The organism is Stenotrophomonas sp. HITSZ_GD (genome assembly GCF_029543105.1).
Lineage (GTDB): Bacteria > Pseudomonadota > Gammaproteobacteria > Xanthomonadales > Xanthomonadaceae > Stenotrophomonas_A.
The window spans coordinates 1-55,802 of sequence record NZ_JARQXB010000011.1 but is presented as its reverse complement, the minus strand read 5'-3'; the positions used below and the strand labels follow the sequence as shown (position 1 = coordinate 55,802).

The 55,802-nt window shown below is 69.0% G+C and carries 53 protein-coding genes and 1 tRNA gene (1 of these 54 running past the window's edge); 36 read left to right on the top strand and 18 right to left on the bottom strand.

The features are described from left to right. Nucleotides 1-831, top strand: partial view of an FAD/NAD(P)-binding protein gene (locus P6166_RS11985; protein ID WP_277764691.1) — the 3' portion only. It extends 564 nt beyond the left edge of the window; 831 of the gene's 1,395 nt are visible here — the last part of the coding sequence; its start codon lies beyond the left edge, outside the window; the stop codon is at nt 829-831. Nucleotides 832-897: 66 nt separating this feature from the next. On the opposite strand, the gene P6166_RS11980 is transcribed toward P6166_RS11985, so the two are convergent. The 4 genes from P6166_RS11980 to pdhA are packed head-to-tail and all read right to left on the bottom strand — an operon-like array spanning nt 898 to nt 4,807. Then, nucleotides 898-2,307 (bottom strand): dihydrolipoamide acetyltransferase family protein, encoded by a 1,410-nt coding sequence (locus P6166_RS11980; RefSeq protein WP_277764690.1) that lies wholly within the window; start codon nt 2,305-2,307, stop codon nt 898-900. Then, nucleotides 2,304-2,657, bottom strand: a complete 354-nt coding sequence (locus P6166_RS11975; RefSeq protein ID WP_277764689.1) for an SH3 domain-containing protein — start codon at nt 2,655-2,657, stop codon at nt 2,304-2,306. Before P6166_RS11975 ends, P6166_RS11980 begins: the two co-directional genes overlap by 4 nt. A gap of 1 nt (nt 2,658) precedes the next feature. After that, on the bottom strand, nt 2,659-3,732 hold the full coding sequence (locus P6166_RS11970; protein ID WP_345781873.1) for an alpha-ketoacid dehydrogenase subunit beta: 1,074 nt from the start codon (nt 3,730-3,732) through the stop codon (nt 2,659-2,661). Further along, nucleotides 3,725-4,807, bottom strand: a complete 1,083-nt coding sequence (gene pdhA, locus P6166_RS11965; RefSeq protein ID WP_277764688.1) for a pyruvate dehydrogenase (acetyl-transferring) E1 component subunit alpha — start codon at nt 4,805-4,807, stop codon at nt 3,725-3,727. The genes P6166_RS11970 and pdhA overlap by 8 nt, the downstream gene beginning before the upstream one ends. A gap of 323 nt (nt 4,808-5,130) precedes the next feature. Here pdhA and P6166_RS11960 point away from each other — a divergent pair, with 323 nt between their 5' ends. The 3 genes from P6166_RS11960 (at nt 5,131) to P6166_RS11950 (ending at nt 8,316) form a co-directional block, all read left to right on the top strand. Next, on the top strand, nt 5,131-6,000 hold the full coding sequence (locus P6166_RS11960; protein ID WP_277764687.1) for a tryptophan 2,3-dioxygenase family protein: 870 nt from the start codon (nt 5,131-5,133) through the stop codon (nt 5,998-6,000). Between the two features lie 197 nt (nt 6,001-6,197). Next, entirely contained in the window at nt 6,198-7,721 is a 1,524-nt protein-coding gene (locus tag P6166_RS11955; RefSeq protein WP_277764686.1) for an oligopeptide:H+ symporter, read from the top strand. 10 nt (nt 7,722-7,731) lie between these two features. Then, nucleotides 7,732-8,316, top strand: coding sequence for a thioredoxin family protein (locus P6166_RS11950; RefSeq protein ID WP_277764685.1), 585 nt, complete (start codon nt 7,732-7,734; stop codon nt 8,314-8,316). Nucleotides 8,317-8,546: 230 nt separating this feature from the next. Here the strand turns inward: P6166_RS11950 and P6166_RS11945 are convergent, their stop codons facing one another. Next, the gene (locus P6166_RS11945; RefSeq protein WP_277764684.1) at nt 8,547-9,068 is read right to left on the bottom strand and encodes a MarR family winged helix-turn-helix transcriptional regulator; all 522 of its coding nucleotides are present in this window, start codon (nt 9,066-9,068) and stop codon (nt 8,547-8,549) included. 131 nt (nt 9,069-9,199) lie between these two features. Between P6166_RS11945 and hppD the strand changes: the two genes are divergently transcribed. The 4 genes from hppD (at nt 9,200) to P6166_RS11925 (ending at nt 13,510) form a co-directional block, all read left to right on the top strand. After that, on the top strand, nt 9,200-10,312 hold the full coding sequence (gene hppD, locus P6166_RS11940; RefSeq protein ID WP_277764683.1) for a 4-hydroxyphenylpyruvate dioxygenase: 1,113 nt from the start codon (nt 9,200-9,202) through the stop codon (nt 10,310-10,312). 34 nt (nt 10,313-10,346) lie between these two features. After that, on the top strand, nt 10,347-11,651 hold the full coding sequence (hmgA, locus tag P6166_RS11935) for a homogentisate 1,2-dioxygenase (protein WP_277764682.1): 1,305 nt from the start codon (nt 10,347-10,349) through the stop codon (nt 11,649-11,651). Between the two features lie 153 nt (nt 11,652-11,804). Further along, a complete protein-coding gene (locus P6166_RS11930; protein WP_277764681.1) occupies nt 11,805-12,479 on the top strand; it encodes a lectin in 675 nt (224 codons plus the stop codon). Nucleotides 12,480-12,547: 68 nt separating this feature from the next. Further along, on the top strand, nt 12,548-13,510 hold the full coding sequence (locus P6166_RS11925; RefSeq protein WP_277764680.1) for a calcium/sodium antiporter: 963 nt from the start codon (nt 12,548-12,550) through the stop codon (nt 13,508-13,510). Here the strand turns inward: P6166_RS11925 and P6166_RS11920 are convergent. From P6166_RS11920 to P6166_RS11890, 7 genes are all read right to left on the bottom strand, one after another. Beyond that, nucleotides 13,493-13,849, bottom strand: coding sequence for a Na+/H+ antiporter subunit G (locus P6166_RS11920; protein WP_277764679.1), 357 nt, complete (start codon nt 13,847-13,849; stop codon nt 13,493-13,495). The genes P6166_RS11925 and P6166_RS11920 overlap by 18 nt on opposite strands. Beyond that, nucleotides 13,846-14,130 (bottom strand): K+/H+ antiporter subunit F, encoded by a 285-nt coding sequence (locus P6166_RS11915; RefSeq protein WP_057646986.1) that lies wholly within the window; start codon nt 14,128-14,130, stop codon nt 13,846-13,848. The genes P6166_RS11920 and P6166_RS11915 overlap by 4 nt, the downstream gene beginning before the upstream one ends. Next, entirely contained in the window at nt 14,127-14,639 is a 513-nt protein-coding gene (locus P6166_RS11910) for a Na+/H+ antiporter subunit E (protein WP_277764678.1), read from the bottom strand. Before P6166_RS11910 ends, P6166_RS11915 begins: the two co-directional genes overlap by 4 nt. Then, nucleotides 14,636-16,180 carry a monovalent cation/H+ antiporter subunit D gene (locus P6166_RS11905; RefSeq protein WP_277764677.1) on the bottom strand — a complete coding sequence of 515 codons (1,545 nt, stop codon included), beginning with the start codon at nt 16,178-16,180 and terminating at the stop codon, nt 14,636-14,638. The genes P6166_RS11910 and P6166_RS11905 overlap by 4 nt, the downstream gene beginning before the upstream one ends. Next, nucleotides 16,177-16,557, bottom strand: coding sequence for a Na+/H+ antiporter subunit C (locus P6166_RS11900; protein WP_277764676.1), 381 nt, complete (start codon nt 16,555-16,557; stop codon nt 16,177-16,179). The genes P6166_RS11905 and P6166_RS11900 overlap by 4 nt, the downstream gene beginning before the upstream one ends. Next, the gene (locus tag P6166_RS11895; protein WP_277764780.1) at nt 16,557-19,382 is read right to left on the bottom strand and encodes a monovalent cation/H+ antiporter subunit A; all 2,826 of its coding nucleotides are present in this window, start codon (nt 19,380-19,382) and stop codon (nt 16,557-16,559) included. Before P6166_RS11895 ends, P6166_RS11900 begins: the two co-directional genes overlap by 1 nt. A 114-nt stretch (nt 19,383-19,496) precedes the next feature. Further along, nucleotides 19,497-20,411, bottom strand: a complete 915-nt coding sequence (locus P6166_RS11890; protein ID WP_277764675.1) for a universal stress protein — start codon at nt 20,409-20,411, stop codon at nt 19,497-19,499. A 75-nt stretch (nt 20,412-20,486) separates the two neighbouring features. Between P6166_RS11890 and P6166_RS11885 the strand changes: the two genes are divergently transcribed. After that, a complete protein-coding gene (locus P6166_RS11885) occupies nt 20,487-21,380 on the top strand; it encodes an SDR family oxidoreductase (RefSeq protein WP_277764674.1) in 894 nt (297 codons plus the stop codon). A gap of 3 nt (nt 21,381-21,383) precedes the next feature. Here the strand turns inward: P6166_RS11885 and P6166_RS11880 are convergent, their stop codons facing one another. Both P6166_RS11880 and P6166_RS11875 read right to left on the bottom strand, forming a co-directional pair. Further along, nucleotides 21,384-21,863, bottom strand: a complete 480-nt coding sequence (locus tag P6166_RS11880) for an Mpo1-like protein (protein ID WP_277764673.1) — start codon at nt 21,861-21,863, stop codon at nt 21,384-21,386. Nucleotides 21,864-22,022: 159 nt separating this feature from the next. Then, the gene (locus tag P6166_RS11875; RefSeq protein ID WP_277764672.1) at nt 22,023-22,949 is read right to left on the bottom strand and encodes a phosphoribosylaminoimidazolesuccinocarboxamide synthase; all 927 of its coding nucleotides are present in this window, start codon (nt 22,947-22,949) and stop codon (nt 22,023-22,025) included. Nucleotides 22,950-23,175: 226 nt separating this feature from the next. On the opposite strand from P6166_RS11875, the gene P6166_RS11870 reads away from it, so the two are divergent. From P6166_RS11870 to P6166_RS11820, 11 genes are all read left to right on the top strand, one after another. Continuing rightward, nucleotides 23,176-23,505, top strand: coding sequence for a DnaJ domain-containing protein (locus P6166_RS11870; RefSeq protein WP_130319473.1), 330 nt, complete (start codon nt 23,176-23,178; stop codon nt 23,503-23,505). A gap of 17 nt (nt 23,506-23,522) precedes the next feature. Next, a complete protein-coding gene (rpe, locus tag P6166_RS11865; protein WP_277764671.1) occupies nt 23,523-24,194 on the top strand; it encodes a ribulose-phosphate 3-epimerase in 672 nt (223 codons plus the stop codon). After that, the gene (locus tag P6166_RS11860; RefSeq protein WP_277764670.1) at nt 24,191-24,685 is read left to right on the top strand and encodes a GNAT family N-acetyltransferase; all 495 of its coding nucleotides are present in this window, start codon (nt 24,191-24,193) and stop codon (nt 24,683-24,685) included. Before rpe ends, P6166_RS11860 begins: the two co-directional genes overlap by 4 nt. Nucleotides 24,686-25,014: 329 nt before the next feature. Beyond that, the gene (gene yegS, locus P6166_RS11855) at nt 25,015-25,944 is read left to right on the top strand and encodes a lipid kinase YegS (protein WP_277764669.1); all 930 of its coding nucleotides are present in this window, start codon (nt 25,015-25,017) and stop codon (nt 25,942-25,944) included. Nucleotides 25,945-26,112: 168 nt separating this feature from the next. Continuing rightward, nucleotides 26,113-27,588, top strand: a complete 1,476-nt coding sequence (gene trpE / locus P6166_RS11850; protein WP_277764668.1) for an anthranilate synthase component I — start codon at nt 26,113-26,115, stop codon at nt 27,586-27,588. Beyond that, nucleotides 27,588-28,631 carry an aminotransferase class I/II-fold pyridoxal phosphate-dependent enzyme gene (locus tag P6166_RS11845; RefSeq protein WP_277764667.1) on the top strand — a complete coding sequence of 348 codons (1,044 nt, stop codon included), beginning with the start codon at nt 27,588-27,590 and terminating at the stop codon, nt 28,629-28,631. The genes trpE and P6166_RS11845 overlap by 1 nt, the downstream gene beginning before the upstream one ends. Nucleotides 28,632-28,655: 24 nt before the next feature. Next, on the top strand, nt 28,656-29,423 hold the full coding sequence (locus P6166_RS11840) for an SIMPL domain-containing protein (protein WP_277764666.1): 768 nt from the start codon (nt 28,656-28,658) through the stop codon (nt 29,421-29,423). 10 nt (nt 29,424-29,433) lie between these two features. Then, nucleotides 29,434-30,018: an aminodeoxychorismate/anthranilate synthase component II gene (locus P6166_RS11835; protein WP_277764665.1), complete on the top strand. Its 585-nt coding sequence runs from the start codon at nt 29,434-29,436 to the stop codon at nt 30,016-30,018. A gap of 40 nt (nt 30,019-30,058) precedes the next feature. Beyond that, nucleotides 30,059-31,093 carry an anthranilate phosphoribosyltransferase gene (gene trpD / locus P6166_RS11830; RefSeq protein ID WP_277764664.1) on the top strand — a complete coding sequence of 345 codons (1,035 nt, stop codon included), beginning with the start codon at nt 30,059-30,061 and terminating at the stop codon, nt 31,091-31,093. Between the two features lie 66 nt (nt 31,094-31,159). Next, nucleotides 31,160-31,951, top strand: a complete 792-nt coding sequence (trpC, locus tag P6166_RS11825) for an indole-3-glycerol phosphate synthase TrpC (protein ID WP_277764663.1) — start codon at nt 31,160-31,162, stop codon at nt 31,949-31,951. Further along, nucleotides 31,948-32,664 (top strand): haloacid dehalogenase-like hydrolase, encoded by a 717-nt coding sequence (locus P6166_RS11820; protein ID WP_277764662.1) that lies wholly within the window; start codon nt 31,948-31,950, stop codon nt 32,662-32,664. The genes trpC and P6166_RS11820 overlap by 4 nt, the downstream gene beginning before the upstream one ends. 41 nt (nt 32,665-32,705) lie before the next feature. Here P6166_RS11820 and crp read toward each other — a convergent pair whose 3' ends face one another. Further along, entirely contained in the window at nt 32,706-33,395 is a 690-nt protein-coding gene (gene crp, locus P6166_RS11815) for a cAMP-activated global transcriptional regulator CRP (protein ID WP_057646950.1), read from the bottom strand. A 139-nt stretch (nt 33,396-33,534) separates the two neighbouring features. Here crp and speD point away from each other — a divergent pair, with 139 nt between their 5' ends. Both speD and sugE read left to right on the top strand, forming a co-directional pair. Then, entirely contained in the window at nt 33,535-34,329 is a 795-nt protein-coding gene (gene speD / locus P6166_RS11810) for an adenosylmethionine decarboxylase (protein ID WP_057646947.1), read from the top strand. A gap of 156 nt (nt 34,330-34,485) precedes the next feature. After that, entirely contained in the window at nt 34,486-34,800 is a 315-nt protein-coding gene (sugE, locus tag P6166_RS11805; protein ID WP_277764661.1) for a quaternary ammonium compound efflux SMR transporter SugE, read from the top strand. A 50-nt stretch (nt 34,801-34,850) separates the two neighbouring features. Here the strand turns inward: sugE and coq7 are convergent, their stop codons facing one another. After that, nucleotides 34,851-35,519: a 2-polyprenyl-3-methyl-6-methoxy-1,4-benzoquinone monooxygenase gene (gene coq7, locus P6166_RS11800; protein ID WP_277764660.1), complete on the bottom strand. Its 669-nt coding sequence runs from the start codon at nt 35,517-35,519 to the stop codon at nt 34,851-34,853. Between the two features lie 168 nt (nt 35,520-35,687). On the opposite strand from coq7, the gene rplM reads away from it, so the two are divergent. Together rplM and rpsI are read left to right on the top strand one after the other, a co-directional pair. Further along, nucleotides 35,688-36,116, top strand: coding sequence for a 50S ribosomal protein L13 (gene rplM / locus P6166_RS11795; RefSeq protein WP_057646941.1), 429 nt, complete (start codon nt 35,688-35,690; stop codon nt 36,114-36,116). Nucleotides 36,117-36,118: 2 nt separating this feature from the next. Further along, a complete protein-coding gene (gene rpsI, locus P6166_RS11790; RefSeq protein WP_277764659.1) occupies nt 36,119-36,511 on the top strand; it encodes a 30S ribosomal protein S9 in 393 nt (130 codons plus the stop codon). 135 nt (nt 36,512-36,646) lie between these two features. Here the strand turns inward: rpsI and P6166_RS11785 are convergent. Next, nucleotides 36,647-36,721: transfer RNA gene (locus tag P6166_RS11785), tRNA-Gln, on the bottom strand. Nucleotides 36,722-37,081: 360 nt separating this feature from the next. Here P6166_RS11785 and P6166_RS11780 point away from each other — a divergent pair. From P6166_RS11780 to P6166_RS11755, 6 genes are read left to right on the top strand one after another with little or no spacing between them, the layout of a single operon-like run. Beyond that, entirely contained in the window at nt 37,082-37,942 is an 861-nt protein-coding gene (locus tag P6166_RS11780) for an STAS domain-containing protein (RefSeq protein ID WP_277764658.1), read from the top strand. A 1-nt stretch (nt 37,943) separates the two neighbouring features. Then, complete coding sequence (locus P6166_RS11775; RefSeq protein ID WP_277764657.1) at nt 37,944-38,306, top strand: STAS domain-containing protein; 363 nt, start codon at nt 37,944-37,946, stop codon at nt 38,304-38,306. Continuing rightward, nucleotides 38,303-38,704 (top strand): anti-sigma regulatory factor, encoded by a 402-nt coding sequence (locus P6166_RS11770; protein ID WP_277764656.1) that lies wholly within the window; start codon nt 38,303-38,305, stop codon nt 38,702-38,704. The genes P6166_RS11775 and P6166_RS11770 overlap by 4 nt, the downstream gene beginning before the upstream one ends. Continuing rightward, on the top strand, nt 38,695-39,708 hold the full coding sequence (locus P6166_RS11765) for an ATP-binding protein (RefSeq protein ID WP_277764655.1): 1,014 nt from the start codon (nt 38,695-38,697) through the stop codon (nt 39,706-39,708). Before P6166_RS11770 ends, P6166_RS11765 begins: the two co-directional genes overlap by 10 nt. Next, the gene (locus P6166_RS11760; RefSeq protein ID WP_277764654.1) at nt 39,708-40,568 is read left to right on the top strand and encodes an ATP-binding protein; all 861 of its coding nucleotides are present in this window, start codon (nt 39,708-39,710) and stop codon (nt 40,566-40,568) included. Before P6166_RS11765 ends, P6166_RS11760 begins: the two co-directional genes overlap by 1 nt. Continuing rightward, the gene (locus P6166_RS11755; RefSeq protein ID WP_277764653.1) at nt 40,558-42,492 is read left to right on the top strand and encodes a response regulator; all 1,935 of its coding nucleotides are present in this window, start codon (nt 40,558-40,560) and stop codon (nt 42,490-42,492) included. The genes P6166_RS11760 and P6166_RS11755 overlap by 11 nt, the downstream gene beginning before the upstream one ends. Nucleotides 42,493-42,499: 7 nt before the next feature. Here P6166_RS11755 and P6166_RS11750 read toward each other — a convergent pair whose 3' ends face one another. Beyond that, entirely contained in the window at nt 42,500-43,057 is a 558-nt protein-coding gene (locus P6166_RS11750) for a DUF3228 family protein (RefSeq protein ID WP_277764652.1), read from the bottom strand. Nucleotides 43,058-43,527: 470 nt separating this feature from the next. Here P6166_RS11750 and P6166_RS11745 point away from each other — a divergent pair, with 470 nt between their 5' ends. The 6 genes from P6166_RS11745 (at nt 43,528) to P6166_RS11720 (ending at nt 55,409) form a co-directional block, all read left to right on the top strand. Continuing rightward, nucleotides 43,528-46,731 (top strand): efflux RND transporter permease subunit, encoded by a 3,204-nt coding sequence (locus P6166_RS11745; protein ID WP_277764779.1) that lies wholly within the window; start codon nt 43,528-43,530, stop codon nt 46,729-46,731. Between the two features lie 2 nt (nt 46,732-46,733). After that, a complete protein-coding gene (locus P6166_RS11740; protein WP_277764651.1) occupies nt 46,734-47,915 on the top strand; it encodes an efflux RND transporter periplasmic adaptor subunit in 1,182 nt (393 codons plus the stop codon). A 523-nt stretch (nt 47,916-48,438) separates the two neighbouring features. Beyond that, nucleotides 48,439-50,784, top strand: a complete 2,346-nt coding sequence (locus P6166_RS11735) for a TonB-dependent receptor (RefSeq protein ID WP_277764650.1) — start codon at nt 48,439-48,441, stop codon at nt 50,782-50,784. A 276-nt stretch (nt 50,785-51,060) separates the two neighbouring features. Further along, nucleotides 51,061-52,554: a xylulokinase gene (xylB, locus tag P6166_RS11730; RefSeq protein ID WP_277764649.1), complete on the top strand. Its 1,494-nt coding sequence runs from the start codon at nt 51,061-51,063 to the stop codon at nt 52,552-52,554. A 40-nt stretch (nt 52,555-52,594) separates the two neighbouring features. Further along, nucleotides 52,595-53,935: a xylose isomerase gene (gene xylA, locus P6166_RS11725; protein WP_277764648.1), complete on the top strand. Its 1,341-nt coding sequence runs from the start codon at nt 52,595-52,597 to the stop codon at nt 53,933-53,935. Between the two features lie 46 nt (nt 53,936-53,981). Beyond that, on the top strand, nt 53,982-55,409 hold the full coding sequence (locus P6166_RS11720; RefSeq protein ID WP_277764647.1) for a sugar porter family MFS transporter: 1,428 nt from the start codon (nt 53,982-53,984) through the stop codon (nt 55,407-55,409). The last annotated feature ends 393 nt before the right edge of the window (nt 55,410-55,802 follow it).

The window sequence follows — 55,802 nt, the reverse complement described above, 5'->3', positions numbered from 1 at the left end:
ATCGTGGGGACCGGCCTGACCATGGTCGATGTGGCGTTGAGCCTGCAGGCGCGCGGGCACACCGGTGGGCTGCATGCGATCTCGCGCCGCGGGCTCGTTCCGCAGGCGCACGAGGCCGAAGCCGGGCCGGCGCTGGAACTGCCGCTGGCGGTGCAGCAGGCGCTGCGCGCCGGCGAGCTGACCGGCGTGCTGCGCGGCGTGCATCGCGCCGTGCGTGCGGGTGCGCCGTGGCGCGGCATGGTGGACGCGCTGCGCCCGCACCTGCAGCCGTTGTGGCGGAAACTGGATGGGCGCCGTCGCGCGAGTTTCCTGCGTCACCTGCGGCCTTACTGGGAAGCGGCGCGCCATCGCGTGGCCCCGGCCGCCGCCGGCGTGCTGGCCGACCTGCGCGCGCGCGGACAACTGGAGCTGGAAGCCGCGCGCCTGCTGCGCGCGCGCTGGACACCGGAAGGCCTGGAAGCGGTGCTGCGACGCCGCGGCGAAGAGGACTCGCGCACCGAGCGCTACGACGTGCTGATCCGCGCTACCGGCCTGGATACCGACATCGACCGCACCAGCGATCCGCTGATCGCCGGCATGCGCGAGGCCGGGCTGCTGCAGGCCGATCCGCTGGGCCTGGGCGTGGTGGTGGACGAGGACTTCCGCGTGCACGATGCCGCCGGCCGCGCGCTGCCAGGGCTCTACTGCATCGGCCCCTTGCTGCGCGGCGCGTTGTGGGAGATCACTGCGGTGCCGGAGCTGCGCGTGGCGGCACGCAAGCTGGCGCGGCACCTGCTGGAGCCGGCGCGCGCGGTGGCCGCGCCGCGCACGCTGCTGCGCGTGGTGGGCTGACACGCAAAAGAAAGGCCCGGACGCCACCAGGACGCCCGGGCCTCTCCGACGAGGCAGTGGCCGGCCTTACTGCGCCAGCGCGAGATCGTCGATCATCGCCCGCAGGAAGCGCGCGGCCTCGCCGCCCGTGGCGGCGCGGTGGTCGAACGTCAGCGACAGCGGGATGACCTTGTGCGACTCGATGCCGCCCATTACCGGCGTCACCTGGTAGCGCGCGCGGCCGGCGCCGACGATCGCCACGCACGGCGGCACCACCACCGGGGTGGCGTAGCGCCCGGCGAACATGCCGAAGTTCGACAGCGAGATGGTGTAGCCGCTCAGCTCGGAGGCCGGCAGGCTGCGCGCCTCCACCTGCTGGCGCAGCCGGTTGACGCTCTCGCGCACGCCACGCGCGTCGAGCATGTCGGCGTTGCGCAGGGCCGGCACGAACAGGCCTTCCTCGGTATCCACCGCGATGCCGATGTCCACCTGCGGGTGCAGGGTGCGGGTCAGCGCGTCGCCGTCGAACCAGGCATTGAGCGCGGGCACCGCCTTGCAGGCAGCGATGATCGCGCGCACCAAACGCACGGTGACGTCGTTGCCCGGGGTCCAGGCATGGATGTCGGCGTCGTCGTTGAGCGTGGTCGGCACGACCTTGCTGTGTGCGTCGGCCATCACGCGCGCCATGTTGCGGCGCACGCCCTTGAGCTGTTCCGGCTGGCCGCTGGCGCTCAAGCCCGGCGGCTGCGTGCGCATGGGCTTGCCCGCGGCGGAAAGCGCGGTGCGCGTGGCTGCTATGCCCGTGCCACCCGTGTTCGTCCCGGCAGGAACAGCTTGCGCCGCGACCTGCGGAACACGCGCAGCCGCGGCGGAAGCCGCTTCTGCAGCGCCAGGGCCGGAAGCACTGCCGTTGGCGGCCGCCTGCTTCACGTCGCCCATCGTCACCGTGCCATCGGGGCCGCTGGCGCGCACGCGCGACAGCTCCACGCCCAGCTTCCTCGCCAGCGCGCGCACGGCCGGCATGGCGCGCACGCCGCCCACCGCCACCGCCTGCTCGCTGTGCACGGCGTCCGAGCTCTGCATCGCACCGACCACGGTGCCGGCGTCGGCGCGCTCGGCCTTGTCGGCGATCTCGCCGCCCTCATCGGAGGCGACCACCTTGTCGGCCTTCGCCGGCACCTGTTCGCCGGTCGCCGGCGCATGGCCGTGCGAGTGGCCGGTGTCCTGTGCCTCGGCGCGCTGCGGCAGGTTCGGGTCCGGCGCGAACTGCGCCAGCACGCTGCCGGTGACGACCACATCGCCCGGGCCGCCGGCCAGCTTCAGCACCTTGCCGGAGACCGGCGAGGGCACCTCGACCAAGGCCTTGGCGGTCTCCATGGAGACCAGCGGCTCGTCCAGGCGGATGGTGTCGCCTTCCTTGACGAACCACTCGACGATGGTCGCGTCCGGCAGGCCTTCGCCCAGGTCGGGCAGGTGGAAATTCTTGGTATCGCTCATCGGGAAGTCTCTTCCATCAGTTCGAGATCGGCTTCCGGCAGCCAGCCCTGCGCGCCATCGGCGCGTTCGGACCACCACCAGCCGCCATGTTCATGGTGCAGCGTCACCGCATCGCCCCGGTCGGCCTCCAGCTCCCGCGCATCGTAGTCGCGCAAGGCCTCGGCGCGGCCATCGCCCAAGGGGCGCAGCCATTCGATCGGCGCCCAGCCGGCCAGCCCGTCTTCCAGGCTGACCCAGGCGAACGCCGGCCATTCCTCGTCACGCACGCCCAGCGCGACCACCTGGCCGGCGCGGAAGCGGATGGGTTTGGCGTAGGGCGTGCGGTAATCGCACAGCAAGCGCGCCCGCATGTCAGCCCGCGGCCACGGCCTTCTTCGCCGCGGTGACGATCCGCTCCACGCTCGGCAGGTACTTCATCTCCAGGCGGAACAGCGGGATGTGGGTGTCGTAGCCGGTGACGCGCTCGACCGGGGCCACCAGGTCGTACATCGATTCCTCGGCCAGGCGCGCGGCGATCTCCGCGCCGAAACCGGCGGTCTTCGGCGCTTCCTGCACGATCACGCAGCGGCCGGTCTTGGCGACCGATTCGGCGATGGTGGCGAAATCCAGCGGGCGCAGCGTGGCCACGTCGATGACCTCGGCGCTGATGCCTTCGCCGGCCAGCTTGTCGGCCGCTTCCAGCGCTTCCTTCACCTGCGCGCCCCAGGCCACCAGGGTGACGTCGGTGCCGTCGCGCAGCACGAAGCACACGTCCAGCGGCAACGCCTCGCCGTCGTCCACCACCACTTCCTTGTACTGGCGATAGATGCGCTTGGGCTCCATGTAGATCACCGGGTCCGGCTCGCGGATCGCGGCCAGCAGCAGGCCGTAGGCGCGCTGCGGCGAGGATGGCAGCACCACGCGCAGGCCCGGCACGTTGGTGAAGATCGCCTCGTTGGCTTCGCTGTGGTGTTCCGGCGCGCGGATGCCGCCACCCCACGGCACGCGCAGCACCATCGGGCAGTGCAGGCGGCCGCGCGTGCGGGTGCGCAGGCGCGCGGCGTGGCAGATGATGTGGTCCACCATCGGGTAGACGAAGCCGTCGAACTGCGCCTCGGCCACCGGCTTCATGCCCTGCGCGGCCAGGCCGACGGTGAGGCCGGCGATGGTGGTTTCGTCCAGCGGCGTGTCGAGCACGCGCTCGCTGCCGAAGCGCTGCTGCAGGCCGGCGGTGGCGCGGAACACGCCGCCGTTCACGCCCACGTCCTCGCCCAGCACCAGCACCGACGGGTCGTGCGCCAGTTCCCAGGCCAGCGCCTGGGTCACGGCTTCGATCAGGGTGATGGGCGTGGCGGTCATCGCGGAGTCTCCTCGCTCGGCGGCGTGGTGGGCGGCCGCGTCGTGCGAAGCGGTGGCGCTGGCGGTGTTGCGCTTGATCTCATCCATGGCGGGCCTCCAGGGCGAGGGCCGCGGCGCGCTGGGCGAGCAGGTCCGGCGGCGGATCGGCATACAGGTAGTCGAACATCGCCTCGACCGGTTGCACGGGCGTGTTGAGGTAGGCATTGACCTCCTCGTCCACGCGCGCGCCGCATTCTTCCTTCCAGGCGTTCTCGTGCGCCTCGCTCCACAGGCCCAGGCCGGTGAGGTACTTGCGCAGGCGCAGCATCGGCTCCACCTGCCAGGCGTCCTTCACTTCCTGCTCGCCGCGGTAGCGGCGGGCGTCGTCGGCGGTGGTGTGGTCGGACAGGCGGTAGGTCATGAACTCGATCACCGTGCCGCCTTCGCCGGCCAGCGCACGCTCGCGCGCCTGGCGCATGGCTTCCAGCACCGCGATCAGGTCGTTGCCGTCCACCTGCAGGCAGAACAGGCCGCCGGCCAGGCCCTTCTGGGCCAGGGTCTGCGCGCCGGTCTGCGCCGAGCGCGGCACCGAGATCGCCCAGCCGTTGTTCACCACGCACAGGATCAGCGGCAGCTTGTAGGCGCCGGCCGAGTTGAGCGCGGCGTAGAAATCGGTCTTGGAGCTGCCGCCGTCGCCGCAGCTGGAAACCGCCACGTGCTGTTCGCCGCGCAGCTTGAACGCCAGCGCCGCGCCGGCGGCGTGCAGGCACTGGGTGGAGATCGGCACGCAGAACGGGAAGTCGATGGCGGCGTCGGCGTCGCGGGCATAGTCGTTGCCGCGCTCGTCGCCGCCCCAGTAGAGCAGCACGTCGCGCGGCCGCACGCCACGCATGAACATCGCGCCGTACTCGCGGTAACTGGGGGCGAACACGTCGCCGGTCTTCATCGAGGCGCCGATGCCCACGTGCGTGGCCTCGTGGCCCAGGCAGGAGGCATACGTGCCCAGCTTGCCGGTGCGCTGCAGGGCGACGGCCTTGGTGTCGAAGGTGCGCACGTAGAGCATCTGCTTGAACAGGGTCAGCAGGGTCTGCGGATCGCACGCGGCGGGCAGGTCGCGCACGGGCTGGCCGTCCGCGTCCAGGTATTGCAGGTACTCGATCTCGAACTGGGCGGCTACGGTCATGCGAACTGCACCTTCGACAGGAAGTTTCAAATGATACGAAGCGCTATGGTAAGGAATGCGTGACCCGAGCCCTTCCTGCGCCGCAGCAAGAAACATGCTGCAATCGCAGCAATTGTGCCCGCTCATTTTTGTCGCAGGCCTGCCACGGATGGGTTGCAGCGTTGCTGCGATGCAAGACGCCTCGGTGGGCTGAATAGGCTTGGGCCCTGTGCGTTTCCCGTTCGGTTCCGCTTCAGCCGTCCACGCCGCCCAGGGCGCCGGGTTCTTCCTCCCCCGCGCGGGCGGCTGGGTTACGCTTGCCGCCCCTCACGACCCCCACGCCCATGCCCGTCGACAAGAACCAGCGCGACCTGGAAGCCGGCATCCACACCGACCTGCAGGGCCGGCTGACCTATGGCGGCTACCTGCGCCTGGACCAGCTGCTGAGCGCCCAGCAGCCGCTGTCCGACCCGCCGCACCACGACGAGATGCTCTTCATCATCCAGCACCAGACCTCGGAGCTGTGGTTGAAGCTGCTGGCGCACGAGCTGCGCGCGGCGATCGGCTTCCTGCAGCGCGACGAGGTCTGGCAATGCCGCAAGGTGCTGGCGCGCAGCAAGCAGGTACTGCGCCTGCTCACCGAGCAGTGGTCGGTGCTGGAGACGCTCACGCCCTCGGAGTACATGGGCTTTCGCGACGTGCTGGGGCCGGCGTCGGGGTTCCAGTCGCTGCAGTACCGCTACATCGAGTTCCTGCTCGGCAACAAGAACGCGCAGATGCTGCAGGTGTTCGCCTACGACCCGGAGGGGCAGGCGCGCCTGCGCGAGACCCTGGAGGCGCCGAGCCTGTACGAGGAGTTCCTGCGCTACCTCAGCCGCTTCGGCCACGACATCCCGGCCCAGTACCTGGATCGCGACTGGACCACGCCGCACGTGGCCGACCCGGCGCTGCGCCCGGTGTTCGAGCGGATCTACGAGAACACCGACGTCTACTGGCGCGAATACTCGCTGTGCGAGGACCTGGTGGACCTGGAGACCCAGTTCCAGCTGTGGCGCTTCCGCCACATGCGCACGGTGATGCGGGTGATCGGCTTCAAGCGCGGCACCGGTGGGTCCAGCGGGGTGGGCTTCCTGCAGCAGGCCCTCGCGCTGACGTTCTTCCCCGAGTTGTTCGACGTGCGGACGTCCATCGGGCTCGGCGACAGCGCGGGGTAATGGCACGCGGCACGGGCTATTGCGCGGCCCCGGATGGCCACACGCCCATGCGGTCCGCGGCCAGGCAAAAAGGGGCGAGCCGGACCGGTACGCCACCGCGTGACGTTGACGTGAACGCGCGCTGCGGGCGATCCTCGCCCGTCGCCCCGGCACCGCCGGGGGCACCCCGCCTTTCATGAATACGCAAGGGAACCTCTATGAGCGTTGACGCCGTCGCGCCGAATTCCGCTTCCACCCCGCCGCCGTCCGCGCCGATTCCCGAGTTCAAGACCCTGATGGGCCATCCCAAGCCGTTGTGGATGCTCTTCATGACGGAGTTCTGGGAGCGCTTCGCGTTCTACGGCATCCGCTGGGCCCTGGTGCTGTACATCGTGCAGCAGTTCTATGGCGGCAGCGGCACGGGCGAGCAGCCGGCCAACCAGCTCTACGGTGCCTACCTGGCGCTGGTCTATGCCGCGGCGATCTTCGGCGGCTACGTCGCCGACCGCGTGATCGGCTACCAGCGCTCCATCCTGCTGGGCGCGACCATCATGTCCGCCGGCCTGTTCATGATCGCCACCTCCAGCCAGGAGCTCTTCAAGCTTGGCCTGGCGACGATCATCGCCGGCAACGGTCTGTTCAAGCCGATCATCTCCACGATGGTGGGCAAGCTCTACAACGTCGGCGACGACCGCCGCGATTCGGGCTTCACCATCTTCTACATGGGCATCAACCTCGGCGCGATGATCTCGCCGGTGCTTACCGGCTGGCTCGCCAGCAAGTACTTCGGCTCCGAGGCCATGCCGGACTACAAGGTGGTGTTCATCGCCTCGGGCGTGGGCATGCTGCTCAGCCTGGTGTGGTTCTGGTTCGGCCGCCGCCAGCTGGCCGGCATCGGCCGTCCGCCGGTGGGCGGGGAGAGCATGGCGCGCGTGCTGTACACGCTGATCGGCGCGCTGGTGGCGATTCCGGCGATCTACTTCCTGCTGACCATCGACGCGGCCACGCTCAACTGGTGGGTGCTGACGCCGATGTTCCTGCTGCTGTGCGGCCTGATCCTGGCCGAGGGCGTGCGCGAGGGCAGCGTGCAGCGCGACCGCGCGCTGGCCATGCTGGTGATCTTCGTGTTCAACGTGCTGTTCTGGATGTTCTTCGAGCAGGCCGGCAGCTCGTTCAACTTCCTGGCCGAGAAGATCGTCAACCGCCAGTTCGGCGACTGGACGTTCCCGGTGGCCTGGTTCCAGTCGGTGAACTCGCTCGCGATCATCACCATCGCGCCCATCCTGGCGTGGCTGTGGATCAAGATGGGCCGCGCCAACCCGTCGATTCCGCGCAAGTTCGGCCTGGGCCTGATCTTCAACGGCCTGGCGTTCCTGCTGCTGATGTTCGCGCTGTCCTCGCTGGTCAGCGACGCCGGCAAGATTCCGTTCTGGACGCTGTTCATGGTGTACGTCATCCAGTCCGTGGGCGAGCTGTGCCTGTCGCCGATCGGCCTGTCGATGGTGACCAAGCTGGCGCCGGTGCGCCTGGTCGGTTTCGGGATGGGCGGCTGGTTCCTGTCCACCGGCATCGGCAACAATCTGTCGGGCATTTTTGCCGGCCACGTCAGCGGCGAAGGTGGCATGACCGTGCAATCCTCGCTCGACGGCTATACCTTTGGTTTCTGGCTGTTGCTCGGCGCCGGCGCGCTGCTGTTCCTCATCGCGCCGCTGATCAACAAACTCATGCATGGCGTGAAGTAAGGAATCCTTGATGAAGAAACTGCTGACCACTGCCCTGTTCGCCCTCACCCTCGCTGGCTGCGGCCAGCAGGCAGAGGAGGCGCCCGCGCCCAAGCCGCTGGACACCTCCATGCAGAAACCGCCGGTGGCCGACCCGACCCAGCCGGTCGCGTCGGGCAATACGCCGGCGGCGGCGGACATCGCGGCGGTGGCGGCCCTGAGCGCCGGGTTCGACCCGGCGCGCGACCCGGTCGCCGACCTGGAAACCGCCAAGGTCGAGGCCAAGCGCGGCGGCAAGCGCATCCTGCTCGACGTGGGCGGGGAGTGGTGCTCGTGGTGCCACATCCTGGACGACTTCATCGGCGGCGACGGCGAGCTGCGCAGCTTCCGCGACGCGAACTTCGTCTGGGTGAAGGTCAACTACAGCCCGGAGAACGAGAACCAGGCGTTCCTCTCGCAGTACCCGGAGATCAAGGGCTACCCGCACATCTTCGTGCTCGACAACGATGGCAAGCTGCTGCATTCGCAGTTCACCGGCGAGCTGGAGAAGGGCAAGAGCTACGACCGCAAGAAGTTCTTCGACTTCCTCAAGGCGTGGGCCCCGCCGAAGGCGTAAGGCCCGGCGTGCGACGAAAGAAGGCCCGCGTGATGCGGGCCTTCTGCTTTTTCGCGATCGCTCCGCGGGTCGCTGCCTCGCCCATGTAGGAGCGGCTTCAGCCGCTACCGCCGATATCTTGCGGTCGCGGCTGAAGCCGCTCCTACAGGGCTCCATCGAGCCCGTGCGGGACGGCAAGCGCGGCGCCATCCCCCGGCGCAGGAACGGTACGCAACCGCCGCAAGCAACCTTCAGCGCAGGGGCGCCGCGCCGCCCTGCATGCTTTCCAGCCCCACGTCGGCGAGCTTGTCGATCAGCCGGTCCAGTGTGCTGCGCTCTTCCTCGGTCAACGGGGCCAGCAGCCGCCGCTCGCAGTCGATCACCATCGGCGCGATGATCTCATAGGCCTCGAAGCCCGATTCGGACAGCGCCAGCACAGAGCGCCGGCGGTCGTCCCCGTGCATCTCGCGCTTGATGAAGCCGCGCTCCAGCAACCGGGCCACCGCGCGGCTCACTGCCACCTTGTCCATCGCGGTGCGGTCGGAGACTTCGCTGGCCGAAGAGCCCGGGTACATCGCCAGCACCGTCATCACCCGCCATTCGGGGATCACCAGGCCGTAACGGTCGCCGTACACCCTGGCGATATTTCCGCTCACGCGGTTGGACAGCACGCTCAGGCGATAAGGCAGGAACTGCTCCAGGTCCAACAGCGCGCGATTGGTGCGCTGGCTGCCGCCAGCGGGCCGATCCAGGGGTGTTTCCGGTGGGCTCATGTTGCAGTGCACCTTGATGGTTGTTTCAGGTGAAACTATAAGGGAAGCTAGCTCGACCCGCCCATTCTCGCGGGTCTTCAGTCCGCCCGCACCTGTTCCCTGCGGCGGGGTCGTCAAGCCGGAGGTACGCCATGAACGCCCAAGTCCATTCCTCGTCCGCGCCCAACCTGGGCATGCAGGTCACCACGTTCGAGAACCCGATGGGCATCGACGGCTTCGAGTTCGTCGAGTTCGCCGCCCCGGCCGGCAGCGGGGTGGACCTGCACGACTACTTCCGCAAGATGGGCTTCACCGCCGTGATGAAGCACAAGACGCGGGCGATCACGCTGTACCGCCAGGGCGGCGTCAACTTCCTGGTCAACGAGGACCCGGATTCGTTCGCCGCCGACTTCGCCGCCCAGCATGGCCCCTGCGCCTGCGGCTTCGCCATCCGCTTCCGCAAGCCGGCCGGTGAAGTGTACGAGGGCGTGCTGGCCAACGGCGGCGCGGCCATCGACCACAAGCCGGCCAGTCGCGCGGTCGACGCGCCGGTGGTGAAGGGCATCGGCGACTGCATGCTCTACCTGGTGGACCGCTACGGCGACGCCGGCAGCATCTATGCCGCCGACTTCGAGCCGATCCCCGGCGTGGACCAGAACCCGAAGGGCTTCGGGCTGACCTTCATCGACCACCTCACGCACAACCTGTACTTCGGCAACATGCAGCAGTGGTCGGACTACTACGAGCGGCTGTTCAACTTCCGCGAGATCCGCTACTTCGACATCAAGGGTGCCAAGACCGGCCTGGTGTCCAAGGCGATGACCGCGCCGGACGGCATCGTGCGCATCCCGCTCAACGAGTCCTCCGACCCGAAGAGCCAGATCAACGAATACCTCGACGCCTACAAGGGCGAGGGCATCCAGCACATCGCCTGCTTCACCGACAACATCTACGACACCGTCGAGGCCATGCGCGCGCAGGGTGTGCAGTTCCTGGATACGCCGGATACCTATTTCGACGTGGTGGACCTGCGCATCCCCGACAACGGCGAGGACGTGCCGCGCCTGCGCCGCAACAAGATCCTCATCGACGCCGACCCGGAGACCAAGCAGCGCAAGCTGCTTCAGATCTTTACCGAGAACTGCATCGGGCCGATCTTCTTCGAGATCATCCAGCGCAAGGGCAACGAGGGCTTCGGGGAAGGCAACTTCCAGGCGCTGTTCGAGTCCATCGAGCGCGACCAGATGAAGCGCGGCGTGCTGTAATCGCCGCGCACGCCCGCCGCCGAGGAACGCCGCCATGACCACGCTCGACCAGAACCGCGGCTACCAGAGCGGCTTCGGCAACGAATTCGCCACCGAAGCGGTGCCCGGCGCATTGCCGGTCGGGCAGAACTCGCCGCAGCGCGTGGCGCATGGGCTGTATGCCGAACAGCTCTCCGGCACGGCGTTCACCGCGCCGCGCGGGCAGAACCGCCGCAGCTGGCTGTACCGGTTGCGCCCGGCAGTGATGCATGGGCATTTCAGCCCGTACGCACAGCCGCGGCTGCACAACGATTTCGACCAGGGCGTGGTGTCGCCGGACCAGCTGCGCTGGAGCCCACTGCCGCTGCCCGAAGCGCCGACCGATTTCGTCGATGGCCTGTACACGATGTGCGGCAATGGCGGCCCCTCGGCGCATGCCGGTGTCGGCATCCATCTGTACGCGGCCAATGCCGACATGCGCGGCCGCTATTTCTACGACGCCGATGGCGAGCTGCTGATCGTCCCGCAGCTGGGTCGCCTGCGCCTGCTCACCGAGTTGGGCGTGCTGGAGATCGAGCCGCAGCAGATCGCGGTGATCCCGCGCGGCGTGCGCTTCCGCGTCGAGCTGCCGGATGGCGAGGCGCGGGGCTACCTCTGCGAGAACTTCGGCGCCCTGCTGCGCCTGCCGGACCTGGGGCCCATCGGCGCCAACGGACTGGCGAACCCGCGCGATTTCGAAACGCCGCATGCGGCCTACGAGGACGTGGAGGGCGCGTTCGAGCTGATCGCCAAGTTCGAAGGTGCGCTGTGGCGCGCGGACATCGGCCACTCGCCGCTGGATGTCGTCGCCTGGCATGGCAACTACGCGCCGTATCGCTACGACCTGCGCCGGTTCAACGTGATCGGCTCGATCAGCTTCGACCATCCCGACCCGAGCATCTTCACCGTGCTCACCGCGCCCAGCGAAGTGCCCGGCACGGCCAACATGGATTTCGCGATCTTCCCGCCGCGTTGGCTGGTGGCGCAGCACACGTTCCGCCCGCCGTGGTTCCATCGCAATGTCGCCAGCGAGTTCATGGGGCTGGTGCATGGCGTGTACGACGCCAAGGCGGAAGGTTTCGCGCCGGGCGGTGCGTCCTTGCACAACTGCATGAGCGGGCACGGCCCGGATGCGGCCACGTTCGAGAAGGCCTCGGCGGCGGACCTGTCCAAGCCGGATGTGATCGCTGGCACCATGGCCTTCATGTTCGAAACCCGTGGCGTGCTGCGTCCGACCGCGCAGGCGATGGACGCGGCGAATCGGCAGCGCGATTACCAGCAGTGCTGGGCCGGCCTGAAGAAGCAGTTCGTCGCGCCCTGAGGCGGGCACGTACATCTCCCGGTAGGAAGGCTTCAGCCCCGGCCACCCCGGCTGCCACGCACCGTGGGCGCCGTTCGCGGCGCAAGCCGCTCCGACATCGTGTTCACGCCATCGGAGGTTAGCCTGTGCGCGTCAATCGTGCCGGGGAAGCCGATGAAATACCCACTTTCCAGCCTGCTTCTTTGCCTGCCGCTGCTCGCGGCCTGCCAGCGCACGCCCGAGCCGGCCGCGCCCGCGCAAGACGCGAGCGCCGCGCAGGCCGATGCGGCGCCAACCGACGCCGAGGTGGCGGGCGCCGACCAGCCCAGCGGCGATGTGCCGCCGGCCACCGCGCCGCCGGGCACCTTGCCGCCGCGCCTGCAACAAGGCGGCCAGGTGCTTGCGCGCTGGGATGGCTACGGTGACGTGCGCCTGGGCATGACCGCCGAACAGGTGCGCCAGGCCTGGGGCGGCCAGCTCGAAGGCGCACCGGATGCCGCCAATGGCCCGGACGCCTGCTATTACCTGCGGCCGAAGTGGGCAGTGCAGGACCGCAGCTTCGGTTTCATGATGGAAGGCGGCAAGCTGGTGCGCTACGACAGCGAGAACCCGAAGGAACTGGCGCCCGGCGGCGGCCGCGCCGGCATGCCGGAAGCCGACATCACCACCTTGTATGCCGGCCATGTCGATACCCAGCCGCACAAGTACGAGCAGGGCGCGCACGTGCTGCGCGTGACGCAGGACGGGCAGGCGGGCGTGCTGGTGTTCGAGACCGATGCCAGCGGCAAGGTCACGCGCTGGCGGGTGGGGCTGCCGCCGCAGGTGGATTACGTCGAGGGCTGCGGCTGACGCCCGCGCGCGCTGGCATGGCGCCGGCGCGCGGGTGAGAATCGCCGCATCCATACGGGGACCGAACCATGCATAGCGCTACGCTCGTGGCGACCGGAAGTTTCCTGCTCGGCGTGCTGCTGCTCGCGCTGGGCGGCGATTCCATCGTCAAGGCCGCCTCCGGGCTCGCCCAGCGTTTCGGAGCGTCGCCCTTCCTGGCGGGCCTGTTGCTGGTCGCGTTCGGCACCTCGCTGCCCGAGCTGGCGGTCAACGTTCGCGCGGTGGCCGGCGGGCTGGAGGAGCTTGCGCTCGGCAACGCGGTGGGCAGCAATATCGCCAACATCGGCCTTACGCTGGGCGTGGCCGCGATGGTCGCCCCGCTCGCGGTACGCATGCGCTTGCTCGGGCCGCTGCTGATCCTGTTGTTGGCGGCCTCGGTCGCGGTGATCGGCTTCGGGCTGGATGGCACCTTGAACCGCATCGAAGGCGGCCTGTTGCTCGTGGCGTTCGTCGCGCTGCTGGCGCTGTTGCCGGGGCGCGGACGCCGCGAGACCGCGGCGGTACGCGAAACCGTCGAGGCGTTCGCCACGACGCGCACCGAACTCAAGCTCAACCTGCTGCGCCTGGTGATCGCGCTGGTGCTGCTTTACTTCGGTGCCACGCTGGTGGTGAAGCCGGCCCCGCAACTGGGCATCGCACTGGGCCTTTCGCCGCTGCTGGTCGGCCTGCTGCCGGTGGCCATTGCCACGGCCGTGCCGGAGATGGTCGCCGCGGTAGTGGCGGCACGCCGGGGGCAGGGCGACATGGTGGTCGGCCACGTCATCGGCTCGAGCCTGTTCAACCTGCTGGTGATCATCGGCGGCATGGCCGCGTGGCGCCCGCTGGCGCTGCCGGCCTCGTTCGTGCGGCTGGAGCTGCCGGCCGCCATCGCCTTCGCCCTGGTGCTGTACCCGATGCTGCGCGGCGACCTGCGCATCAGCCGCGTCGAAGGCGCGATCCTGTTCGGTGCGTTCTGCGGGTGGATCGTGCTGGAACTACTGCTGGTCGGCTGAGCCGTCTGCATCGTCGTCCCGGCCGCGCGGAACGGGTGGCCGCTGGCCCAGTTTCAGGGCCAGCCCGGTGCGCGCCATCATGTAGGCACTGATCGGCGCGGTGATGAACAGGAATGCGGTAATCAGCAGCTCGCGCGGCTGCGGGTCCTCGCCCAGCAGCAGGTGGTAACCCACCGAGGCCAGCAGCACGCAGCCTACGCCCAGCGTGCTCGCCTTGGTCGGCGCATGCAGGCGCTTGAAGAAATCCGACAGCTTCACCAGGCCGAACGCACCGACCAGGATGAAGAAGGTGCCGACGATCAGCAGCGCGCCGAGCACGTATTCGATGAGCGCGATCATTCGACGATATCCCGTCGCAGCACGTACTTGCTGAGCACCACGGTGCTGCCGAAGCCGAGCATGGCGATCACCAGCGCGGCCTCGAAGTAGATGGGCGAATCCAGGTGCATACCGAACAGCATCAGCTCGGCGATGGCCGTCACCGAGAGCGTGTCCAGCGCCAGGATGCGATCGGGCAGGGTGGGTCCGCGCAGCAGGCGCCACAGCGCCATCATCATCGCCAGGCCGACGACGTGCATGCACACCACGATGGTGGTTTCGATGAATATGTGGCCGGTCACGGGAAAATCTCCATCAGCGGCTTCTCGTAGCGCTGCTTGATCTCGTCGATCAGTGCCTGCGGGTCGTCCAGGTGCAGCACGTGCACCAGCAGGTAGCGACGGTCGTCGGACAGCTCGGCCGACACCGTGCCCGGCGTCAGCGTGATCATGCTGGTGAGCGCGGCGATGCCGTGGATGTTGGCCATGTCCAGCGGCACCCAGATGAAGCCGGGGTGGATGTTCGCCTCGCGGCCCAGTACCTGGCCGGCCACGCGCACGTTCGAACGCACGATGTCCCAGAAGGCGACCAGCAGCATTTTGGGGATCGGCCGCAGCGAGCCGATGCGCGCGAACTCGCGGTCCAGCCGCGCGGCGAACGGCGGCACCACCGTGGCCATCAGCAGGCCCATGACCACCGCGCTGAAACCCAGGCTGTCGGTCAGCATCAGCCAGAACGCGAAGATCGTCGCGCTCAACGGCAGCGAGGGATACAGGCGGCGCCAGAACGGGCGGGGACGTGGGCTCGTCATGGCTGCCTCATCACCGGGTGGGTGTCGCGCAGCAGTTGCAGGTAATCGCCCGGCTGGCGCAGCTGGCGGGCCATCGCGTCGGTGTGGCGCATCAGCGGGCCGGCCGCCACCGTCATCGCCACCAGGTAGCCGAGCAGCAGCACGGTGGCGAGCGCTTCGGGCGGGCGCAGCCGCGCGCGGCGGGGCGTCTGCGGCGGCGGCGCATCGGGAGCGGCCTCGGGCACGCGCCAGAACAGGCGCACGCCGGCGCGGGTCAGGCCGATCACCACCAGCAGGCTGCCGCCGAGGATGGCGCTCCACACCAGCGCGACCTGCGCGTCGGGTACGTGCGCCAGCAGGGCCAGCTTGGCCAGGAAGCCGGACAGCGGCGGCAGCCCGGCCACCGCCACGGCGGCGATGAAGTAGAACGTGCCGGGCAAGGCGCGCCCAGGCAACGGTGCAATGACCGCCTTGCGGTCGCTGGCATCGCCGCGCCGGCGGCGCACCAGGTCGGCGACCATGAACAGCGCGGCGGTGGCGAAGGTGCTGTGCGGCAGGTAATACAGGCCCGCGGCGATCGCGCCCTGGTCATCGAGCGAGAACGCGATGAACAGCGTGGCCGCCGAGAACACCACCAGGTAGGCGACCAGCACGCGCAGCCGGGTGGCGGCCATCACGCCGAACGCGGCCAGGATCAGCGTTGCCACGCCGGCCCACAGCAGCGGGGTGCGGCCAAAGCCCTGCAGCGCGCCGGCCTCCGGGCCGAACCACAGCTGGCTCACCCGCAGCAGCGCGTACAGGCCGACCTTGGTCATCACCGCGAACAGGGCCGCCACCGCCGCCGGCGCGCGCGAGTAGGCCTCCGGCAGCCACAGGTACAGCGGCAGCAGCGCGGCCTTGCTGCAGAACACCAGCAGCAACAGGCCCAGCGCGGCGCGCGCCAGCGGCAATTCCGCGGCGGGCAGCTCGGCGATGCGCTGCGAAAGCTCGGCCATGTTGAGCGAGCCCAGCAGCGCGTACAGCAGGCCGAGCGCGATCAGGAACAAGGTGGAAGCGGTGATGTTGAACACCACGTAATGCAGGCCCACGCGCATGCGCAGCCCGCGCCCGCCGCTCACCAGCAGGCCGTAGGAGGCGATCAGCATCACCTCGAAGAACACGAACAGGTTGAAGATGTCGCCGGTGAGGAAGGCGCCGTTGAGGCCCATCAACTGGAACTGGAACAACGCGTGGAAATGCGGCGCGCGGCGGTCCCAGCCGGCGCAGGCGTGCAGCAGGCAGGCCACCGCCAGGCACAACGTGGTCAGCAGCATCCAGGCCGACAGCCGGTCCGCCACCAGCGCGATGCCCAGCCGCGCGGGCCAATCGCCCAGCAGGTAGACCAGGATGTGGCCATCGCCGGTGGCCTGCGCCAGCGCCACCACCGCCAGCGCCAACAGGCCCACGCTGGTCCAGGCCACGCCGCGCTGCACGCGCGAGCCGAAGCGGCGATGCTCGACGAACAGCGAGACGATGGCGCCCAGCAGCGGGATCAGGATCGGCAGGATCGGCAGGTGGTTCAACGCGCGTCCTCCCGCGGGTCGGTGGGCGCGATGGGGGCGTCGTCCTCGTGGCCGTCCACATGGTCGCTGCCGTTGTCGGCGCGGCTGCGCATCGCCAGCACCAGGCTGATGGCGGTCATCGCGAAGGCGATCACGATGGCGGTCAGCACCAGCGCCTGCGGCAACGGGTCGGTGTGCTGGGCCAGCGTGGGTGCCACGCCTTCGCGCAGCACCGGGGCCTGGCCTTCGCGCAGGCGCCCGCCGGCGAAGATCAGCAGGTTGGTGGCGTAGGAGAGGAAGGTCAGGCCGAGGATCACGTCGAAGCTGCGCGCGCGCAGCAACAGGTAGATGCCGCAGGCGGACAGGATGCCGATCGCACTGGCCAGGGCGAGTTCCATCAGCGGCGGCCTCCGGTCAGGGGCGAGCGACGCGCCGGGTCGATCTCGCCGTGGATCGAGCGGCGGGTGAGCGAGGGCTTCACCGTGCCCATCATCGACAGCATCAGCATCACCGCGCCGAATACCACCAGGTACACGCCGGTATCGAAGCCCATCGCACTGGCCAGCTCCAGCGTGCCGACCAGCGGCAGCTCGGCCTCGAGGTGGCCGCTGGTGAGGAACGGCACGCCGAACAGCATCGACGCCGCGCCGCTCAGCAGCGCTACCGCGAGGCCCGCGCCGATGCAGCGCACGTAGTCGAAGCCGAAGCGCGATTCCACCGAGGCGGTGCCCTGGATCACGTACTGCATCAGCAGCGGCACCGCCAGCACGAGCCCCGCGATGAAGCCGCCGCCGGGCGCGTTGTGCCCGCGCAGGAACAGGAACACCGATACCGTGAGGATCAGCGGGAACATGATCTGCGCCAGGTCGGCCGGCACCGGCAGCTGGATCGGCGGGCCGGGCATGATCTTCTCCGGGGCCATGCGCGCGCGCCGCAGCAGCGCGTGCACGACCAGCCCGGCGATGGCGAACACGCAGATCTCGCCGAAGGTGTCGAAGCCACGGAAATCCACCAGGATCACGTTGACCACGTTGTGGCCATACGCCTCGGGCAGCGCGCGCGCGAGCATCTCGCCGGCCATCGTGCGGCTGGGGCGGGTCATCAGCGCATAGGCCAGCACCGCCAGCCCGCCGCCGCAGGCGATGGCGAGCGCGGCATCGCGCACGTGGCGCCAGCGCGCGCGCTCCGGCGGCGACACGCTGGGCAGGTAGTTCATCGCCAGCAGCATCAGCGTGAGCGTGACCATCTCCACCAGCAGCTGGGTCAGCGCCAGGTCGGGCGCGGACAGGAACACGAACACCAGGCTCACCGACAGCCCGGTACCGCCGATGACCATCACCGCCAGCAGGCGCTGGCGGTGCAGGAACAAGCCGCCCAGCGTGCACGCCACCAGCAGCACCCACAGGGCCCAGCCCAGCAGCGGGATCGGCTGCGGCGCCACCCAGGGCGGCAGGCCGCCCGCGCCGACGAACGGCGCCACGCCCACGGCCAGCGCGACCAGCACCAGCAGGAACAACATCCGTTGCAGGCGGCCATCCACGATCATCGAGGTGAAGCGCAGCGCCACGCCCGACAACGCATCCAGGTGCCACTGGAACAGCCACTTGCCTTGCGAGCGGGTCGCCACCGCGTATAGGTCGAGCAGGCGGCGCAGGCCGAAATACAGCCCCACGCCGCCGATCACGCCGGCCACGCTCATCGCCAGCGGCCAGTTCAGCCCGTGCCACACCGCCAGGCTGTACTGCGGCAGCTGCGCGCCGAGGATCGACCCGGCCGCCACGCGCAGCACCGGCGCTACCGTGAGGCCGGGGATCACGCCCACGGCCACGCACACCGCCACCAGCACCGCGACGGGAATGCGCATCCAGCGCGCCGGCTCGTGCGGCACGCGGTCCAGCTCGCGCGGGCCCTGGCCGAAGAAGGTGTCGTGGACGAAGCGCAGGCTGTAGGCCACGCCGAGCACGCCGGCCAGCAATGCCGCCGCAGAGGTCGCGATGCGCATCGGTGCCGGCGCCTCGGTTTCCAGCGCCACGGCAAAGAACATTTCCTTGGACAGGAAGCCGTTGAGCAGCGGGATGCCGGCCATCGCCAGCGAGGCGACGATCGCCAGCGCGCTGGTATAGGGCAGGAACCTGCGCAGGTTGCCGAGCCGGCGCATGTCGCGCGTGCCGGTCTCGTGGTCGATGATGCCGGCGGCCATGAACAGCGAGGCCTTGAACACCGCATGGTTGAGGATGTGGAACACGCCGGCCACCACGGCCATCGGCGTGGACAGGCCGAACAGCATCGTGATCAGGCCCAGGTGGGAGATCGTCGAGTAGGCCAGCAGGCCCTTGAGATCGTGCTGGAAGATCGCGTTCCAGGCGCCGAACACCAGGGTGAAGGCCCCCACGCCGCTCACCGTGTAGAAGAACAGGTCGCTGCCGGCCAGCGCGGGGTGCAGGCGCGCGAGCAGGAACACGCCGGCCTTCACCATCGTGGCCGAGTGCAGGTACGCCGATACCGGCGTGGGCGCGGCCATCGCGTGCGGCAGCCAGAACTGGAACGGGAACTGCGCGCTCTTGGTGAAAATGCCGGCCAGCACCAGGAACAGCGCGGCCGGGTAGAGCGGGCTGTCGCGCAGCGCCTGGCCGGAGGCCAGCACCACGTCCAGGTCGTAGCTGCCGACAATGCGGCCGATCAGCAGGATGCCGCCGAGCATCGCCAGGCCACCGCCGCCGGTGATCACCAGCGCCATGCGCGCGCCTTCGCGCGCGTCCTTGCGGTGGGTCCAGAAACCGATCAGCAGGAACGAGCTGAGGCTGGTCAGCTCCCAGAACACCAGCAACAGCAGCAGGTTGCCGGCCAGCACCAACCCAAGCATCGCGCCCATGAACAACAGCAGGAACGCATAGAAGCGCGACGCGCTGTCCTCGCGGCCAAGGTAGTAGCGCGCATACATCACCACCAGCACGCCGATCGCCAGCACCAGCATCGCGAACATCCACGCCAGTCCATCCAGCCGCAGCGCGAAACTCAGCCCGACTTGCGGCAACCACGCATGTTCGCCGCGCACCACATGCCCGGCGAACACGGCCGGCGCCAGCCACACGAGCAGCAGCACGCCCAGCAGCGGGGCCGCGCCGGCGAGCCAGGCCAATGCCGGGCGCGGCCAGGCGCGCAGCGCGGCCACCGCCGCGGCGGCCAGGAACGGCAGCGCCAGCAGAATTTCGAGGAACGGGATCATGCAGGGATCGGGCCTTGGAACGGGCGAGTCACGAGCAGTCACCGGAGTCTAACAGCGCCGTCGGCCGCGGCCGGGCCCAGGATGAATGGCGCGTTCGGTTTGGCGCGGCGCTCATGCGGTGGGTGCCGCGCGTTCGCCGCGGTCGCGCACGAACAACGTGTCGGTCTGCACGCTGCCGAGGATGCGGCCGGCGACATCGCCCAGCAGCAGGCCCGAGAGCGCGCTGCGGCCGTGGCCGCCCACCACGACGAGGTCGGTGTCGTGGTCGCGCACGTAGTCGCGCAGCAGGCGCGAGGGTTCGCCCTCGGCCACCACCGGTTCTAGCCGGCCGCGCAGCGCGGTGGGCAAGCCGAGCAGGTCCAGACGCGAACGCAGCGCGTTGTCCGCGCTGTCGCGGGCCTGGGCCTGCGCGGCCTGGGCGTGGGTATCGCGCTGGCCCAGGCGCGGCACCTGGAATGCGTGCAGCGCGGCCAGCGTGACCGGGTTGCCGAACAGCGCCAGCGCCACGTCCAATGCCTGCGATGCGGTGTCGGACAGGTCCGTCGCCCAGGCCAGGCTGCGGTACGGGCCATGCACGCGCCGGTGCACCACCAGCAGCGGCACCGTGGCGTGGCGCGACAGCCACGCCACGGAGGAACCCAGGCTGGGCTGGGTGAACAACGCATTGCGCGCCACGCCGGCGATGATCAGCCCGCAGCGGCACGCCTGGGCCGTGCGCAGCAGCGCCGGACCCACCGCGCCGCTTTCCACGCGCACTTCCAGGTCGATGTCGTCCACCGCGACATCGCGGCGCAGGCGGCGCTCGACCAGCTGGGAGAGCACGGCCGGGCGCTGCCACGGCGGCGAACCGAGGATGGGGTCGTGGAAATCCAGTTCCTGGGTGGACGGCAGCACCGTGGTCACCACCAACCGCGATTGCCACTGCCGCGCCAGTTGTACGGCGCGATCGAACGCGCGGTCGCCGCGGGCGCTGAGGTCGGTGGCCAGCAACAGCGAGGCGGGCGGGGCGACGATGGCGTCGGACATCTCTTCACTCCGGTGCGGGGAAGGTGCGCGCAGGAGTCTACGCCCGGGCATGTGAGGCGCCGGTATCATGCAGGCATGTCGATCACGCTTCCGCCTTCCGCCACGCCGTCCCTTCACCATGCCTGGGTGTTCGGCGGCAGCGGGCAGATCGGCGAGCGCGTGCTGGAACGGTTGCTGACGCGCGGCGTGGCCGTCACCGCGTGGTCGCGCCAGGCGCGTGCCCCGCGCCCCGGGCTGGCCTGGCGAGCGGGCACGCTCGATGACGCCGGCCCGCTGCCCGGCGAAGTCGATGCGGTGTTCAGCTGCGGCCCGCTCGATCATTTCGCGCGCTGGTTTGCCGCGCAGTCCGGCGCGCCGGCGCGCGTGGTGGCCTTCGGTTCCACCAGCGTGGAAGTGAAGGCCGAATCCGCCGACGCCGGCGAGCGCGATGTCGCACGCCGCCTTGCGCAGGCCGAGGCCACCTTGTTCGCCGCCGCGCAGGCGCGCGGCACCGCGGCCACCGTGCTGCGCCCCACCTTGGTCTACGGGGCCGGGCGCGACGCGACCCTCACGGTGATCGCCGCGATGGCGCGCGAGCGTGGCTTCTTCGTGCTGCCGCGCAGCGCCTCGGGGTTGCGCCAGCCGGTGCATGTGGAAGACCTCGCCGAGGCGGCGCTGGCCGCGTGGTCCGCGCCGGCGACCCACCAGCGCGCCTACGCGGTGGGGGGCGGCGAAGTGCTGGCCTATGACCAGATGGTGGCGCGCGTGCTGCAGGCGCTGTCGCCGCCGGCGCGGCTGCATCGCGTGCCGACCCCGCTGTTTGCCGGCGCGCTGCGCGTGGCGCACGCGGCCGGCCGGCTGCGCGGCCTCAATGCCGAGGCGTTGCGGCGCATGCGTGCCGACCTGGTGTTCGACCTGGCGCCGGCGCGGCGCGACTTCGGCTACGCGCCGCGCGGCTTTTCGCCGCGCGCGGCCGAAGTAGGCGCCTAGGCGTCAGTAGCGCCAGCCCATGCGCCGATAGAGTTTGGCCAGCACCCAGGCCGGGCCGATCAGCAAATACACCAGGTCGGTGAGGAAGCTGGGCTTGCGGCCTTCGAACTTGTGGCCGATGAACTGCGCGATCCAGGCCACCACGAACACGCCGATCGCCAGCCACAGCAGGTTCTGCAGGCCGATGCGCATCTCCAGCAGGCGGCACAGGCAACCGCAGAAGAAGAACACCGCCAGCATGCCCAGGCCCAGCCGGCGCGAAAGGCGGTTGTAGAACATCCACGCGGCGAACATGCCCAGCGCGGCCCAGATGCCGCTGCGCAGCAGGGTGCCGCCGACGGGCACGCACCACAGCAATGCCACCACCGACCACAGGATGGCCGGCACCGCGACCACATGGATGCGCTGGTTGAGTTCGTTGCGGTGGTCGCCCGAATAGCTGGCGAAGAAGCGATCGATGGGGCGCGCGGCGGAGATGTCCATGTTCCCTCCCAGGAATGAGCCAAGGATAACGCCGGGCAGCCTGCTGTGTAGGAGCGGCTTCAGCCGCGACCGGGCATCATGCGCTCGCGGCTGAAGCCGGCCCTGCACCAGGACAGGCCTTGCCGGAAAGCAGAAGGGGCGCTCGCGCGCCCCTTCCGTTCAATCGACCGAGATGCCGGCCAGCTTCTGCAGCGCCTCGGCGTACTTGGCGCGCGTGCGCTCGATCACCTCGACCGGCAGCTTCGGGCCCGGCGCGGTCTTGTTCCAGTCCAGCGTCTCCAGGTAGTCGCGCACGAACTGCTTGTCGTAGCTCGGCGGGCTGGTGCCCACCTCGTACTGGTCGGCCGGCCAGTAGCGCGAGGAATCCGGCGTGAGCATCTCGTCCATGATGTACAGGCGGCCGTCGGCATCGGTGCCGAACTCGAACTTGGTGTCGGCCAGCAGGATGCCGCGCTCGGCGGCGAAATCGGCCGCGAAGCGGTAGATGCGCAGCGTCGCGTCGCGCACGCGCTCGGCCAGTTCGGCGCCGACGGTCTTCACCATCGCGTCGAAGTCGATGTTCTCGTCGTGGTCGCCCACGGCGGCCTTGGTGGACGGGGTGAAGATCGGTTCGGGCAGCTTCTGCGCCTGGCGCAGGCCATCGGGCAGCTCGATGCCGCTGACCTTGCCGGTGCGCTGGTAATCCTTCCAGCCGCTGCCGATCAGGTAGCCGCGGGCGATCGCCTCCACCGGCACCGGCTTGAGCTTGCGCGTCACCACCGCGCGCTTGGCGTACAGCGCCTTGTCCACGCCGTCGGGCAGCACGCTGGCCACGTCGATGCCGGTGAGGTGGTTCGGCATCAGGTGCTCGGTCTTCTTGAACCAGAAATTGGAGACCTGGCAGAGCATCTCGCCCTTGCCCGGGATCGGGTCGGGCAGCACCACGTCGAACGCGGAGAGGCGGTCGGTGGCGACCATCAGCAGGTAGTCGCCCGGCGGGGCGTCGGCGGGCAGGCGCTCGCGGGGGATATCGAACACATCGCGAACCTTGCCGCGGTGACGCAAGGGCAGGCCGGGGAGATCGGATTGCAACAGCGTGGTCGACACAGGCACTCCTAAGGACTTCGCATTGGCGCTGTCCCCGGGACCCGTCGGGCCCGCGGCGGCGACAGCGGGCCGCGTAGTGTACGGCGCTTCGGGGCCGGATGGGGGGCCGCCGGCCAGGGGCCGGAAAGCCCGCCTTACCGGACCCCGACGCGGCCGGTCAGGCCCGTCCCGACGGCGCCGCTGGCGTAGAATTGCCGGCCCTGTCCTGCCCCGACGTCGCGTCCGCATGCGCTGGTACGGAAAACTGCTGGGTTTCATCGCCGGCGCCCTGCTTTTCCGGGGCAGCCCGTTGTTCGGCGCGCTGATCGGCCTGCTGCTCGGCCACGCCGTGGACCGCGGCTGGTTCAACCGCGAGCGCGAAGACCCGTACCGCGAACTCGGCCTGACCGCCGACGCCACCGCCGCCGAGATCGACCTGGCCTACCGCCGCCTGATGTCCCAGCACCATCCGGACAAGCTCGCCGGCGCCGCGCCGGAGCTGCGCCAGCAGGCCGAGCGCCGCGCGCGCCAGATCAACGCCGCCTACGACCGCATCCAGCGCCGCCGCCGGCGCTGATCTTCCTGGAGACCGCCATGTCCACCTGCATCATCGCCCCGTCCATCCTCTCGGCCGATTTCGCCCGGCTGGGCGAGGAGGTCGACAACGTGCTGGCCGCCGGCGCCGACTGGGTGCACTTCGACGTGATGGACAACCACTACGTACCGAACCTGACCATCGGCCCGATGGTGTGCCAGGCGCTGCGCAAGCATGGCGTCACCGCGCCGATCGACGTGCACCTGATGGTGGAGCCGGTGGATCGCCTCATCCCGGACTTCGCCGAGGCCGGCGCCACCTACATCAGCTTCCACCCGGAGGCCAGCCGCCACGTCCACCGCACCATCCAGCTGATCAAGTCGCACGGCTGCAAGGCCGGGCTGGTGCTGAACCCGGCCACGCCGGTGGATTTCCTGGACTGGGTGCTCGAAGACCTGGACATGGTGCTGCTGATGTCGGTGAACCCTGGCTTTGGCGGCCAGGCCTTCATTCCCTCGGCGCTGGACAAGCTGCGCGCGGTGCGCAAGAAGATCGACGCGCTCGGCAAGCCGATCCGGCTGGAGATCGACGGCGGGGTGAAGGCCGACAACATCGGCGAGATCGCCGCCGCCGGCGCGGACACCTTCGTGGCCGGCTCGGCGATCTTCAACGCGCCGGACTACGCCGAGGTCATCCGCAAGATGCGCGTGGCCGTGGCCGCCGCGCGATGAGCGCCGCCGCCCCGCGCATCCGTGAGGCCACGCCGGACGATGCGCTGCTGCTGCACGAGCTGGTCACCGCGCTGGCCGTGTACGAGCGCGAGCCGGACGCGGTGAAGGCCAGCGTCGAGGACCTGCGCGCCAGCCTGTTCGGCGAAGGCTCCACCGCGCACGCGCTGGTATGCGAGCAGGACGGCGTGGCGATCGGCTTTGCGGTGTACTTCTTCAACTATTCCACCTGGCTGGGCCGCAACGGTCTCTACCTGGAAGACCTGTTCGTGCGCCCGGAACACCGCGGCCACGGCGCGGGCCTGGCGCTGCTGCGGCACCTGGCCGGGCTGGCGGTCGCGCGGGGCTGCGGTCGTTTCGAATGGTCCGTGCTGGACTGGAACCAGCCGGCCATCGACTTCTACCGCGCCGCCGGCGCACGGCCGATGGACGAGTGGACGGTGTACCGGATGGAAGGCCAGGCGCTGCGCGATTTCGCCGCCGGCGGGCGCTGAACAGCGTTCGCCGCGTCGATCGGGTGCCTGCCGGGGGAGGGACCGCCAGCCCGATCGACGCGAACGCGCGCCGCTTGCCAGTGCGCCGCAGGAGAGAGGGTGCGGCGCCTTGAACGAAGGGATCCGCCCGTGCGGGCGGACCCGGAAGATTGGAGGCTGATCCTGCCTCCGCCCGTCGTCCCTGCTATGGCCTTCCACGTTAGGCCGCCTCGATGACATCGGCATGACACCGCGCCGGCCGGCGCCGGCACGATTCGAAATGCGTTCACGGCCATGGCCGCGCCGGCTTGCTAGCGTGGCGCGCATTCCCCCGACATTCCGGACCCCGCATGCAGGCACCGCGCTGGCGACTCATCCTCAACGGCAAGGCGGCCGGCGACGACGCGGTGCGCACGGCGGTCGGCGACTGGCGTCAGCGCGGCATCCACCTGGACGTGCGCGTCACCTGGGAAGGCGGCGACGCCGAGCGCTACGTGGCCGAGGCCATCGCCGACGGCGTGGACACGGTGATCGCCGGCGGCGGCGACGGCACGCTGAGCGAGGTGGCCACCACGCTGGCCCATCGCGAGGCGCCGGCCGATGCGTTGCCCACGCTCGGGCTGTTGCCGCTGGGTACCGCCAACGACTTCGCCAGCGCGGCCGCCATCCCGGTCGAACCGGAACAGGCGCTGCGGCTGATCGCCGAGCGCGCCGCGCAGCCGCTGGACCTGCTGCGCCTGGAGGCCAACGGCGAGATCCTGTGGTGCGCCAACCTGGCCAGTGGCGGCTTCGGCACGCAGATCACCGTGGAGACCGACGACGGGCTGAAGGACCTGCTCGGCGGGCTGGCCTACCTCGTCACCGGCCTCTCGCGCCTGGGCCGCATCGAGCCGGTGCAGGCGCGGCTGCGCGGACCGGACTTCGCCTGGGAAGGCGGCTTCATCGCGCTGGGCGTGGGCAACGGGCGCCAGGCCGGCGGCGGGCAGGTGCTGTGCCCCGATGCGCTCATCGACGATGGTCTGCTGGAAGTGACGGTCATTCCCGGCCTGGAAGGCGAGGTGGCCGCCACCCTGGGCACGCTCGTGCGCGGCGGCAAGCAGGCGGCGCTGGAGCGGGTGGCCGAGCGCCGCCAGCTGCCGTGGCTGGAGATCGACGCCCCGGCGCCCCTGACGCTCAACCTCGATGGCGAACCCGTGCAGGCGCGGCATTTCCGCATCGAATGCGTGCGCCACCGGCTGCGCATGCACCTGCCCGAAGGCTGTCCGCTGCTGGCCGGTTGACGGTTTCTTCCGTTACCACGCCGACACCGGCCACGGGTTTGGGTTAAAGTGCGGGCGTGTCCACTCTGACGACCCCGCGTTCCTTCTCTTCCGCTCGCCGCTGGTGGCGATGGTGGCCCGTTGCCGTCGTCCGTCTCCACACCGCAGCCTCCCGGAAGGAAAGTCGTCTTGATCACTGCCGAGCAGTTCCAGCAGCAGGCCGCTGAAGGCCATACCCGCATCCCCGTCGTCCGCGAAGTGCTGTCCGACCTGGACACGCCGCTGTCGGTCTACCTCAAGCTCGCCGACGGCCCGCACACCTATCTGTTCGAATCGGTCGAGGGCGGCGAGCGCTTCGGCCGCTATTCCATCATTGGCCTGCCGGCACGGCGGGCGTACAGCTTCCGCGGGCATACGCTGGAAGTGAGCGAGTTGGGCGAGGTGGTGGAGCGCCGCGAGGTCGCCGACCCGCTGGCCGAAGTGGAAGCGCTGCGCGCCGAGCATTCCGTGCCGCAATTCGCCGGGCTGCCCGGTTTCACCGGTGGGCTGGTGGGGTGGTTCGGCTTCGAATGCATCCAGTACATCGAGCCGCGCCTGGCCGCCGGTGACAAGCCCGATGAACTCGGCACCCCGGACATCCTGCTGATGCTCTCCGAAGAGCTGGCGGTGTTCGACAACCTCAAGGGCCGCCTGTACCTGATCGTGCATGCCGACCCGCGCCAGCCGCAGGCCTTCGCGCGCGCCAACCGCCGCCTGGACGAGCTCGCGCACCGGCTGCGCCAGGCCGGCGCGGGCTACCCGCAGGCGCAGGTGTCCGACGCGATCGACGAGCAGGATTTCCGTTCCTCCTTCACCCGCGAGCAGTACCACGAGGTGGTGCGCAAGGCGCAGGAATACGTGCGCGCCGGCGACATCTTCCAGGTGGTGCCCAGCCAGCGCCTGCGCGTGCCGTTCCGTGCGCGGCCCATCGACGTGTACCGCGCGCTGCGCGCGCTGAACCCCTCGCCGTACATGTATTACATCGACGTGGGCGGCACGCAGGTGGTGGGTTCCTCGCCGGAAATCCTCGCCCGCCTGCGCGATGGCGTGGTCACCGTGCGGCCCATCGCCGGCACCCGCCCGCGTGGTGCCACGCCCGAGCAGGACGCCGCACTGGAAGCCGAGTTGCTGGCCGACCCGAAGGAGCGCGCCGAGCACGTGATGCTGATCGACCTGGGCCGCAACGATGTCGGCCGCGTCGCCGAGCCTGGCACGGTGGAAGTGGGCGAGCAGTTCGTGATCGAGCGCTACAGCCACGTGATGCACATCGTCAGCGAGGTCACCGGCAAGCTGAAGGCCGGGCTCAGCTACAGCGACGTGCTGCGCGCCACGTTCCCGGCCGGCACCGTGAGCGGCGCGCCGAAGATCCGCGCGCTGGAGATCATCCGCGAGCTGGAGCCCGTGCGGCGCAACGTGTATTCCGGCGCGGTGGGCTACATCGGCTGGCATGGCGATGCGGATACCGCCATCGCCATCCGCACCGCCGTGATCCAGGACGGGCATCTTTACGTGCAGGCCGGCGGCGGTGTCGTGTACGACTCCGATCCGGACGCCGAATGGCAGGAAACGATGAACAAGGGGCGCGCGCTGTTCCGCGCCGTCGCCCAGGCGGCCAAGGGGCTGTGATGGACGCGGCCGTCGCGCGGATCGGTTTCCGCAACGATTACAGCGAAGGCGCGCACCCGCGCCTGCTGCAGGCGCTTGCCAGCGCCAGCGGCGAGCAGAACGCCGGCTATGGACTGGACCGGCATAGCGCGCGTGCGGCCGAACTGATCCGTGCCGCCTGCGCGCAGCCGCAGGCGCAGGTGCACCTGCTGGCCGGTGGCACCCAGACCAACCTCACTGCGCTGGGCGCGTTCCTGCGCCCGCACCAGGCGGTGATCGCCGCCGAGAGCGGGCATATCGCCGTGCACGAGACCGGTGCGATCGAACTGACCGGCCACAAGGTACTCACCGCGCCGGGCGTGGACGGCAAGCTGACGCCGGAAGCCATCGAAGCGCTGTTGGCCGTGCACGACAACGAACACCTCGTGCAGCCGAAGCTGGTGTATGTCTCCGACACCACCGAGCTGGGCACGATCTACCGCCGCGCCGAACTGGAGGCGATTTCGCGCCTGTGCCGCGCGCGCGGCTTGCTGCTGTTCCTGGATGGCGCGCGCCTGGGCGCGGCGCTGACCGCCGAAGGCAACGACCTCACCCTGGCCGACATCGCCGCGCTGACCGACGCCTTCTATATCGGCGGCACGAAGAACGGTGCATTGCTCGGCGAAGCGCTGGTGATCGTCCACCCCGCGCTGCAGGTCGATTTCCGCTACCTGCTCAAGCAGCGCGGCGCGTTGCTGGCCAAGGGCATGGTGCTGGGCGTGCAGTTCGCCACGCTGTTCGAGGATGGGTTGTTCTTCGCGCTGGCCGAACACGCCAACCGCATGGCGCGGCGCCTGCGCGAAGGGCTGGAAGCAGCCGGCGCGCGTTTCGTGGTGGATTCGCCGACCAACCAGCAGTTCATCGTCGTCACTCCGGCGCAGCTGGACGCGCTGGCACGCCGCTACGACTTCGAGCGTTGGGAAACCCGCGGCGATGGCGAGGTGGTGATCCGCTTCGTCACCTCGTGGGCGACCACTGCCGCGATGGTGGATACGCTCTGCGGCGACTTCGCCGCTCTGGCCTGACTCATGACACAAGGAACTGTTCGCATGCGCCGTCTCGCTACCGCCGTCCTCTCGTCCTGCCTGATGCTGGCCCCGCTTCTGGCGGCGGCGCAGGTCAACAGCTTGCCTTCGCAGCCGCACCTGCTGGTGCGAGGGAAGGCGGAACGCGAGGTGTTGCCGGATCGCTTCAAGCTCACCATCGAGCTGGAACAGAAGGACGCCGCGCCGGAGGCAGCACGCAGCCGCGTGCAGGCCGACGCGGCCACCGTGCTGGGTCTGTTCAAGGCGCAGCACGCGCTGGCCGATTCGGTGGAGGCTTCGTCGCTGTCCATCGAGCCCAGCACGCGCTATGTCGATGGCCGCCAGGTGTTCGAAGGGACCCAGGTCAGCCGCACGCTGTCGGCCAGCTTCGCGAAACTGGAAGACGTCCGCGCCGTGCTGGGTGGGTTGAAGACCAGCGACCATCTGGAGGTCTCGGGTATCGAACCCTCCTTCAGCAATGAGAGCAAGGTGCGGGGTGAGCTCAAGCGCGATGCCGCGGCGCAGACCCGTGTTACCGCGCATAACCTTGCCGATGCCTACGGCGTGAAGTTGGGTGGGCTCTACACCATTTCCGAAGTGGCGCCGGATTTTTCCTATGGCATACAGGCCGGCAGCTGGGCCGAGCCCGCGCGGGCTTACGCCCCGGCGCCCGCGGCGTTGGATCGAGTCGGAAACAACGATTCCAAGAACCTGGAGCAGGCCGAATCCCTCGAAGCCGGCAGCATCACCCTCACCGAATACGTCTACGCGATCTTCCTGATCGCCCCCTGAGATTCCCACCATGTTGCTGATGCTCGACAACTACGACAGCTTCACCTACAACCTCGTGCAGTACCTGCAGGCGCTCGGCGCCGAGGTGACGGTGGTGCGCAACGATGCGATGAGCGTCGAGCAGATCGCCGCGCTCAAGCCCGAGCGCATCGTCGTCTCGCCCGGCCCGTGCACGCCGAACGAAGCCGGCATCTCGCTGGCGCTGATCGAGAAGCTCGGCCCGACCACGCCGATCCTCGGCGTGTGCCTGGGCCACCAGGGCATCGGCCAGGTCTACGGCGGCGACGTGGTGCGCGCCGGCAACATCATGCACGGCAAGACCTCGCCGATCCGCCACGAAGGCAAGGGCGTGTTCGCCGGCCTGCCGGACCGCTACGAGGCCACGCGCTACCACTCGCTGGTGGTGGACAAGCGCACGCTGCCCGATGCGCTGGAAATCACCGCCTGGACCGAGAACCCGGACGGTTCGATGGAGGAGATCATGGGCCTGCGCCACCGCCAGTACCCGGTGGAAGGCGTGCAGTTCCACCCCGAATCCATCCTCACCGAACACGGCCACGCGCTGCTGCGCAATTTCCTCGAGCGCCCGCTGTGAGCCGAACCCCGCGACTCGAACACGCCCCACTGTGACCGCCATGACCTTCACTGCCCAGGAAGCGCTCCAGCGCACCATCGAACACCGCGAGATCTTCTTCGACGAGATGGTCATGCTGATGCGCAGGATCATGCGCGGCGAGGTATCCGAGACGATGACCGCGGCCATCCTCACCGGCCTGCGGGTCAAGAAGGAGACCGTGGGCGAGATCGCCGGCGCAGCGCAGGTGATGCGCGAGTTCTCGCGCACCGTCGAAGTGGCCGACCGCACCCACCTGGTCGACATCGTGGGCACCGGCGGCGACGGCTCGCACACCTTCAACATCTCCACCTGCACGATGTTCGTCGCGGCGGCCGCCGGGGCGCGCGTGGCCAAGCACGGCAACCGCAGCGTCTCCTCGAAGTCCGGCAGCGCCGACGCACTCGAAGCGCTGGGCGCGATCATCGAGCTGCAGCCCGAGCAGGTGGGCCGCGCCATCGCCGCCAGCGGCATCGGCTTCATGTTCGCCCCGGTGCATCACCCCGCGATGAAAGTCGTGGCGCCGGTGCGCCGCGAGATGGGCGTGCGCACCATCTTCAACATCCTCGGCCCGCTGACCAACCCGGCTGGCGCGCCGAGCATCCTGATGGGCGTGTTCCACCCGGACCTGGTCGGCATCCAGGCGCGCGTGCTGCACGAGCTGGGCGCCGAGCGCGCGCTGGTGGTGTGGGGCCGCGATGGCATGGATGAGATTTCGCTGGGCGCCGGCACGCTGGTGGGCGAGCTGCGCGAGGGCAAGGTACACGAGTACGAAATCCACCCCGAGGACTTCGGCATCGCCATGTCGCACAGCCGCAACCTGAAGGTGGCTGACCCGGACGAATCCAAGGCGATGCTGCTCAGCGTGCTCGACAACCAGCCCGGCCCGGCGCTGGACATCGTCGCGCTCAACGCCGGCGCGGCGCTGTACGTGGCCGGCGTGGCGCACGACATTGCCGACGGGATCGCGCGCGCGCGCGTGGCGATCGCCGATGGCAGCGCCCGTGCCAAGCTGCACGAATACGTGGCGCTGACCCGCGCCCTGTCCGCCGAATAAGCCCGGCGCGTTGGCCGGGCGCCAGGCTTTTGGCCGATAATGCGCGGCCTTACGGATATCCCTGCGATGAGCGACATCCTCAACACGATCCTGGCCCGCAAGGCCGAAGAAATCGCCGAGCGCAGCGCGCGCGTGCCGTTGGCCGAGGTCGTGGCGCGCGCGGCGGATGCCTCGCCGGTGCGCGGCTTCGCCGATGCGCTGCAGGCCGCCATCGCCCAGGGCGAGCCGGCGGTGATCGCCGAGGTGAAGAAGGCCAGCCCCTCCAAGGGGGTGATCCGGCCGGACTTCCGCCCCGCCGATATCGCGGTGAGCTACGAATTCGGCGGCGCCAGTTGCCTGTCCGTGCTCACCGACGTGGATTTCTTCCAGGGCGCCGACGATTACCTGCGCCAGGCTCGCGAGGCCTGCACCCTGCCGGTGCTGCGCAAGGATTTCACCATCGATCCGTACCAGGTGTACGAGGCGCGCGCGCTGGGTGCAGACTGCATCCTGCTGATCGTCGCTGCGCTGGAGGATGCGCAACTGGCCGAGCTGTCCGGCCTGGCGCTGCAGCTGGGCATGGACGTGCTGGTGGAAGTGCACGACATCGACGAGCTGGAGCGCGCCATCCAGGTGCCCGTGCCGCTGGTGGGCATCAACAACCGCAACCTGCGCACGTTCGAGGTGTCGCTGGAGACGACGTTGTCGATGCGCGCCGCGGTGCCGCGCGATCGCCTGCTGGTCACCGAGAGCGGCATCCTGGCACCGGCCGACGTGGCGAAGATGCGCGGGGAGGGCGTCAACGCCTTCCTGGTCGGCGAGGCGTTCATGCGCGCCGAGGAGCCCGGCGATGCGCTGCGCGAGCTGTTCTTCCCGTGAGTGCGTATCCCGATCCCGGCGCCGATGCGCGGCTGGTGGTGTTCGATTTCGACCACACGCTCTACGACGGCGATTCCGGCAGCCACCTGTTCGCCTGGCTGATCCGGCGCAACCCGCTGCGCCTGCTCGCCGCGCTGCTGCTCACGCCGCTGCTCGGGCCGCTGGTGGCCTTGCTGCCGACCCGCCGCCACGGCATTTCGGGCTATGTGTGGATCGCCACCTTCGGCCTGAAGGGCGCGCGCGAGTTCAACCGGGTCATCGACGCCTACGTGCTGGCCCACCAGGCCGAGGTGCGCGCGCGGCTGCTGCCGCATGCACTGGAGGTCTTCGCCGGCCATCGCCGGGCCGGGGACCGCGTGGTGGTCGCCACCGGCGCGCCGCCGGAGCTGGCGCGGGCGATCCTGGCCTTCGTCGCGCACCAGGACGTGCCGGTGGTGGGCAGCCTGATCGGCCCGCGCCTGGGCGGCGTGGGCGCGGTGCGCCACTGCCACAACGAAGAGAAGATGCGCATGCTGCGCGAGCTGGGCTATGGCGACATCGCCATCGCCTATTCCGACAGCACCGCCGACCTGCCGCTGCTCAAGGCCGCGCGCGCGCCGGTGGTCGTCAACCCCAAGGCCAGCCGGGTGGCGTACTTCCGCCAGGTGCTGCCGCCGGGCACGCCGATCCTGAATTGGGGTTGCGCCGATCGCGCCGGCGATCGCTTGCCCTGAAACGCTCGACCCCCGGTAGGCCGGGGGTCGAGGGGGAGGCTTCAGCGGGTGCCGTAGAGCACCACGGTCTTGCCGCGGGCATGCAGCAGCCCGTCGGCCTGGAGCTTCTTGAGCACGCGGCCGGCCATCTCGCGCGAGCAGCCGACCAGGCGCGCCAGCTCCTGCCGGGACACGCGCAGCTGGGTGCCCTGCGGGTGGCTCATGGCTTCCGGCTCGCGCGCCAGGTCATGCAAGGTGCGCACGATGCGGTCGGTCACGTCCAGGAAGGCCAGGCGGCTGGCCTTGCGGGTGGTGTCCAGCAGGCGCTTGGAGAGCTGCACGCCGATGGCGTAGAGCAGGCGCGGGGCATCGGCCGACAGGCTCGTCTGCATCAGCTGGTGCAGGCGCTCGTAGCTGATCTCGGCCAGCTCGCACTGGCTGCGGGTGCGCAGGATCACCTCGCGGGTGTCGGACTCGATGAACAGGCCCATTTCGCCCACGAACTCGCCGGCACCGAAGTAGCCCAGCACCAGCTCCCGGTCGTCCTCTTCCTCGGCGATGATGCTGATTGAGCCGCTGATCACATAATAGAGGGTGCCGGCCGGGTCTCCCGGGCGGAACACGTCTGTCCGGGTGGGGTAGCGGCGTCGGTGGCTGTGGGCGAGGAAGCGCTCGATGGTCGCCGTGTCCAGGGACAGGGGCGTCGTCGCCTGACGTACTGATGTCATACCCGTGTTGTTCCCTAGGTTCATGGCAGTTCCGCGGCTCGATTCCCGGAAGCTTAACGGGATGGCTCGCCCTTGGTAAACCGTTGTCGGCGGTAGACGTTCCGCTACCGTGCGCTTTGGCCCATAATTGACCCCTTTCCCGTCTCCCAGAGGATAGACCGCCGTGGTCAAGCCGTTGCCTCGCCTGAGGTTGCAAGGTTTCAACAACCTCACCAAGGCGCTGAGCTTCAACATCTACGACGTCTGCTACGCCCGCACGGAAGAAGAGCGCCAGCGTTACATCGAGTACATCGACGAGCAGTACGACGCCGATCGCCTGACCCAGATCCTGACGGATGTGGCCGAAATCATCGGCGCGAACATCCTGAACATCGCGCGCCAGGATTATGACCCCCAGGGTGCGTCGGTGACGATCCTGATCTCCGAAGAGCCGGTCATCGACAAGAAGCAGGCCGGCAAGGAGCTGATTTCCGATGCCGTGGTCGCGCACATGGACAAGAGCCACATCACCGTCCATACCTACCCGGAGACCCACCCGCAGGAAGGCATCGCCACCTTCCGCGCCGATATCGACGTCGCCACCTGCGGCGTGATCTCGCCGCTGAAGGCGCTGAACTACCTGATCGAGTCGCTGGAATCGGACATCGTGATCATGGACTACCGCGTCCGTGGCTTCACCCGCGACGTGAAGGGCAAGAAGCACTTCATCGACCACAAGATCAACTCGATCCAGAACTTCCTGGCCAAGAACATCAAGTCGCGCTACGAGATGTTCGACGTCAACGTCTACCAGGAAAACATCTTCCACACGAAGATGCACCTGAAGGATTTCGACCTGGACCAGTACCTGTTCGAGGAAAAGGCCAAGAACCTCTCGTTCAAGGAGCGCATGAAGATCGAGGCGCTGCTCAAGCGCGAGATCGAAGAGCTGTTCCACGGCCGCAACCTGGCCGAGTAAGGGTTACATCCGGTTACGGCGCCACCGGGTAAGGTGGCGGCACGAATCGACAGGCGGGACGGCCCGCCGCGCGGATCCCCGCGTTACAGAGCCGACGGCGGCCCGGTGTGCAGACACCGGGCCGCCTTTTTTTCGTCTTGAGTCAGGAGAAACACCATGCCCTGGATCTATCTGCTGCTCGCCGGCCTGTTCGAGATCGGCTTTGCGATAGGGCTGAAGTACAGCCAGGGGTTCACCCGCCTGTGGCCCAGCCTGGGCACCGCGGTGGCGGCAGCCATCAGCCTGTGGCTGCTGACCCAGGCCCTGCGCACGTTGCCGGTGGGCACGGCCTACGCGATCTGGACCGGCATCGGCGCGCTCGGCGTGGCGGTGCTGGGGATGTTCCTGTTCGGCGACAGCGCCTCGTGGCCGCGGCTGGCGTGCATCGGGCTGATCGTGGCCGGCGTGGTGGGGCTGAAGCTGGTCGGTTGATCCGGTCGCGGCCCAGGCCGCGCTCGCCGGGCGGCCCGACGCGGCCGGCGTCAGAGCCGGTAGGCGACCGATTTCATCAGCTTGGAAGCCAGCGCCATGGCGGCGGGGATCGGCTGGGGCAGGATGCGCGCGCCCGCCTGCTCGGCATGGTCGGCGTGGCGGGCCTCGTCGGCCTTCATGACGCGCAGGATCTCGCGGCTGCGCAGGTCGGCCGGCGGCAGGGTCTCCAGGTGCTCGTCCAGGTGCGCCTCGACCTGGCGCTCGGTCTCCACCACGAAGCCCAGGCTCCAGTCGTCGCCGCGCAGGGCGGCGACCGCGCCCAGGGCATAGCTGCCGGCGTACCAGATCGGGTTGAAGACGCTCGGCCGGCTGTCCAGTTCGCGTAGGCGGTCCGCGCACCAGGACAAGTGGTCGGTCTCTTCCTGCGCGGCTTCCAGCAGGTGGGAGCGGGTACGGGCGTCACGGGCGACGGCCGCCTGCCCGAAATACAGGCCCTGGGCGCAGACCTCGCCGACATGGTTGATCCGCATCAGGCCGGCCGAATGGCGCCGCTCGGCATCGTCCAGCGGTACTTCGGGGGTCTTGCCGGCCGGGTTGGGGCGCAACGCGGCGGGGTCGCCGAAGACGGTTTCCAGGGCGCGCTGGGCTTCCAGCAGCAGGTGGTCCAGGCGGCTGGGGCGGCGCAGGTCGGCGGTACGGGAGGCAAGGGAATCGTCCATGCGGGGGATTCTGGCCCCGCGCCGCCCGCCTGCCAACCGCCCGCCGGGGCTGCGGTTGCGCCGCTCCGGGCGGCCCGGTACAATCCCGCCTCTTCGTTTCACCAAAACGCGCGGCAGAGTTCCGGCGATCCCGGAATGAGCCCGACCACTTCAACCAAGAGTTTCTCCATGACTACGTTCACCGCAAAGTCCGAGACCGTCCAGCGCGACTGGTACCTCGTTGACGCCTCCGGCAAGACGCTCGGCCGTCTCGCCTCCGAACTGGCCCGCCGCCTGCGTGGCAAGCACAAGCCCGTCTACACCCCGCACGTCGATACCGGCGACTACCTCGTCGTGATCAACGCCGAGAAGATCGCGGTGACCGGCAAGAAGCTGCAGGACAAGATGTATCACCGTTTCACCGGCTACATCGGCAACCTGAAGTCCGAGAACCTCGCCCAGGCGCTGGAGCGCCACCCGGAGCGCGTGATCGAGATCGCCGTCAAGGGCATGCTGCCGAAGGGCCCGCTGGGCCGCGACATGTATCGCAAGCTCAAGGTCTACGCCGGCCCGAACCATCCGCACGCCGCTCAGCAGCCGCAGGTCCTGGACATCTAATCATGGCTATCTCTCAGAACTACGGCACTGGCCGTCGCAAGTCCTCCACCGCCCGCGTGTTCCTGCGCAAGGGCACCGGCAACATCACCGTCAACGACCGTCCGCTGGACGAGTTCTTCGGCCGTGAGACCGCGCGCATGATCGTGCGCCAGCCGCTGGAGCTGACCAAGAACACCGAAAGCTTCGACATCTACGTGACCGCCGCCGGCGGTGGCACCACCGGCCAGGCCGGTGCGATCCGCCTGGGCATCGCCCGCGCGCTGGTCGAGTACGACGAGTCGCTGAAGTCCGAGCTGCGCAAGGCCGGATTCATGACCCGCGACGCCCGCGAGGTCGAGCGCAAGAAGGTCGGTCTGCACAAGGCCCGCCGCGCGACCCAGTTCTCCAAGCGCTGATCCATCGCGCAGGAGCGGGTGGGTCTTTCGATCCACCCTCTACGAAGAGCCCGGCCTTGGCCGGGCTTTTTGTTTTTCCGCGGCGGCGCGCAGGCAAAAAGAAAGGCCCGATCAGTGATCGGGCCTTTCTGGATTTGGCTGCCCCGGATGGATTCGAACCACCGAATGCCTGAGTCAGAGTCAGGTGCCTTACCGCTTGGCGACGGGGCAATATGAAGCTAGGTCGGAAAGTATCGCATGTCCTCGCGGAACTGGGAACCTTCCAGCGAACGAAGCAGCGCCTCGTCCGGCCGCGCATTCTATAGCGTCCCTATCGCGCGCTCAAGCCCTCGCGCGTGCTGCCGTTCGCGCTGCGGCGCGGCGTGGCGCCGCGCATTCACGGCCCGGCGACAGCCAACCCGTTTCAATCGCGGGGCGAACACGGGGCTTGGCAGGACGCCTGAGGGGGAGGCACGCAGGAAAGGCCCATGGCCGCCCCTGTCCGATTGGATTACTCTCAATCACCTTTTTCCGCAGACGGGCTTACGGGCCGGTGCTGCGCGTTCTTGTTCCCCACTTCCAGGAATTCCCATGGCGGCTCTGCAGCAGCGCACCACCGATCTTATCCGTGCCCATGAAGAACAGGTGCTCGCCAGCTGGCTGGCCGACCTGTTGCGCGCCGGACAGGTCCAGGACAACCGCATCAGCCAGCGCGAGCTGGAAGTGCAGGTGCGCGATTTCTGGCGCCTGTTCCTGGCCGCCGTGACCTCGCGCGACGCAAGCAGCCTGCAGGACGACCAGTGGCAGGACATCCGCCATTTCCTCGAGGATCTCTCGCGCGACCGCGTGCCGCGCGGCTTCAGCTCCTCGGAGACGGCGACCTTCATCTTCTCGCTCAAGCGCCCGCTGTTCGAACTGCTGCAGCAAGGTTACGCCGACGCGCCCAAGGAGCTCGGCGGGCAGATGTGGGCCATGTCCGAACTGCTGGACCAGCTCGGCCTGCACACGGTCAAGGCGTTCCAGAAGACGCGCGAGGACGTGATCCAGCGCCAGCAGGAAGAGATGCTCGAACTGTCCACCCCGGTGGTGAAGCTGTGGGAAGGCGTGCTGGCGTTGCCGATGATTGGCACGCTCGATTCCCAGCGCACCCAGGTGGTGATGGAATCGCTGCTGGAGCGAATCGTGGAAACCGGCTCGGAGATCGCCATCATCGACATCACCGGCGTGCCGACCGTCGACACGCTCGTCGCCCAGCACCTGCTCAAGACTGTCACCGCGATCCGCCTGATGGGCGCCGACGCGATCATCAGCGGCGTGCGGCCGCAGATCGCCCAGACCATCGTGCACCTGGGCCTGGACCTGCAGGGCATCGTCACCAAGGCCAACCTCGCCGACGCGCTCGCGCTGGCGCTGCGCCGCACCGGCCAGAACGTGGTCAAGGTGACCGCCTGACATGGACCGCATTCCCATCCTGCGGATGGGTGACCTGCTGTTGGTCACCATCCAGGTCGACATGCACGACCAGCTCGCATTGACCCTGCAGGACGACCTCACCGAGAAAATCCAGGCCACCTCGGCGCGCGGCGTGCTGATCGACATTTCCGCACTCGATATCGTCGACTCGTTCATCGGTCGCATGATCGCCACCATCTCCGCGCTGGCGCGGATCATGGATGCGACCACCGTGGTGGTGGGCATGCAGCCGGCGGTGGCGATCACGCTGGTCGAGCTGGGACTCAACCTCACCGGCGTGCGCACCGCGCTCAACGTCGAGCGGGGCATGAAGCTGCTTCAGCAGACCGAAGCCACACCATGACCACATCCAGTGGATCCCAAGCGATCCGCGTCGAACAGGACGTCGTGCTGGCGCGCCAGACCGTGCGCCAGCTGGCCGTGGCCCAGGGCCTGCGGCTCGTCGACCAGACCAAGCTGGTCACCGCGGCCAGCGAGCTGGCGCGCAACACGGTGATCTACGGCGGCGGCGGCGAGATGCAGTGGGAAGTCCTCCAGCAGGGCCTGCGCCGTGGCGTGCGGCTGGCGTTCGTGGACCAGGGCCCGGGCATCGCCGATGTCGAGCAGGCGCTGACCGACGGCTGGACCTCCGGCAAGGGCATGGGCCTGGGCCTGTCCGGCTCGCGCCGCCTGGTGGACGAGTTCGTGCTGGACAGCGCGCCCGGCACCGGCACGCGGGTCACGATCACCAAATGGACGTGAATTTCTCCGGCCACGTGACCCGTCGCGTGCCGGTCGAGGAAACCACCCAGGTCGGGCAGGCACGGCGCGAAGCGACGGCGCTGGCCGAAGTGTGCGGATTCGACGAGACGGACGTGGGCCGCGTCGCGCTGGCCGCCACGGAGCTGGCCACCAACATGCTCAAGCACGGGCGCGGTGGGCTCATGCACCTGTCGCTGGTGCAAGGCCGCCATGCGCAGGGCGTGGAGCTGTGCGCGGTGGATCGCGGCCCGGGCTTCAGCCTTGCGCAATGCCTGCCGGATGGCTACTCCACCGGCGGCACGCAGGGCCTGGGGCTGGGCGCGATCCAGCGCCAGGCGGCGGCGCTGGACGTATGGTCCGACGAGCGCGGCGCCATCGTGCTGGCGCGGATCCATGCCGAGAACGCTCCGCGCGACGCCGACCTGGCCTACGGCGCACTGCGCCTGCCCACGCGCCACGAAGTGGCCTGCGGCGATGCCTGGCACCTGGCCTTCGACGGGCAGCGGCTGGCCGCCACCTTGATTGACGGCCTGGGCCATGGCGTGCCGGCGACCGAGGCGGCCAACGCCGGCGCCGCCGCCGCCGCCCAGGCCGGCCCGCTCGCGCCGGCCGACCTGCTGGCCCGCCTGCACGGCGCCATGTCCGGTACCCGCGGCGGCGCGGCGGCGGTGGCCTGCCTGGATGTCCAGAGCGGGATGCTCAGGTTTTCCGGTATCGGCAACATCGCCGCCAGCGTGTGCGACCTCAACGGCGCGCGGGGGCTGGCATCGCACCCCGGCATCGTGGGCGTGCAATACCGCAAGGCGCAGACATTCGATCTTCACGTGCAACCCGGCAATCTGCTGGTGATGCACAGCGATGGCCTGCAGGCACGCTGGAGCTTGCGGGACTACCCCGGCCTGATCCAGCGCCATCCGGCACTGGTGGCCGCGGTCCTGCAGCGCGATTTCGATCGTGGCCGTGACGACGCCGGCATCCTCGTCGTCCGCCTCGGAGCCTTGTGATGAGTGCCAGCGAAAATCCTGCACTGGACCTGCAATCCCTGCGCGAGGAGAACAACGCCCTGCGCGCGGAGCTGGACGAGACCAACCAGGGGGTGCTCGCGCTGTACGCCGAGCTGGACCAGCAGGCCGAACAGTTGCGCGAGGTCTCCGAGCTCAAGAGCCGGTTCCTGTCCTACATGAGCCACGAATTCCGCACGCCGCTGGGCTCCATCCTGAGCATGACGCGCCTGCTGGAAGACGGCATGGACGGCCCGCTGACCGACGAGCAGCGCCGGCAGGTGAAGTTCGTCAGCGCGGCGGCGCGCGAGTTGCGCGAAATGGTGGACGACCTGCTGGACCTGGCCAAGATCGAAGCCGGGCGCATCAGCATCTCGCCGGCCTGGTTCGACCTGATGGACCTGTTCTCCGCGCTGCGCGGCATGTTCCGCCCGCTGGTGGAGGGCAACCACGTGGACCTGGTCTTCGAGGACCCGCCGGCCCTGCCGATGCTCTACACCGACGACAAGAAACTGGCGCAGATCCTGCGCAACTTCATTTCCAACGCGCTCAAGTTCACCCAGAACGGCCATGTGCGGGTATCGGCGGGCCCGGAGAACGAGGGCGAGGTGCGCTTCAGTGTGCACGACACCGGCATCGGCATCCCCGAGGAACTGCAGTCCACCCTGTTCGAGGATTTCGTCCAGGTCGATACGCCGCTGCAGAAGCGCTTGCGCGGCACCGGCCTGGGGCTGTCGCTGTGCAAGCGCTTCGCCGAGTTGCTGGGTGGCCGGGTCGGCGTGCACAGCGTGGTGGGCGAAGGGTCGGAGTTCTTCGTGATCCTGCCGCTGAAACTGGACGAGGGGGCGACCGATGCCGAATAGCAACCGCATCCTGGTGGTGGACGACAACGCCGCCACGCGCTACTCGGTGCGGCGCGTACTGGAACACCACCGCTTCAGCGTGGAGGAAGCCGAGACCGGCGGCGATGGCCTGGCCCGGTTGATGGGCGGGGAATTCGCAGCCGTGGTGCTGGACGTCAACCTGCCGGACATGAGCGGTTTCGACGTGGTGCGCCAGCTGCGCGAGGACGCGCGCACCCGCCTGTTGCCGGTGGTGCACGTATCGGCCGCCTCGATTGCCACGGGCGACCTGATCACCGGCCTGGACGCCGGCGCCGACGCCTATCTCATCCATCCCGTCGACCCCGACGTGCTGCTCGCCACGCTGCGCACCTTGCTGCGCGTGCGCCGCACCGAGGAGGCCTTGCGCGCGAGCGAGGCACGCTTTCGCGAGATATTCGAGCACATCGGCGCGCCGATCGCCGTGGTCGATTCGGCGCTGTGCGTGCACGATGCCAACGCCGCTTTCGGCAAGCTGCTGGGCGATGTGGACCTCTCCGGCGCGCTGGAGACCCGATTCGGCGGGCAGCCCGACACGCTGGCGCAGCTGCGCCTGGCGCTGGCCCGCCAGCAGCGCTGGAAAGGCACCCTGGCCCTGGGCACGCCCACGGGCGTGCGCATGACCGAGTGGCGCCTGACGCCGTATCGGGACCCCGACATGGGCATGCTCTTCGTCGAGGATGTCACCGAGCAGCACCAGCGCGAGCGCGCGCATCGCCAGGAGATGGACAGCGCCACCAGCGAACTGGCCCACCAGATCGCCGAGCGCGAGCGCACGGAAGCCGAACTGATGCAGGCCCAGAAAATGGATTCGCTGGGCAAGCTCACGGGCGGCATCGCCCACGATTTCAACAACCTGTTGACCAGCATCATCTCGGCGCTGGACATGATCGCCGTGTCGGTGGAAGGCAACCGGCTGGAGAAGGTGCCGCGCTATACAGAGATCGCCAGCAGCTCGGCGCATCGCGCCGCGGCGCTGACCCAGCGCATGCTCGCCTTCGCGCGCAAGCAGTCGCTCGACCCGCAGCCGTTCAACGTGGGTGAGCGCGTGCGTTCGCTGGAGGACATGCTGCGGCGCTCGATCGGCGAGAACATCGAGCTGGAATTCGAGCTGGGCGACGAGCCGCTGGTGGCCATCGCCGATCCCAACCAGTTCGAGAACGTCATGCTCAACCTGGTCATCAACGCCCGCGATGCGCTGGGCGGGGAGGGCGCGGTGCGCATCCGCGGCGAACTGCTCGAAAGCCGCCGCGAGGCCGATCTGGCCGATGGCACCTACGTGAGCATCAAGGTCATCGACAACGGCGTGGGCATCCCGCCGGAGGTGTTGGCCAAGGTATTCGAGCCGTTCTTCACCACTAAGCCGCAGGGCGAGGGCACCGGGTTGGGGTTGTCGATGACCTACGGGTTCGCGCGGCAGTCCGGCGGCCTGGTACGCATCGTCAGCGAGCCGGGCCATGGAACCGAGGTCGAGCTGCTGCTGCCGCAGGGCGAATCGCCGCAGCCGGTGCCCGCTCCGCTGCCCTCGCGCGCACCGCGCGGGAAGTCCGAGCGCGTGCTGCTGGTCGATGACACCGACGTGGTGCGGCTGATGGTGCGCGAGGTGCTGCAGGAGGCCGGCTACCAGGTGGTGGACGCCGCCAACGCCGATGATGCCCTGTACGAGCTGCGTGCCGACGCGCACATCGACCTGCTGCTGTCCGACGTCGGGCTGCCCGGCATGAACGGGCGCGCGCTGGCCGATGCCGCGCGCGAACTGCGCCCGGCCTTGCCGGTGCTTTTCATCACTGGCTATACCGAGGGCGCGGCGCAGCGGCAGGAATTCCTCGACCACGGCATGGCCCTGCTGCCCAAGCCCTTCAGCCTGGACGAGCTGCTGCACAAGGTGCGGCAGATGCTGGTGTGAGCCCCGCTCAGGGGCGCCAGTTGGCGTTGGCTTCCCAGAACGCCACGGCGCGGCGGTAGGCGTCGCGGTCCAGCGGCACGCCCGATCCGCCTTCCTCCACGCCGAGCGCGTTGCGCATCATGGTGATTGGCGCCATCGGGATCTCCTCCGGCTCGGCCGTGTACAGGCAGCCCACCACGCCCCAGTCGGCGTCGATCGGCGAGCCCTCGCGCGCCAGCTGCTCGCGGCTGTAGAGGATGGGCAGCAGGTAGTTCGCGCGCGGCGCCTGCACGCCTTCGAACCAGCGCACCAGCACCGGCAATTCCTCGCGGCTGCGTGCCTCGTAGCCCGAACGCAGCTGGTGGCGGTTGGCCTCGGTGATGGGCACGGTGAGGCAGCGCGTGGAGGTCCAGTTCGCATGCACGTGCAGCTTGCAGAACGGCGCGTAGCCGTCGAGCACCCGCAACGGCGCGTGGTCGTTGAGATGGCGCTCGAACTGCTCGGGCGTGCAGTCCTGCACGGTATTGCGGCGCGCCTCGCGCGGGAACAGGCGGGTGCGGGCGAAGGGCGTGAGGACGATGGACATGGCACACGGGGCGGGGAGAAGGGCGCCACTCTAGCCGACCGGCGCGGGGCGCGGCCCAGGGGGGGGCGACGTGCGCCAGCCTGACAAACCGCCGCGCCGCGCTTTGCCGAGTGCGGCGGCATGGCGCCCCGCCGGCCGACCATGACTTTCAGGACGGGTGTCCGGGGCGGTCACGGGCGTACTCATGCGCATTGATGAATCTGGCTCATCGCCTCGTTCCATGGAAGCTATGTAATCGCAGCACTGCGTCCCGCTAAATTGGCGGGACGGCGCGCCGGGAAGGCGCGTCTGCGGCTGTTCGCGGCACCCGGCAGGTTCGCCTGCCGGCCTGGACCTGAAACCCCCACCGCTCGCCATCGCCTTTCGGGTCGATGGCGGGAATGCAGAGTTCTCCCCCACATGCCCGTTTCGTTCCTGACTTGCCCGCGCCTGCGTGGGTGCGCCGCCGTCCCGTCCGGGGTGGCCGCATGCTGATGCAAGCCGTGCGGGTCGCCCTGCGGCGGCCCTACACCTTCGTGGTGATGGCGGTGCTGATCCTCATCGGCGGCGTGCTCGCCGCGCTGCGCACGCCCACCGACATCTTTCCGCAGATCGACATCCCGGTCATCGCGGTGGCGTGGACCTACACCGGCCTGCCGCCCGACGAGATGGCCGGCCGGGTGTCCTCGCAGTTCCAGCGCCTGCTCAGCACCACGGTCAACGATGTCGAGCACATCGAGGCCAACACCTATCCCGGCATCAGCGTCATCAAGATCTACTTCCAGCCGGGCGTGGACATCGCGGTGGCGAACGCGCAGATCACCGCCTCCTCGCAGCTGGCCCTGCGGCAGATGCCCGCCGGCATCCAACCGCCGGTGATCCTCAACTACAACGCCGCCACCGTGCCGATCCTGCAGCTGGCGCTTTCCGGCCAAGGCCTGGGCGAGCAGCAGCTGTCGGATATCGCCACCAACTCGGTGCGCACGCAGCTGATCACCGTGCCCGGCGCCGTACTGCCGTTGCCCTACGGCGGCAAGCAGCGCCTGGTGCAGGTCGACGTGCGCCCGGAGGCCCTGCAGGCACGCGGGCTCTCCGCGCAGGACATCGCCAACGCGCTGGCCGCGCAGAACGTGCTGACGCCGATCGGCACGCAGAAGATCGACAACTTCGAGTACACCCTGCAGCTCAACAGCGCGCCTTCGGCGATCGAGGACCTCGGCCGCATCCCGGTCAAGGAGGTGGACGGCACGACCGTCTACCTGCGCGACGTCGCCGACGTCCACGATGGCAACTCGCCGCAGACCAACATCGTGCACGTGGATGGCGGCCGCTCGGTGCTGATGTCCACGCTGAAGAATGGCTCGGCTTCCACCCTGGCCATCGTCGACGGCATCCGCGCCAAGCTGGAGGAGATCAAGGCCGGCCTGCCGGACGCGCTGAAGGTCGTGCCGATCAACGACCAGTCGCTGTTCGTGCGCGCCGCGATCAAGGGCGTGGTGCTGGAAGGCGCCATCGCCGCGGCGCTGACCAGCATCATGATCCTGCTGTTCCTGGGCAGCTGGCGCTCGACGGTGATCATCGCCATCTCCATTCCGCTGTCGATCATGGGGTCGATCATCGCGCTGTCGGCCATCGGCCAGACCTTGAACCTGATGACCCTCGGCGGCCTGGCGCTGGCCATCGGCATCCTGGTGGACGATGCGACGGTGACCATCGAGAACGTCAACTGGCACCTGGAGCAGGGCAAGGACGTGGAGACGGCCATCCTCGATGGCGCGCAGCAGATCGTTACCCCGGCGTTCGTCTCGCTGCTGTGCATCTGCATTGCCTTCGTGCCGATGTTCTTCCTGGAAGGCGTCTCGCGCTACCTGTTCGTGCCGATGGCCGAAGCGGTGATCTTCGCGATGGTGTGCTCGTTCATCCTCTCGCGCACGCTGGTGCCGACGATGGCCAAGTACCTGCTGCGCCCGCACGCGCCGCATACCGACCTGCACGGCAACGACGCCGCGCTGCCGCCCTCGCGCAACCCGCTGGTGCGCCTGCAACGCGGCTTCGAGGCGCGCTTCGAGCGCTTCCGCAACGGCTACCGCGGCCTGCTCGCCGCCGCGCTGGGCAACCGGCGCGGCTTCATCATCGGTTTCACCGTCGCGGTGGTCGCTTCGTTCGGGCTGGTGCCCTTCCTGGGCGCCAACTTCTTCCCCTCGGTGGACTCGGGCCAGGTGCTGATGCACGTGCGCGTGCCGGTCGGCACGCGCGTGGAGGAAACCGCCGCGCGCTTCGCACAGATCGAACGGGCGATCCGCGAGGTGATCCCTTCCGGGCAGATCGAGACGATGGTCGACAACATCGGCCTGCCGCCCAGCGCCATCAACCTCACCTACAACAACACCGGCGTGATGGGCCCGCAGGACGGCGACTTCCAGATCGCCCTGCGCGAAGGCCATCCGCCGACCGCCGACTACGTGCGCCGCCTGCGCGACGAACTGCCCAAGCGCTTCCCGGACACCACGTTCTCGTTCCCGCCGGCGGACATCGTCAGCCAGATCCTCAACTTCGGCGCGCCCGCGCCGATCGACATCCAGATCCGCGGCGGCAACCTCGACGGCAACTACGCCTACGCGCAGATGCTGCTGAAGAAGCTGCGCGGCGTGCCGGGCGTGGCCGATGCGCGCATCCAGCAATCGCAGCGCGCACCGCGCTTCAATGTCGACCTGGATCGCACGCAGGCGCAACAGCTCGGCCTGACGACCCGCGACGTCACCAACTCGCTGGTGGTCAACCTCGCCGGCAGCAGCCAGGTCGCCCCGACCTTCTGGCTCAACCCGGCCAATGGCGTGACCTATTCGATCGTCATGCAGACCCCGCAGCGCGCGCTGGATTCGCTGACCGCGTTGCAGAACCTGCCGGTCGGCAACGGCACGCGCCCGGCGGAAACCACGCTCGGCGGCGTCGCCACGCTGACCCGCAGCAGCGCCGCCGCGTTGGTGAGCCAGTACAACATCCAGCCGATGGTGCAGATCCACGCCGCCACCGAGGACCGCGACCTGGCCGCGGTCGCCGCCGACATCCGCCAGCTGCTGGCCGAGACGGCCGACCAGGTGCCGAAGGGCGCGCACGTGGAGCTGATGGGCCAGGTGCAGACGATGAACAAGGCGTTTTCCGGCCTGCTGTTCGGCCTGCTCGGCGCCATCGTGCTGATCTACCTGTTGATCGTGGTGAACTTCCAGTCCTGGCTGGACCCGGCGGTGATCGTCTCGGCGCTGTCGGCCGCGCTGGCCGGCATCGTGTGGATGCTGTTCCTCACCGATACCACCTTGTCCGTGCCCGCGTTGACCGGCGCGATCATGTGCATGGGCGTGGCCACGGCCAACAGCGTGCTGGTGGTGAGCTTCGCGCGCGAACGCCTGGCCGAGCTGGGCGACGCCACCGCCGCCGCGCTGGATGCCGGCTTCGTGCGCTTCCGCCCGGTGCTGATGACCGCGCTGGCGATGATCATCGGCATGATGCCCATGGCGCTGGGCATGGGCGAGGGCGGCGAGCAGAACGCGCCGCTCGGCCGCGCCGTGATCGGCGGCCTGATCTGCGCCACCTTCGCCACCCTCGTCTTCGTGCCCGTACTGTTCAGCGTCGTGCACGGCCGTACTTCCCGCCATACCGTCCTCGCGCCGCCGCAGCCGGCCGCCGGAGTTCCCTGATCATGTCCCAGCCCACCCCCACGTCTCCCCCTGCACCCGCACCCCGTTCCTCGCGCCGCCTGCCGGTGGTGATCGTGTGCGTCCTCGTCATCGGCGCGGTCGTCGCCGGCCTCGTCGTGCGCGCCACCCGCGCGCACCAGCTGGCGGCCACCGCGCAATCGCGCAGCGTGCCCACCGTGGCGGTGATCCACCCCACGCCGGTGCCGCTTGCCGCGCTGGAGCTGCCCGGCCGCGTCGAGGCCTGGTCGCGCGCGCCGATCTACGCGCGCGTCAGCGGCTACCTCAAGCGCTGGAACGCCGATATCGGCCAGCCGGTGAAGGCCGGGCAGGTGCTGGCCGAGATCGAAACGCCGGACCTGGACCAGGAGCTGAGCCAGGCCCGCGCGGAGTTGGCGAGCGCGCGCAGCGATGCGGCTATCGCCAAGGCCGCGGCGGACCGCTGGCAGCGGCTGGTCGATACGCGTTTGGTCTCGCGCCAGGACGCCGACGAGCGGCTGGCCACCAGCCAGTCGCGCGAGGCCAGCGCGCAGGCGTTGAACGCCAACGTCGCCCGCGCGCAGACGCTGGCGCGCTACAAGCAACTCATCGCGCCGTTCGATGGCGTGGTGACCGAGCGCAACACCGATGTCGGCGCGCTGATCAACACCGGTAGCAGCACCGGCAGCGCGTTGTTCGTGGTCTCCGACCTCAGCCGCCTGCGCGTGTACGTGAGCGTGCCGCAGCGCCAGGTCGCCTCGATCCGCCCGGGCGTGCATGCGCAGCTGGTCGTGCCCGAGCATCCGGGCAAGACCTACGACGCCACCGTGCAATCCCTCTCGCAGGCCATCGACAGCGACTCCGGCGCGATGCGCGTGCAACTGGCGGTGGACAACGCCGCCGGCGAACTGCTGCCCGGCGCGTACGCCACGGTGCGTTTCGATATGGCCGATGGCGGCACCACGCTGGGCCTGCCGCCGAGCGCGCTGATCGTCGGCAAGGACGGCGTGCGGCTGGCACTCGTGGACGGGCAGGGCAAGGCGCAGTTGCGCGAGGTGCGCATCAGCCGCGACCTGGGTAACGTCGTCGAGTTCGCCGATGGCCTGAAGGCCGAGGACAAGGTGATCGACAACCCGCCCGATGGCATCGCCACCGGCGATACCGTGCGCGTGGCCGAGCCGGTGGCGGAGCAGAAGAAGGCCGGCTGAGCCGGCCCCCGCGTCCGTCCTGGCGGGTGGCCGGGGCGGGCGCGGGCCCCGGCAGGCCATGCGGCAGAAGGGCTGGCGTCCGCGCGGGCAAGAGGCCGGAGTGCGTCGATGCGTGGCCTGATGGGACCGTTGTGGTGCTTTTGCTGTGCGGATGGCCGCTGCTGGCTGCCTTGGGCCTGGTGGTGTAGATCGAGCTGAGGCACGACACCTATGGCGCAGCGCCCTGGCTGCTGGTGTTCGGCGCAGTGGGTTGCCTGCCGACTTCGCTGATGACGGGCCTGGCGCACCTGGACACCCATGGAAGGCCGCGAGGCGAGCCGCCGCAGTACGCGTTTGGCACGGCGGTTTACGTGGCGGGATGCGGCATGGCCGCGACAGCGGGGCATGCGCTTTTGCAGCGCATTTAGCGCGGCCTGAAACCAAGGTGCAACATCGCTGGCCTACCGTGCCCCGCTTGGCCCGGTGCTGGCACGGCTGGTGCGGCCGAATGGATTCGTTCCCGCCCTCTGCCCAGGATGCACCGATGCGCCACCTCTCCACCCGCCGTTTCCCGCTGCCGCGCCGTCGCGCGCTCGCCCTCCACTGCGCCGCCCTGCTGATGGCCTCGCTGGCCGCGCCGGCCTGGGCCGCCGGTGCCGAGCCGCCTTCCGCCGCCACCGCGCGCGAGGCCAGCGCCACCGCCACCTCGCTCGATGCGGTCACCGTGACCGCCGAGCGCCGCGAGGAAAACCTGCAGCAGGTGCCGGTGTCGGTCGGCGTGGTACAGGGTGCGCAGATGCGCGACTACACCGCCGGCGGCGACGACACCCTGCTGGCGCTGTCCGGCAAGGTGCCGGGCTTCTACGCCGAAACCACCACCGGCCGCATCTTCCCGCGCTTCTACATCCGCGGCCTGGGCAACATCGACTTCTACCTCGGCGCCTCGCAACCGGTCTCCATCATCCAGGACGACGTGGTACTCGAACACGTCGTGCTGAAGTCCAACCCGGTCTATGACGTGGACCAGGTCGAAGTGTTGCGCGGCCCGCAGGGTTCGCTGTTCGGGCGCAACACCACCGCTGGCATCGTCAAGTTCGACAGCATCAAGCCGGGCCAGGACTACAGCGGCCGCCTGTCGGCCAGCTACGGCACCTACGGCAGCATCAACCTCGACGGCGGCTTCGGCGGCCCGATCAACGACGTGGCCTCGTTCCGCATCTCGGCGCTGTACCAGCACCGCGACGATTACGTCGACAACGACTTCGACGGCACCAGCGCCGACGGCACCGTGACCCCGAAGCAGAACGCCATGGGTGGCTACGACGACCGCAACGTGCGCGCCCAATTGCTGCTGCAGCCGAGCGAGCAGTTCTCGCTGCTGTTCTCCGGCCACGCGCGCGACTACGACGGCACCTCCACGTTGTTCCTGCGCAACGCCCTCACCAAGGGCTCCAACGACGTGGACGTGGCCCGCGACCGCGTGCGCTACGACGAGGCCCACGACAACCCGCAGGCCTACAAGACCTACGGTGGCTCGATCAAGGCCGCTTACGACTTCGGCGGCATGGAGCTGACCTCCATCACCGCCTACGAAACCACCTCGGGGTATTCGCGCGGCGACACCGATGGTGGCGCCGCGGCCGACTACCCGGTCAATGGCGTGCCGAACGGCTACGGCCAGTCGATGGGCCAGATCCGCGACCTCGATCAGTGGACGCAGGAGCTGCGCCTGGCCAGTTCCGGCGAGCGCGACGTGCAGTGGCAGGTCGGCGCGTTCTGGTTCGACGGCCGCGACACCACCGATTTCTACCAGCGCGCCTGGTTCCTGCAAGGCGCCGCGCGCAACCCGAACAACTGGGTGCGCCTGCGCAACACCAACACCTCCTGGGCCGGTTTTGGGCAAGTGAGCTGGAAGGCCACCGATGCGCTGACCCTGACCGCCGGCGTGCGCGAGACCGAGGACAAGAAGCGCACCCGCCTGCTGAAGACGGCCGATACCGCCGCCGGCGTGGTGACCTACCGCGGCCGCACCGATGTGGAGATGTCGGATACCCGCCCCAGCTGGGACCTCAGCGCGATGTACGAGGTCAACCCGCAGCTCAACGTGTATGCGCGCGTGGCCAGCGGCTTCCGCGGCCCGACGATCCAGGGGCGCTCGGCGGTGTTCAACGCCGACTTCACCACCGCCGATTCGGAAACCATCCTGTCGTGGGAAGCGGGCCTCAAGAGCAGCCTGTTCGACAACCGCCTGCGCCTGAACGTCACCGGGTTCACCTACACGGTGGACGACATCCAGCTCAACGGCAACGACGCCAACGGCAACGGCGTGCTGTTCAACGCCGACAAGGCCAAGGCCTACGGCCTGGAGGCGGACCTGGACTGGCGCCCGATCCCGAACCTGGCCATCAGCGCCGGCGCCAGCTGGTTGCACAGCGAGATCCAGGACGACCGCGTCTACGCGCAGGTGTGCGCGCTCAATGGCGTGGTGGTGTGCACGGTGAACGACCCGACGATCAAGGTCGGCGCCAACACCTTCGCCCAGATCGACGGCAACCCGCTGCCGAACGCGCCCAAGTACAACCTCAACCTCGCCGCGCGCTACGACATCCCGGTCAACGATGGCGGCGCTTTCTTCGTCGCCACCGACTGGAACAAGCAGGGCTATACCAGCTTCGTGCTGTACGACAGCAAGGAATTCAACGCCGACGGCAATTTCGAGGGCGGGTTGAAGGTGGGCTACACCGGCGGCTACGGCGCCTGGGAAGTGGCGCTGTTCGCGCGCAACATCACCAACGAGAAGAACCTCAAGGGCGTGATCGAGAACTACATGGCGGCTGTGTACAACGATCCGCGCACCGTCGGGATGTCGCTCAACCTCAACTGGCCGTAAGCCCGCGGCACCGCCCCTGCGCTGGGCAGGGGCGGTGCCCTCGCATCCGTACGCGCCGCATTCCGCACTGCAGCATGGCAAATCCCGCACAGCTGATAGAGTGCGGCCCGGCGCCTTCGGGTTGCCCGGAACCGCCGCCTGCATTCAGTTTTCCCCGCCACGGCCACTCGGCCGTTTCATTTCCGAAAATTCTGTTAGCGCTAACGGAATGGCAACAGGGAAAACCGGAATAGCTCGCGGCATCGTCGAACGAGTGCGAGTGTCGGGAGTGTGGGAATGAAGCTGGTGGCGGGCATCGATGCGGGCACGCAGAGCATCAAGGTGGTGGTGTACGACCCGCTGGCCCGGCAGGTGGTCGCCTCGGCCAGCGCCGCGCTGGAGCTGATCAGCGGCGACGACGGCAGCCGCGAGCAGGAAGCGGCCTGGTGGCTGGACGCCGTGCGCAGCTGCTTCTCGCGCATCGACCCGGCGTTGCGCGCGCAGGTCGCCGCCTTGTCGGTATCCGGCCAGCAGCACGGCTTCGTGCCGGTCGATGCCCAGGGGCAGGTGCTGGCGCCGGCCAAGCTGTGGTGCGATACCAGCACCAGCGCCGAATGCACCGAGATCATGGACGCGGTAGGCGGCGCGGCGCGCTGCATCGAGCTGGCCGGCAATCCGATCCTCGCCGGCTACACCGCCTCCAAGCTGCCGTGGACGCGCAAGCACCGCCCGGAGGTCTATGCCCAGCTGGCGAAGATCCTGCTGCCGCACGACTACCTGAATTTCTGGCTCACCGGTGAGTACTTCTGCGAGTACGGCGACGCGTCCGGCACGGGCTGGCTCGACGTGCGCACGCGCACCTGGTCCAAGGAGTTGCTGCACGCCACCGATCCGCAGCGCGATCTGGGCCAGTGCCTGCCGCCGCTGGTCGACGCCGGCGCCACGTTCCCGATCGCCCCGGCGATTGCCGACGAGCTTGGCCTGCCGCGCGAGGCGCTCGTCGCCGCCGGCGGCGGCGACAACATGATGGCCGCCTTCGGCACCGGCGCCGTGGTGCCGGGCAAGCTGTCGATGAGCCTGGGCACCTCCGGCACGTTGTTCGCGTACTCCGATACCCCGGTGGTGGACCCGGCCGGCGCGTGGGCCGCATTCTGCTCGTCCTCCGGCGGCTGGTTGCCGCTGATCTGCACGATGAACTGCACGGTCGCCACCGAGTCCATCGCGCGCTTGTTCGGCTTCAGCACGCGCGAGGGCGATGCGCGCATCGCGGCCAGCGCGCCCGGCGCCGCGGGGCTGACGTTCCTGCCGTTCCTCAACGGCGAGCGCACGCCGGACCTGCCGCTGGGCAAGGGCGTGCTGGCCGGCATGGACATGCACAACCTCGGCGAGGCCAACCTCTATCGCGCGGCGATGGAAGGGGCCACCTACAGCCTGAAGTACGGCTTCGACGCCTTCGTGGCCGGCGGCATGCACTTCGACGCCATCGTGCTCACCGGCGGCGGCGCGAACAGCGCGGCGTGGCGGCAGATGGTCGCCGATATCTTCAACCTGCCGGTCGAAGTGCCGAGCCAGGGCGAGGGCGCGGCGTTCGGCGCGGCGCTGCAGGCGCTGTGGGCGCTGGGCCGCGCGCACGGCGATGCCACGCCGGTGGCCGAACTGGTCGCCGCCCATCTCGATACCGATCCCGCGCTCGGCGCCCAGCCCGATGCCACCCGCCACGCGGCCTATGCCAAGGCGTACCGCCGCTTCCTCGACCACCTTTCCGCCGTGCGGCCGCTGTACGCCGCGTGAGCCTCCTCCTCCCCTGACCCTTCCAGACAGGTAGACGACCATGAGCACCCAACCTTTCATCGGCGCCAAGGAATACTTCCCCGGCATCGGCCGCATCCCGTTCGAAGGCCGCGACTCGGACAACCCGCTGTCGTTCAAGGTCTACGACGCGAACAAGAAGATCGGCGACAAGACCATGGCCGAGCACCTGCGTTTCGCGGTGTGCTACTGGCACAGCTTCTGCGGCAACGGCGCCGATCCGTTCGGCCCGGGCACCCGCCAGTACGGCTGGGATGCCGGCAGCGACCCGCTCAAGCGCGCCGAGGCCAAGGCCGATGCCGCGTTCGAGTTCTTCACCAAGCTCGGCGCGCCGTACTGGTGCTTCCACGATGTCGACCTGGCGCCGGACGCCGAGGACATCGGCACCTACGAGAAGAACCTCAAGCACATGGTGGCCATCGCCAAGCAGCGCCAGGTCGAGACCGGCATGAAGCTGCTGTGGGGCACCGCCAACCTGTTCTCGCACCCGCGCTACATGAACGGTGCCTCGACCAACCCGGACTTCAACGTCGTCGCCCGTGGCGCGGTGCAGGTCAAGGCCGCGCTGGAAGCCACCGTCGAACTCGGCGGCGAAGGCTACGTGTTTTGGGGCGGCCGCGAAGGCTATGCCTCGCTCGTCAACACGCAGATGAAGCGCGAGCAGGAGCACATGGCGCGCTTCCTCACCGCCGCGCGCGATTACGGCCGCAGCATCGGCTTCAAGGGCAACTTCCTGATCGAGCCCAAGCCGATGGAGCCGATGAAGCACCAGTACGACTTCGACAGCGCCACCGTCGTGGGCTTCCTGCGCGCGCACGGCCTGGACAAGGACTTCAAGCTCAACATCGAAGCCAACCACGCCACGCTCTCGGGCCATACCTTCGAGCACGACCTGCAGGTGGCCTCCGATGCCGGCATGCTCGGCTCGATCGACGCCAACCGCGGCAACCCGCAGAACGGCTGGGACACCGACCAGTTCCCGACCGACCTGTACGACACCGTCGGCGCGATGCTGGTGGTGCTGCGCCAGGGCGGGCTGCAGCCGGGCGGCCTGAACTTCGATGCCAAGGTGCGCCGCGAATCGTCCGATCCGCAGGATCTGTTCCTGGCCCACATCGGCGGCATGGACGCATTCGCGCGCGGCCTGGAGGTCGCCCACGCGCTGCTCACCGCCTCGCCGCTGGAAACCTGGCGCAAGGAACGTTACGCCAGCTTCGACGGCGGCACCGGCCAGGAATTCGAGCAGGGCAAGCTGGGCCTGGCCGATCTCGCCGCGTATGCTGCCAAGTCGGGCGAGCCGAAGCAGGTCAGCGGCCGCCAGGAAGCCTACGAGAACCTGATCAACCAGTACCTGATCCGCTGATTGATCCGGCCTTGCCCATCGCAACCGAACCGAACTTGGTGACTCCATGTCCAGTGTTCCGCTAGAGGCCGGCAGCAGCGCCGGTGAAAACACCCGCTTCATCATCCTGATCAGTTGCGTCGCCACTATCGGCGGCTTCCTGTTCGGGTTCGACAGTGGCGTCATCAACGGCACCGTCGACGGCCTCAAGCAGACGTTCCAGTCCAGTTCGGCGGGCATCGGCTTCGAGGTGGCCTCGATGCTGCTGGGCTGCGCGATCGGCGCGTTCTTCGCCGGCCGCCTGGCCGACCGCTGGGGCCGCCGCGCGGTGTTGATCATCGCGGCGGTGCTGTTCCTGCTGTCGGCGCTCGGGGCCGGCCTGGCGCACAGCTCGGCGGTGTTCGTGTTCGCCCGCGTGATGGGCGGCTTCGCGGTGGGCGCGGCGAGCGTGATGTCGCCGGCCTACATCGCCGAGGTGGCTTCGGCGCGTTACCGCGGGCGGCTGGCGACGGTGCAGCAGATCGCGATCATCAGCGGCCTGTTCTGCGCGTTCCTGTCCAACTTCCTGCTGGCCAAGGCGGCCGGCACTTCGACCCAGCCGCTGTGGCTGGGGCAGGAGGCCTGGCGCTGGATGTTCTGGATGCAGGCCATCCCCTCGGCGGTGTTCCTGATCCTGCTGCTCACCATCCCGGAAAGCCCGCGCTACCTGGTGGTGAAGGGCCGTCGCGACGAGGCGCTGGCGGTGCTGACGCGCCTGTACGGCGAGGCGGAAGCGCGCAACAAGCTGGTGGAAATCGGCGCCTCTTTGGCCGAGGACCATCACCGCCCGAGCCTGAAGGACCTGGTCAACAAGCACACCGGCAAGATTCGCCCGATCGTGTGGATCGGCATCGGCCTGGCGGTGTTCCAGCAGCTGGTAGGCATCAACGTGGTGTTCTACTACGGTGCGGTGCTGTGGCAGGCGGTGGGCTTCTCGGAGAACGACGCGCTGCTGATCAACGTGCTGTCTGGTGCGCTGAGCATCGGCGCGTGCCTGGTGACGGTGGTGCTGATCGACAAGATCGGCCGCAAGCCGCTGCTGTGGATCGGCTCGGCGGGCATGGCGGTGTCGCTGGCGCTGGTGACGTTCGCCTTCGCGAGCGCGTCGATGGACGAGGCCGGCAAGCTGGTGATGGCCGGTGGCATGGGCACGCTGGCGCTGGTGGCGGCCAACGTGTACGTGATCTTCTTCAACATGTCCTGGGGCCCGGTGATGTGGGTGATGCTGGGCGAGATGTTCCCCAACCAGATCCGCGGTTCGGGCCTGGCGGTGGCCGGTGCGGCGCAGTGGACGTCGAACTTCGCGATCACGGTGAGCTTCCCGATCCTGCTGGGCTCCATCGGCCTGGCTGGCGCTTACGGCATCTACACCGTCGCGGCGTTCCTGTCGGTGTTCTTCGTGCTGAAGTACGTGTACGAGACGAAGGGCCGGGAGTTGGAGCAGATGGAGGGCTGATCTTTCCCTCGCTCTCTTTGCTTTCTGGAGAAGGCCATCCGTGTGGGTGGCCTTTTTCTTTTTTCGGGTGTGCGTCAAGGTTTGCGAGGTGGGCGCGCGTTTGGGTGCGTCGCACGGTGCCCGGTGGGCAAGCCCCATCGGGACACGCCGTGAACCCATCCATGGGGGCTCGTAGGCGACATCCATGTCGCCTACGGTCCCGATGGGGCTTGCCCACCGGACACCCGATACATTCCCGGCGCGCCCGTAGAACGGTAACGGCGACGGCGACGACGACGGCAACGGCAACGGCGACGGCCGATCCGCATTTGATCTTCGATCCGTCGAGGCGATGTGGGGAGGGCGGGGGGGGGGGGGGCCGGGGGGGGGGGGGGGGGGGCGCGGGGGGGCCAC

What these genes read in the sequence shown, in the direction of transcription:
- P6166_RS11780 (WP_277764658.1), top strand. Translation starts at nt 37,082, where the DNA reads ATGGCGGCTCTGCAGCAGCGCACCACCGATCTTATCCGTGCCCATGAA.
- P6166_RS11760 (WP_277764654.1), top strand. Translation starts at nt 39,708, where the DNA reads ATGAGTGCCAGCGAAAATCCTGCACTGGACCTGCAATCCCTGCGCGAG.
- P6166_RS11970 (WP_345781873.1), bottom strand. Translation starts at nt 3,732, where the DNA reads ATGGATGAGATCAAGCGCAACACCGCCAGCGCCACCGCTTCGCACGAC.
- P6166_RS11945 (WP_277764684.1), bottom strand. Translation starts at nt 9,068, where the DNA reads ATGAGCCCACCGGAAACACCCCTGGATCGGCCCGCTGGCGGCAGCCAG.
- P6166_RS11885 (WP_277764674.1), top strand. Translation starts at nt 20,487, where the DNA reads ATGTCGATCACGCTTCCGCCTTCCGCCACGCCGTCCCTTCACCATGCC.
- P6166_RS11720 (WP_277764647.1), top strand. Translation starts at nt 53,982, where the DNA reads ATGTCCAGTGTTCCGCTAGAGGCCGGCAGCAGCGCCGGTGAAAACACC.
- P6166_RS11950 (WP_277764685.1), top strand. Translation starts at nt 7,732, where the DNA reads ATGAAGAAACTGCTGACCACTGCCCTGTTCGCCCTCACCCTCGCTGGC.
- xylB (WP_277764649.1), top strand. Translation starts at nt 51,061, where the DNA reads ATGAAGCTGGTGGCGGGCATCGATGCGGGCACGCAGAGCATCAAGGTG.
- P6166_RS11845 (WP_277764667.1), top strand. Translation starts at nt 27,588, where the DNA reads ATGGACGCGGCCGTCGCGCGGATCGGTTTCCGCAACGATTACAGCGAA.
- P6166_RS11755 (WP_277764653.1), top strand. Translation starts at nt 40,558, where the DNA reads ATGCCGAATAGCAACCGCATCCTGGTGGTGGACGACAACGCCGCCACG.
- yegS (WP_277764669.1), top strand. Translation starts at nt 25,015, where the DNA reads ATGCAGGCACCGCGCTGGCGACTCATCCTCAACGGCAAGGCGGCCGGC.
- P6166_RS11930 (WP_277764681.1), top strand. Translation starts at nt 11,805, where the DNA reads ATGAAATACCCACTTTCCAGCCTGCTTCTTTGCCTGCCGCTGCTCGCG.
- P6166_RS11880 (WP_277764673.1), bottom strand. Translation starts at nt 21,863, where the DNA reads ATGGACATCTCCGCCGCGCGCCCCATCGATCGCTTCTTCGCCAGCTAT.
- P6166_RS11980 (WP_277764690.1), bottom strand. Translation starts at nt 2,307, where the DNA reads ATGAGCGATACCAAGAATTTCCACCTGCCCGACCTGGGCGAAGGCCTG.
- P6166_RS11740 (WP_277764651.1), top strand. Translation starts at nt 46,734, where the DNA reads ATGTCCCAGCCCACCCCCACGTCTCCCCCTGCACCCGCACCCCGTTCC.
- rpe (WP_277764671.1), top strand. Translation starts at nt 23,523, where the DNA reads ATGTCCACCTGCATCATCGCCCCGTCCATCCTCTCGGCCGATTTCGCC.
- hmgA (WP_277764682.1), top strand. Translation starts at nt 10,347, where the DNA reads ATGACCACGCTCGACCAGAACCGCGGCTACCAGAGCGGCTTCGGCAAC.
- P6166_RS11770 (WP_277764656.1), top strand. Translation starts at nt 38,303, where the DNA reads ATGACCACATCCAGTGGATCCCAAGCGATCCGCGTCGAACAGGACGTC.
- hppD (WP_277764683.1), top strand. Translation starts at nt 9,200, where the DNA reads ATGAACGCCCAAGTCCATTCCTCGTCCGCGCCCAACCTGGGCATGCAG.
- P6166_RS11960 (WP_277764687.1), top strand. Translation starts at nt 5,131, where the DNA reads ATGCCCGTCGACAAGAACCAGCGCGACCTGGAAGCCGGCATCCACACC.
- P6166_RS11890 (WP_277764675.1), bottom strand. Translation starts at nt 20,411, where the DNA reads ATGTCCGACGCCATCGTCGCCCCGCCCGCCTCGCTGTTGCTGGCCACC.
- xylA (WP_277764648.1), top strand. Translation starts at nt 52,595, where the DNA reads ATGAGCACCCAACCTTTCATCGGCGCCAAGGAATACTTCCCCGGCATC.
- pdhA (WP_277764688.1), bottom strand. Translation starts at nt 4,807, where the DNA reads ATGACCGTAGCCGCCCAGTTCGAGATCGAGTACCTGCAATACCTGGAC.
- rpsI (WP_277764659.1), top strand. Translation starts at nt 36,119, where the DNA reads ATGGCTATCTCTCAGAACTACGGCACTGGCCGTCGCAAGTCCTCCACC.
- coq7 (WP_277764660.1), bottom strand. Translation starts at nt 35,519, where the DNA reads ATGGACGATTCCCTTGCCTCCCGTACCGCCGACCTGCGCCGCCCCAGC.
- P6166_RS11750 (WP_277764652.1), bottom strand. Translation starts at nt 43,057, where the DNA reads ATGTCCATCGTCCTCACGCCCTTCGCCCGCACCCGCCTGTTCCCGCGC.
- P6166_RS11735 (WP_277764650.1), top strand. Translation starts at nt 48,439, where the DNA reads ATGCGCCACCTCTCCACCCGCCGTTTCCCGCTGCCGCGCCGTCGCGCG.
- P6166_RS11955 (WP_277764686.1), top strand. Translation starts at nt 6,198, where the DNA reads ATGAGCGTTGACGCCGTCGCGCCGAATTCCGCTTCCACCCCGCCGCCG.
- P6166_RS11925 (WP_277764680.1), top strand. Translation starts at nt 12,548, where the DNA reads ATGCATAGCGCTACGCTCGTGGCGACCGGAAGTTTCCTGCTCGGCGTG.
- P6166_RS11835 (WP_277764665.1), top strand. Translation starts at nt 29,434, where the DNA reads ATGTTGCTGATGCTCGACAACTACGACAGCTTCACCTACAACCTCGTG.
- P6166_RS11975 (WP_277764689.1), bottom strand. Translation starts at nt 2,657, where the DNA reads ATGCGGGCGCGCTTGCTGTGCGATTACCGCACGCCCTACGCCAAACCC.
- P6166_RS11765 (WP_277764655.1), top strand. Translation starts at nt 38,695, where the DNA reads ATGGACGTGAATTTCTCCGGCCACGTGACCCGTCGCGTGCCGGTCGAG.
- P6166_RS11775 (WP_277764657.1), top strand. Translation starts at nt 37,944, where the DNA reads ATGGACCGCATTCCCATCCTGCGGATGGGTGACCTGCTGTTGGTCACC.
- crp (WP_057646950.1), bottom strand. Translation starts at nt 33,395, where the DNA reads ATGAACCTAGGGAACAACACGGGTATGACATCAGTACGTCAGGCGACG.
- P6166_RS11920 (WP_277764679.1), bottom strand. Translation starts at nt 13,849, where the DNA reads ATGATCGCGCTCATCGAATACGTGCTCGGCGCGCTGCTGATCGTCGGC.
- rplM (WP_057646941.1), top strand. Translation starts at nt 35,688, where the DNA reads ATGACTACGTTCACCGCAAAGTCCGAGACCGTCCAGCGCGACTGGTAC.
- P6166_RS11900 (WP_277764676.1), bottom strand. Translation starts at nt 16,557, where the DNA reads ATGGAACTCGCCCTGGCCAGTGCGATCGGCATCCTGTCCGCCTGCGGC.
- P6166_RS11870 (WP_130319473.1), top strand. Translation starts at nt 23,176, where the DNA reads ATGCGCTGGTACGGAAAACTGCTGGGTTTCATCGCCGGCGCCCTGCTT.
- trpC (WP_277764663.1), top strand. Translation starts at nt 31,160, where the DNA reads ATGAGCGACATCCTCAACACGATCCTGGCCCGCAAGGCCGAAGAAATC.
- P6166_RS11860 (WP_277764670.1), top strand. Translation starts at nt 24,191, where the DNA reads ATGAGCGCCGCCGCCCCGCGCATCCGTGAGGCCACGCCGGACGATGCG.
- trpD (WP_277764664.1), top strand. Translation starts at nt 30,059, where the DNA reads ATGACCTTCACTGCCCAGGAAGCGCTCCAGCGCACCATCGAACACCGC.
- P6166_RS11910 (WP_277764678.1), bottom strand. Translation starts at nt 14,639, where the DNA reads ATGACGAGCCCACGTCCCCGCCCGTTCTGGCGCCGCCTGTATCCCTCG.
- sugE (WP_277764661.1), top strand. Translation starts at nt 34,486, where the DNA reads ATGCCCTGGATCTATCTGCTGCTCGCCGGCCTGTTCGAGATCGGCTTT.
- P6166_RS11840 (WP_277764666.1), top strand. Translation starts at nt 28,656, where the DNA reads ATGCGCCGTCTCGCTACCGCCGTCCTCTCGTCCTGCCTGATGCTGGCC.